The organism is Natronomonas sp. (assembly GCF_028274965.1).
Lineage (GTDB): Archaea > Halobacteriota > Halobacteria > Halobacteriales > Haloarculaceae > Natronomonas.
On sequence record NZ_JAQCNO010000014.1, the window covers coordinates 1 to 52,541 of the forward strand.

Sequence of the window (52,541 nt, forward strand, 5' to 3'; positions counted from 1 at the left end):
GTCGGTGTATTCGCCGGCGCGGAACACGTCCGTAGCGGTGTGTTCCCCGCCCTCGTCGATCAGATCGAACGCGAAATCGACGCGCCCGTCGATCGATCCACCGCCGACGCGTGTCTCCATCACGTCGGGCTCTTTTTTCGGCACGCTCGAAAGATCGCGCGGGACCGTATGGGTGATGACCCGCACGTCGGCGAGGACGCCTCGATCGAGGGCCTCGCGGATTTTGCTTTCGGCGTCGCCGGACTGTTCTTCGGGTACGGAGAGCGCGCGACCGAGATCCTCGTGAACCTCGTCGGTCCAGTACTCGGTCAGCGGCCGCTTTCCGTACGGTGTGTCTTCGTAAGCTCGAACGGCGACAGCCCGCATCGGTGGCGTCTCGACGACGGTCACCGGGACGGTCTCCTCTTGACCCTCTCGGGGGGAGTTGGGCTCGTCGTTGATCGTCACGACGTGACTCATGCCCGCCTTATAGCCGGCAAAGCCCTGTAGCCCGGGCTGTCCCTCGTCGCCCGGCCAGGAGTTGAAACGCGGTATCTCGCTGGCCGCACGGCTTCGGGGGCTAAAGCCCATCGAGCCTTTTCGTGGTCTGCTTGGTTGTGGCATGTATCTCACTCCAGCGTGAGGGGCGCAAGCGTCGCGAACAGAGCCTCCTCCGTCCGGACGACCTCGCTACCCTGGTTCGGAACCGTATTGAGCCAAAGGTCGAACCGCGCGTGCGGTTCGTCGCCGATCGTCTCCGCGCGAGGCTCACAGCCGAGTATCTCCGGCAGCCCCCGCTGGGGGGCGCCGAAGGCGACCGTGAGACCGTCGCCGGCCGTCCGCTCGGCCAACTCGCCGAGCCGATCCACCGTCAACGCCTCGCCGAGCCGGGACGCGGCGATACGAACGCCGGCCTCGGACCGGGCGAGGGCGTCGTCGACGGCCGCGCGCTCGACGGCGAACCCCGGTGGGGGTTCGTCCACGAGCTTCGCGCGGACCGGCTCTCGCGAAGAGACCCTGATGGTGACGTGTTCCCCGGCCGAGACCGCCATCGACGGCGGCACCGGCAGAGAGATCGGGTGTTGCAGTCCGCAATTGACCCGGACACGCCCGTCAGGTCCGACCTCGGTCACGATTCCCTGTCTTAACGACCCCGAACCGTTCGATCCGGAGCCGGTCTGTGTGCGGACGCGGAGCGGCGGCAGGATGCCGGCGTACTCCAGTTCGTCCCGCCTGTCCCAGACCGCCTTTCGGAGGTAGGGTGGCGTGGCCGCGTACCGCAACACGGCGTCGACGAACCCGTCGTCGAACCGCCCGTCGTCGCCCCCGGGATCGGGGAAGACGACGAGGCGGTCCACCCGGAAGATCGTCGCCGCGCGGGCGACGTAGCCGAGTTTGCGAGTCGCCTCGCGTTTGTCCTCGGCCTCCCGGGTCAGCGACGACGGCACGAGTACGCTTCGCGTCATGCCGTAGCGCTTCCGCGTCCGTTCACGAGACTGTGACGATCATACCGAACCCACAGTTAAAAGTACCGCGGTATGCACCGGTCGTGGGCCGGGATGACAGGGCCGGGCGGGCGGCGCGCCCGCTCGGGAAACCGCCCGCGACCGGCGGTCCGCAAGCCTTTTGTTTGCCTCCGCGGTACGACCGGTTGCGAGGCGCGCGTCGGTAGTGTAGTGGTATCACGTGACCTTGCCATGGTCACAACCCGGGTTCAAATCCCGGCCGACGCACTCTCTGACGCCGTTTTTCGCTCTCATAGATCCGTTCGTGACACCGGAGTCCGCCCCGCTCGGGCGTCTGTCTCCGAGAGCAGCGCCTGCGCCGCGTTCCGGCCGCTTTCCATCGCGCCCTGTATCGACGACCACTCGGTGTAGTCGCCGGCGACGACGACCGGGCCGGCCGGCGCCTCAACGCCGGGGAGCTCCGCGCGAAACCCCGGCGGCTGGGCGAACTGCGCGAACTCGATCCGATCGGTGCCGACGCGCTCGAGGCCGCCGAAGTGGTTCTCGGGGAACCACGCCTCAAGCGCCTCCCGGACCGTCTCGGTCAGGGCGTCCGCGGAGGCGTCCGGCGAGCCGAGGAAGGTCGCACTCAGCAGCTGTCGGCCCTCGGGCGCGTACTCCGGCGCGGCGGCGCTCATCGGCGCAACGGTGTTCGGGCGGTCGTCGGCGGCGTTCAGGACGATCCGCGACCCGGTGTCGAGGGACTGATGGGCCGGAAGCGAGCAGTGAAGCGTCGTACAGCCCCTGGCGTCCGTCGGCGTCCGGACGCCACAGAGGTCGGCGGCGGTCGCCGGATCGGTCGCGACGACGGCGGCGTCCGGCGAGCGGTCGCCGTCCTCGGTCTCGACGGTGAGGCCGCCCTCGGGATCGACGTCGGTGACGGCGACGCCGGTTTCGACGCTCGCGCCGGCCTCTGTGGCCCGATCGCGGAGTTGTGCCGGGATCGCGGCCATGCCGTCGGCGGGGACGACCGTCTCGCCGGCCGAGAGCATCCGGAAGGTGTACTCGAAGACCGACCGGGACGTGCCGAGCGAGCGATCGAGCGTGATCCCGCCGTAGAACGGCTCCGCGAAGCGCTCGACGAAGGCCGTCGAGAACCCCCGGGAGGCGAGGTACTCCCGGATCGTCGCCTCGGGGCGGTCCTCGGCGTCGCCATCGAGGATGCCCTCGACGTCGCGGCCGAGCAGTTCGCGCTGGAGCGCGAACAGACGGAGCTTGTCGGCCGTCCGGACGTCGCGGTTCAGAAGCGTCGGGAGGGCGGCGCTCGGGTCGCCGAGCGGGTCGGCGAGCGTCGAGCGGTGGTCCGGCCACGCGATGGTCGCCCCGGGCGCGAACGCCCGCAGGTCGAGGGCGTCGTAGTCGAGTTCCCGCCGCGCGGCCGGGTACGCGGTGAAAAGCACCTGGAACCCGCGATCGAGGGTGAACCCGTCGACGGTTCGCGTTCGGACGCGCCCGCCGACCCGGTCGCGGCGCTCGAGTAGTTCGACTTCGGCGCCGGCCCCCGCGAGGTGCCGGGCGGCGACCAATCCGGCGAGGCCGCCGCCGGCGACGACGACGTGCATACCCCGGGTTCGGTCGGGACGGACAAACCGGTTTCCGTCCGCGATCGCGTCCGGCGGGAGGCCGACGTGGGAGTTATATCCGGCCCGCCCATACGACTGGTATGGGATTCGGAAAGCACCTGACGAACGGAGTGGTTTCGCTCGCGATCAGCGTCGCAGTCACCGTCGCCATGGCCGACGACGGCGACGGGCCGTGGGACCTGACCGAGGTCGCGCTTTCGGTCGCCGTCTCGGCGTTTCTCTCGGGCTTTTTCACCAGTTACTTTGCCGAGCGGTGACCCGGTCGTCGGCGCGGTCCGGCCCCTCATCGGGCGGATCCGTCGACGGCCGCGAAGGACAGGGCTTTGCCACCGGCGATCGAACGGTCGGGCATGACGAACTTCGAGGGGTTTCGCTGTACCGACTGCGGAGCGACGGTCACGGACGACGGCGCGACGCGCTGTCCGGAGTGTGCGGGATCGCTCGACGCGAGGTACGATCTCGGGTCGGTCGACATCGATCCGGCGGCGCTCGCCGGTCGGTCCGGCGGCTGGAAGCACCGCGAGTTGCTCCCGTTCGTCCCGGAGGGGATCGGCGAGGGTCAGACCCCGCTCGTCGAGGCCCCGCGGTTGGCCGAGGAGCTGGGCGTCGGCCGCGTGCTGATCAAAAACGAGGCGCACAACCCCACGGGGACGCTCACCGATCGAGGGCTGGCGCTGGTCGCCGAGGCGGCCGTCCGGGCCGACGCGGACACGCTCGCGCTGCCGACGACCGGTGACGGCGGCCAGTCGGCGGCCGCGTACGCCGCCAGGGCCGGGCTGCTCTCGCGGTCGTTCGTCCCGAGCCGGGCGACGTTCATCAACAAGGCGATGATAAACGTCCACGGCGGCGACATGCACGTCGTCGAGGGTCGCTTCGACGACGCCAGGGAGGCCTACGAGACAAAACGGGAGTCGATGCCGGCCGCCGAGTCCGAGGCGTGGTTCCCCGCGGGGCCGTTCGCGTCGCCGTTCCGTCACGAGGCCGCGAAGCCGGTCTACTACGAGATCGCGGAGGAGCTCGGCTGGGAGGCCCCCGACGCCGTGGTCGTCCCCGTCGGACACGGCGCGACGCTCGCCGGGGTCTGGAAGGGCGCCCGGGAGTTCGCCGAGACCGGACTCGTCGCCGAAACGCCGCGGCTGTACGCCGCCCAGCCCGACGGCTGTGCGCCCGTCGTCGAGGCGCTTGAGGCCGGCGGTGACCCCGAGCCCTGGGAGGTCCCCGACACCGTCGTCGGGAGCCTCGAGATCCCCGATCCGGCCGGCGGGCTCCCCGCCGCGGAGGCCGTTCGGGCGAGCGGCGGCGACGGGGTCGCTGTCGACGATCAGGACCTCCTCGACAGCGCCGCGACGATCGCCCAACACGAGGGCCTCGAGGTGTCGGTCGCCTGCGGGACGGCCGCCGCCGGCGCGTGGGATCTCGCCGACGACGGCGCCTTCGACGGCGACGAGACGGTCGTCGTCCTCAACACCGCGACCGGGAACAAGGACGCCGACATCGTTCGGAGCCGGCTGATGAGCCAGGGGATCTGATCGGCCGCGCCACGCTTTTGTGTCGCTACCCGGAACCACCAGCCGATGACGCTTCTGACGACCCTTGTCGCGGGGGTGCTCTTCGGGTTCGCCCTCGCCGCGCCGCCGGGGCCGATGAACGCCATCATCGCCGAGGAGTCCGTCCTCCGGGGGTGGGCGGCCGGGTTCAAGGCCGGCCTCGGCGCGATGACCGCCGACGTCGTCTTCTTTCTGCTGTCGCTGGGCGGCGTCGTCGCGTTCGTCCGGGACCTGCCGCGGGTCCGGGACGCGATGTTCTTCCTTGGCGGGCTGTTGATGCTGTATTTCGCCTACGGCGCGGTCGTCGGGACCGGAGGGGGGTTTCGGGGCGATGCGACCCCCGACAGCCGGGGGTTCTCGAAGGCGTTCGCGCTCTCGGTGACGAACCCGTACCAGATCCTCTTTTGGCTCACCGCCGGCGTCGGGCTGTTGACGCCCGGTCGCGTGGACGTGTTGGCGTACGCGAGCGGGTCGCTTTCGGGTCTCGTCGTCGTCGAAACCGGACACCCGGCGCTCGTGGTCGGCCTCTTCGGCGGCGTCTCGGCGTGGATCGTCGGGTTCCCCGCGACGCTCGCGGCCGCCGAGTCGCGGATGGAGTCGTTCGCCCCCGCCGTCGCCTACGGGAGCGCGGCCGTTCTCGCGGGGTTCGGCGTGTACTTTCTCGCGGGCGTGCTGTTACCGTGATCCCGGCTCGAAGGCGTCCATGCCGGCGATCTCGTCCTCAAGCCACTCCTTGAACCACCGGACGCGCTTGAGTCGCTGGTGGGCGATGCTCTCGGCGGTGTCGGAGCGGACCCGCGAGACGGCGTCCTCGCCGCGTTCGAGGACGCGCCCGATCATCTCGTTTGCGTCCATGTGCGTTCGGGACTCGTACCCCATCCGGAGGATCATGAGCGTCACCCCGTTCGCGCCGACCTTATCGAGGAGATCGGCCTCCATGAGACACCGGGTCTCGAGCGGCACGTCGTCGAGGTCGCCCTCGTAGGAGTGCTCGGCGACGGCGGCACAGACCTGCTCGATGAACGAATCCGGGTGGTCGGTCCGCGAGCGGAGGTACTCGCGGGCGACGCGGGCCCCGGCGTCGGCGTGGGCGTCCTGTTCGGCCTCGAGTTTCGCGATGTCGTGAAAGAGGGCGGCGACGCGGGTGACATCGACGTTCGCGCCCTCATCGGCGGCGATCTCGGCGGCGAGTTCGGTGACGTTGAGGACGTGGTTGTACCGGTAAGCGGCCGAATGCCACGGGTACCACCGCATCCGGCCCCCCTCGGTTTCGCTCTCGACGCTGGCTGCGAGGTAGTCGTGGACGAACCGCTTGATTTCCTCGATCTCCGCCTCGGAGACGGGCGATTCCCTTATTTCGACGCCCATGTATCCACCTCCGAAGTGTGAGTGAGTTGCACGGTGATCATCTTGCTGCGAAACACGTCGGTTCAACTCTTTAGGTTTACGACACGGAGCGGTACGCCCCGCGCTCCGGGGGGACAGGCGGCGGATCGGCCGCCGCCGGCCTCAGGGCGATCGGAGCGGGGCGACGTCGTCGGCGCGTCCCGACGTCGCCGCCTCGAGGTCCGAAACGGCGGCGTCGACGACCTCCTCGGGCGTCACGGCGGCGTTCGTCCACGCCGGCAGACGGGTGTCCGCCCCGGGCGGTTCGATGGCGTCGGCGTACGTTCCGATCTGCTCCCGTTCGCCGCTGCGGTCGTACTCCAGGCCGTTGAACGCGGCGTCGAGGGCGTAGGCGTCGACGAGCCGCTCCGCGCCCCTCCGGTAGCGGTCGGCGACCGTCGCGTAGTCCGGGTCGAGCCCGTTCTCCTCGACGGCCCGAAACAGCGCCGCCGCGACCTGTCGGGACATCTCCGAGAGCCCGCTCGGTCCCGAGACGGAGCGGTGATCGTGCTCGTGGACGCCGAGGTCGACCTGGGCGGTCCCGTCGGCGCCGGCGAGCCGGAAGGCCTCCCCGAGCGTGCCGACTTCGAGCCCCCAGCCCCGCTGCATCCGGACCCTCTCTGCGGTGCGGCCGGTCAGGGCGAACTCGCCGGCGAGCGCGTACCGGAACGCGCCAAGAAACCCGAGAACGGCCGCCTCGCTCGCCCGGGACAGCGCGTCGATAAGCGGGCGGTACAGCAGCCGGAACAGCCGGCCGTACAGCCGGTCGTTCTCGACGCGGGCGTAGTAGCCCTTCGAGAACGACATCCCCTGCGCCAGCGGAAAGAGCAGTTTCGGCACGTGTCGCTCGTCGTAGGTCTTCGCGTCGGCGTCGTGGACGACGACGTACTCGCTTTGGGCCGCGATCCCGAAGGCGAGCCACACGTCCCGTCCCTTCCCCCGCGCCCCGTCGAGTCCGGCCGAGGAGAGAAGCGATCCGAGACGGTCCCCGTCGCACCACAGGACCTCCAGCGAGAGATCGAACTCCGAGAGCCACTCGATGACGGCGTCGATGCGGTCGGCTGACGCGCGGAGCGGGACGACGACCCGCCCGGGATCGACCGTCTCGAGCGCCGAGAGCACCCGTTCTGCGGCCAGGCCGGCGTGTTCGCGTTCTGTCATCGGGACCACGACGGCCGCCTCGTCCGTCGGCGCGCTCGGCCGGGCGTCGCCGAAGTCGTGAAGCGTCGTCACGCGCTCCTGTACGTATTCCATCTACCGTCCTGAGGGGCGGCGCGTCGAAAAAGACCCGGCTTCCGGCATCGTCTACGCGGCGCCAATAGCGGGGAAGTCCCGGCCGCACGCCCCGGCCGCCCGGTTCGGAGGCCGACGGCGACGCCGGGGGACGCGCCGTCGTTTCGGGGGCGGACTACGCTCACGCGTCGTTCCGGTAGTCCTCGACGGCGGGGCGGTACCCCTCGCGGTAGGTCGGGTAGGAGAACTCGTATCCGAGTTCCCCGAGCCGGTCGTTCGAACAGCGCTTGCTCGTCAGGATCCGCCGCTCGGCGGGCTCCGAGAGCGCCGCCCCGTCGAGCCGTTCGGCTTTGCTCTGTTTCGGCGGGCGGGCGACGCCGCACTCGTCGGCGAGCCAGTCGGCGAAGTCGTGTTTGTCGACGGGTTCGTCGTCGACCGCGAGCAAGACCGGCTCCTCGGTCGCCTCAAGCGCGAACCGGACGATCCCGGCGGCGTCGTCCCGGTGGAGCATGTTCAGGTAGCCCTCGGTCACCGGGCCGTCGAGGTACCGCTGTAACCGGTAGCGGCCGGGACCGTACAGCCCGGCGAACCGGACAACCTGGCCGTCGATCCCATGTGCCGCGGCGTGCTCGCGGGCGACGCGTTCGGCCTCAAGGAGCACGCGCGTCTTTTCGGTCGTCGGCGTCGGCTCCGTCGTTTCGTCGACCCAGCCGCCGTTGTGATCGCCGTAGACGCCGGTGCTTGACGTGTATATCAGCCGCTCCGGCGGCGCGTCGCGCCCGCCGAAGACCTCGATCACCGTCTCGAGTCCGTCGACGTACACGCGCTCGGCCGCCGTCGGACCCCGCCCGCCCGAGGAGGCCGCAAACACGACAGCGTCGACGTCGGGGACGGCGGCGAGATCGGTGGCCTCGGTGAGGTCGGCCCGGACCGCCGTTGCGCCCGTCGCTTCGATGGCGTCGGCTCCGTCGGCAGAGCGCCGAACGCCGATGACTTCGTGATCGCCCGCGAGCTGACGTGCGAGTTCGAGCCCAACGTACCCACAGCCGATGATGCCGACCCGCACCGTCACCGCCTCCCGTCGATAAACTGCGACAACAGCGCGAACTCCCGAAGCGTCATCGGAAAGCGCCCCTCGACTTTCGATTGGATCTCCCGGGCCTCGAGTTCACCCTCGATACCGGACTCGACCGCTTCGACGTCCAGCACTGCGGTCGTCATGCCCATGAGAAGCTCCTCTCTCGCGAGCGTCGCAACCGTGTCGGAGTCCGGCGATCCCTCGGGGACCGCGAGGATGTCGGACGCCTCCTCGACGGTGAGTCCGGGCGTCTCGCCGGCCGCGAGCGACTCGATCGTCGCCGGGTCAACGTCGGTGGATTCGACGACCGTGCGGACGCCGTGGCTATCGATCACGTTTCGCACTTTTGTGACGTACCGGTCGTGCAGTTCCGCGACGGTCAGTTCACCGGGATCGGTGACGGCATCGTGGAGCATACCGCCGGTTCGGCCGCCGCCGTCAAGTAGCGTTCGGGCTCCGAGTGGTCCCCGGCCGCTCACCCGGGCCACCCGGACGAGTCCTGAATCATCGTTCCGTCCGTGTTTCCGACGCCGCGGGGTCCGGGCGGGACGACCACGACGACCGCGGTTCTCGTCCGGACCGAAACCCGGTCGGCGGTCCCGAGGTGGCGTTCCGCTCCTCGGTGCGTGACGGCGGCGGCACGGCCGTCTCGGAGGTAGGTTACGGACCCGGAGGCGTCCCCGCGGTCGGCCCGGACCGCGAACCGCTCGTAGGTCCCCGTGACGTTGACGTACCAGACGTTCGTCGTCGCGTACCAGTAGCCCGGAACGGGTGCGAGAGGCAGGCCGGCCGGCAGGGACCCAAGACGCTTCCCGAGCGCGCGTTTTCGCACGCGCTCGCTTTTCGTTTCGAGACCCTTCTCGACGGTGTCCTGGAGCTCCTCGCCGTACTCCTCGCGGATGCGGTCCTGCGTGTCCGTCGTCGGGGCCCGTCTGGGGCGGGCCGAGTCGGCTTCGAGCGCGGTGTCGAGCGTCGTTCGGAGACGCAGTTCGAGTCGGTCGGTCGTGACGGTGGCGGTTTCGGCTCCTGTCGCGCGTTCGACGGTCGTTCCGTTGGTGAGCATGAGCGCCTCCTCGGCCGTCGACGCCTCAGGGCTGAGCAGCCTGCGCGCCTCGCGCTCGCTGACGCCGGCGTCGATCAACTCGGCGAACAGCTCCCCGCGGACGAACGTGACGGCGGGCTCGACCGTCGCCTCGAGTCGGCCGCGCTCGGAGCCCTCAGCGGCCGAGAGCGTCCGGGCCGCCGTCGACAGCGGAACCCGCTGCGTTCCGAGCACCGGAAGCCGATCGAAGAGACCGCTTGCGACGTCGCCGTGCGGCGACGTGAACACGTTCACCGTCCTCGTCGCAAGCGGGTGGATCGTCCCGTCGCCGCGGCTGTCGATCCGGTCGCGGCTCAGTTCGCTCGTCGTGAGATAGGACGGCGCGGTGTCGACCGCAAACGAGAGGTTTCCGGCCGGATCGGTCAGCGGTTCGGGCTCCGGGCGCGTCGCCGCCCGGTGTGCCGCCATGGCACCGTCGAGTCGGTCGGTGTCGAGGTACTCTCCGAGTGCGCCCTCGATGCCGTCGCTGGCGCTGTCGCCGACGGATTCGCGCTCGTTCAGTTCCGTCTCCAGCGCGTCGAGATAGCGGATTTCGGCCGCCCGACGGGTCCGTGCGGGAGTCGATCGGTCCTCTGAGCCGAGGAGCGCGTCCCGCTCCGGGAGCGCCTCAGAGAGGCGGCGTGCGGGGTTCGTTCGGCCGGTTCCGACGGCCGTCGCCGGGAGCGTGACGGAGACGTTTCGGGTCTCATCGCGGATCGGGTACAGATCGCGCTCGACGTCGCGCCGCTCGAACGTCGGGTCGGCGGTCGCCGTGGCCATCGAGCGCACGGGGCGGCCGTGGGCGGCCGCCCTCGCGACGCGCCGGAAGCCGCCGGCCGAGGAGCGCGCCTGCGCCGTCGCCCGATCGGTCGCTTGCCGGAGGCGGCCGTCGAGGCGGCCCCGGGGGACGCCGTCGATCGGTTCGGTCCGGGCCTCCACACCGGTTCGAACCCGATAGGTCCGTTCGGAAACCGACTCCGTCCGCATCGTTTCGTTTTCCCCTTCCCACGTTCGGACGGTCGTTTCGGTGATCACGACCTCGAACGTCTCGCTGTCCCAGGTCCGCCAGCCGGCCGTGCCGACGGTCCGTCCGCCTGCGGTCGCGACCGACGTCGACTCGCTCGTTCGTTCGTCGACGAGCGTCCAGTCGCGGCCCGGCGAGTCGCCGTTCCGTTTGATCCGGCTTTGGAGCGTCGCGCTCGCCGTGACGCGAGCCTCGACCGTGTGTGTGCGTTCGATCGCCTCCGCCAGCTCGTCGTCGCCGGTGACGCCGATGAGATCGGCGAAGGCGTGGTCGGCCGACCCGTTGACGCCGACCGTGACGGTTGGGTCGTCCGGTTCATCCAGCCACGTTCCGACCGGCCGGTCGGCCGGCGGGGCGGGGCCGATCCTGTCGGCCCCCCGTAGTACGACGTCCTGCCACTCCTCGTCGCCGCCGGCACCGACGAGCAGGTCGGTCGTCGCAACGCGGCGGCCAGCGGCCGCGACTCCTCTGTGGCCGTCCGGATCGGCCTCGCCGAACACCGCGCGCTGCTCGGCCAGCAGCGCGTCGTTCGTTGCGAGTTCGACGTGTCTCGTCCCGAGTACGGTCGCGATCGGCGCACCGCCGTACTGGGCGTACCCCCGCGTCCAGACGATCGGATACAGCCGAGCGGTGAGGCGCCGCCCGAGTCCCTTCCGCGTTACCGGGGCTGTGGCCCGGCGCTCGAAGCGGTCGGTCCGGTCGTGCAACGACAGCGCCGGGTTCGCCACGACGAACGTGGGGCTGCGTTCGGCCGTCTCGACGGTCCGTCCGTCGCGCGTCGCAGAGAGCGTCACGCCGTCGATCTCGACGCGCAGAGCGGTCCCATCGTCGCCGACGCGGTCGATCTCGACGCGCTTGATCGCCCGCCGGTACCCCTCCGTCGTCGGTTCGACCGCGGGCAACGAGGCCCGAACGCTGATGCGGCCGCGCGTCGTTTCGGTCCCCGAGAGCCGTTCGGCGGCGCGCACGTAGATGCGGAGTCTCAACGCGTCCCGGTATGACGCGTCCTCGCTCAACGCCTCGCCCGCGGTCGTCGCCGCCGGCGTGATAACCGGGTCGATCGCCGCCGCCGTCGCCGCTTCGTCCGCGGCGCCCCGGAGTTCGGTCACCGCGGCCGCCGTCGTGCCGTCCATCGCGCGGTCGATGTCCGGGCGTCGATCGCGGTCGCCGGGGACGACGCTCACCGAGAGCGTCGTCGCGGTGACCAACAGCAGGACGCCGACGAGCGCGAACGGAACGCGGCCTCTGTCGTTCACGCGTCCCACCGCCGCACGACGAGTTCGATGCTGCCGACCGCGGTGGCATCGCGTGCCACCCGAACGGACGGATAGCCGGCCTCGAGATCGGATTCCACGCGATCGCCGAGGGCGCGCGCGAGCCGTTCGTTCGCCGCCCTCGTGTCGGCCGCGGCGAGTTCGCTCCCGACGGTAACGCCGAGGACGGCCGCGATGACCCGGTACCGATCCGCCGTTCGGCGAGCGGTCCGCGGATCGAGGAGTTCGGCTCGGGTCCGTTCGGGGGGGAACAGGTGTTCGATATACGCGGCCGAGAGCGACGCCGCAAGCGAGTCGAACCCGCCGGCCGCGTCCGGTTCGACGATACCGCTGTCGACGGTTCGTCGCGTCGTCGACACGTCGGCAGTCGCGGGCGGAGCCGAACCGACCGCGATCCGACCGTGGAGTGACGCGTTCGGATACGGTTCCCAGCGCGCAGTGACGTACGCCCGTTCGTCCGTGTGGTTCCGGACCGCCCGATCGACGGTGTCGGGATACGTCGACGCGAGGAGTCGATCGCCGCCGATCGAACCGCTTTCCAGCGCCGCTCGGCTCAGATGTTCGGCGAACGTGCCGTGAGACCGTCGATCGCCGGCGACCTCGACGGCGGCCGTGGTCGTCACAAGGGAGTTCGCAACGGTGTCCGCGTTCGGCTCGGAGGGGTCGCGCTCCTCGGGGACCGCGAGGACGAGCGTCGACGCCGCCGCACCGATCAACAGCAGACAGACCGAGACGTCCAGGACGGTGCTCACCGCGCGGGCCACGTGCACACCTCCAGGGTTCCCGGTCGGACCCGTCCGGGGGCGACGCGGACCGTTACCGACCGCACGAGACAACTCGAGCGCTCCGGCGGCGTCGGTCCGCTGTGCCAGACCGCGCCGTCGGCTCGAACCGTCGCCCGCAGGCCGTGTCCGCGCGGGCGGGAAGCGGCCACGGCGTCGTCGATCGGCGGACGGACCGCGCCGAAGGAGGAACTCTCCGCGAGGATCCGCTCGGTCGCCGCGGGCGTTATCTCGCTCGTCGGCGACAACAGCGGAAGCGTCGCATCCAGCGCGCCGACGTACACCGACAGGCCCGCCCCGAGAGCGAACACGGCAACGAGCGCCGCCAGCGGCTCCGTCTGTCCGCTATCCCGCGAGGACGACATCGGATCCCCCCGAGTTGACCCGGCGAACGACGAGTTCGTCGGCCCCACGCCACTGCGGTGCGTCCCGACGGGCGCGCGCGGCCCGGCGCTCGAACGCGTCGAACGTCCCGAACACGCGCGTCGGTGGTTTCCCGTGGAGGACCGCATCGAGTTTCGTGTCCCCGACGACGGGCGTCACCGGACCGTAGCCGAACGCCGCGTGGGTTGTGCCCCCCGCGCCGCGGAGCGAGATCGAATCGGCGCCGAGACGAACGGCCTCGGCGTTCGAAAGCGGGTGCCTGCCGACCGCAGCGTGGTCGCTCGCGGCGACGCTGTCGACGGTGCGCGCGCTCCCGGACGCGTCGGGCGGCGGCGCCGACGGCAGGAGTCCGACGACGCCGAGCGCCGTGCTGCTCACCACTGCAAGTCCGATCCAGACGTACCACGCGTCGAGCGGGACATCGAACATGGGCCGTCTGGCCTGGCTCTCAGTTATAAACCTCCGGAGACGGACGTCGTCACCGAGACGGCGACGAGGTACGTACCGGTCGCCGTACAGAGCGCCGCGCCGATCCGGTACCCGACCGTCGCGCGATCGAGGCCGCGTCCTAGCCCCGTCGAGATCGCGGTGAGAACCACCGCGAGGAGCAGGACGTACGCGCCGATCGCGAGACCGAGTCCGGCCGTTTCCGGCGCGCCGCCGCCGAGGGCGTCGGTGGTTCCGACGCTGTCGGCGAGCGCGACGGTTGCACCGCCGACGAGCGGCCCGAAGAAGGCGGCCGTGTTCGAGAGCGTCGACGTCACGCGACCGAGGCTCCGGTGGGCCTCCCGCTCGACGCGCTGGAGTTCGTTGAGATGATCGGCCGTCTCGACCAGCGCCCGGCCGGCCGGTGGACCGGCGCCCGCGGCAATGCCGAGGAGCCGCGCTGCGCTTTCGGCGCGCTGGCTGGGAACGGTCTCGAGCGCGCCGTGCTCGCCGAGAAAGGCCGTCTCGATGCCGACGCGGAGTTGGCGCTGGCGTCTGGCCGCCGCCTCGAACGTCTCGCCTGCGATGCCGCCGAGTTCGTCGGCCGCGTCGGCGACCGCCCGTTCGACGGCGATCCCGTCTGAGACGCGGCGGCCGACGAGATAGAGCGCGTCCGGGAGCGCGTTCTCGAGTTCGCTCGTGCGTTTCCGAACCGCGACCGTCGGGCGGTACCGGACCAGAAGCGACGCGCCGGCGCCGAGGCCGACAGCGGCGAGCGGCGGCGTCCACGGCGCGAGGGCCGCGCGAGCGCCGAGCCACCCAGAGAGGGCGGCCGAAACGCCGGCGGCGACGCAGAGAACCGGCCGGGTCGTGTCGCTCTGTGCCGTCGACGGCGGGAAGGCAACGGGACGCGTCGAGAGGAGCCAGCCGCCGGCACAGATCAGTCCGGCCGGCAGAAGCAGGTCGTACACCGCGACGACGACCGGGAGGGTCGCTTCGACCCCGGCCGCGCCGGCGGCCGGCAGCACGCTGACGAGCGCGAGCGGGAGGAGGACGCCGAATGCGTACAGGGCGGTCGCAGGGCCGCGAAGCGAGTCCGCCGCGCGGCTCGCGCGGTCCTTCGTCCCCTCGAGGATCGCGTCTGTCGCGCGATCGAGCGTCCGGTCTCGCTCGTCGGGCGGCGCGTCCGCCGCGGCCTCGACGATCGTCACAGAGCGGTGGAGGGCCGGAAAGCGCTCCCGCCAGGCGTCGGCGAACGGACCGAGCCCGGACGCCGGCGTGCCGCGTGCGCGGGCGACGTGGTCGGCGAGACGATCGCCGAGTCGGCCCCGCGTCTCGGCCGCGAACGCCGCCGCGTCCTCCGCGGTCGGCGCGATCCGCATCCGGAGGACCGCGCGGCCGACGAGGGTCGGTGCGGTGCCGAGCGTCCGACTCCGGCGGGCGTTTCCGAGCGCGACGAGTCCGCCGCGGGCGAGCAGCGACGCCCCGTAACCGGCGACGACGGCGAGAGCGAGGACCGATAGCCGCCCGAACGCGACCGCACCGATCGCCCAGCAGAGTCCGGCGAAGACCCCGATCGCATCGGTGACGGCGACGAGCGCACGAGCGTCGCGGTCGAGAAACGGCTCCACGTCCCGTACCGGGTCCGGGAGCGACTCCCTCGGAGAGACGGACGCGAGTCCGCGCGCCGCCGCCATCGGAGGAACCGTCGTCACGGCAGCGCCCGCGCTCGGCGCTCGATCGCGTCGCGGACGTCCGAGACCGGTTCCGTCGGACCGCGGAAGGAATCGAGCGCGTCGTCGTCGGTCAGCGCGTCGGTCCCGTCGTCGGCGTCGTACAGCGCCTCGAAGTCGACGCCGTCCTCGCCCCGGCGAACGGCCTCGATCGTCGCGAGGCGGCGTTGTCGCCCCTCGGAACCATCGTAGGCTTCGACCGTGACCACGAGGTCCGTGTCGGCGAAGGCCGATTCCGGAACGCCGAGGTCGGTGACGACGCGCTCCCTGACCGACTCGCCGCCGCCGCCGTGGATCGTCCCGAGGACGGATCCGTCGGCGGCCCCAACCCGCATCGCCTCGTAGAGCACCTGCGCTTCCTCGCCGCGGACCTCGCCGACGACCAACGCCCCGTCACCGAGTCGGAGGGCGGTTCTGAGCGCGTCGGTGGCCTCGATCGACGCCCCGCCGTCGGTTGAGACCCGAAGCGGCTGGACGTCCCGCTCGTCGGCCTGCAGTTCGGCGATCGGGAGCTCAGGGGTGTCCTCGATCGCAACCGTTCTGACGTCGGGCGGGATCTCCCACAGCAGCGCGCCCAAAAGGGTCGTTTTGCCGGCGCCGCGGGCCCCGGCGAGAAGCGTCGCAGCACCGCGGGCAGTCGCGACGGCGAGGAAGGCCGCAGCCCGCCGGGGAAGCGTTCCGTTGTCGACCAGGTCGGCCAGCCGAAACGCCGACTCGTCGTGTGCGCGAAATGTAAACCCGGTTCCGGTGCTGACGGGGTCGGTGACGCCGGCGACCCGTATCCGCCGCCCCGAGGCATCGGCCGTCGCGGCGAGCGTCGGGTCAGCCTGTGAGAACGCCCGACCGCTGGACCGGCGAAACCGCGAGGCGAGCGCCGAGACGCCCTCCTCGGTCAGTCTGACGTTCGTCCGGAGCGTCTCGCCGTCGCACCGGACCCGGAGCCTGTTTTCGCTCACGGGGGCGGTCGCGAAGGCGTCGGTGACCCCAGGGTCGGCGAAGCAGTCGTCGAGCACGCCGAGGCCGCGGGTGTGTTTCGAGAGCGCGCTCGCGATGGTTTCGACCGGCTGGTCGTCCGCCGCGACCGACCGAACCGCACGCGACGGCGCGCGCTCGCCGCCGGTGACGGCGCCGCGGGCCAGGCGTCGGTGGGCGGCCGCAAGCGTCGCGGTCGCGGCGGCGTCGAGGCGGTGTTCGGCGGGGGTGATGTGGTACGTTCCCAGCGGGTCGCCGCCGTACTTTCGGACGACAGCGCCGGTATCGAGTTCGTACCGCGCTCGCAGGGTCGCGCCGGGCGGCGACCGGGTCGCGACCCGCGAGCGGGCGACCGTCGGCCCAACGTGCGGCCGCAGCGTCGTCGCGTAGTCGCTTCCCAGAAACGCGGCTACCCCGGTCTCGGCGACGAGTCGGGCGACGGCGTCCCCGCGGCCGACGGCCGCCCGTCCGGCACCAAGAGGGTCCCCGCGGGCGCGCTCTGCCAGCGCCTCGTCGTGAAACCCGACGGCGTCCGCGAACCGTCCGGCCGCGACGAGCAGGTCCGCAGCCCCGTCCTCGTAGGCCCGCTCGAAACCGTTCGCGCGGGTGTGGACCGTCTCAACGTCCCGCTGCTCCAGCGCCTCGATCGCCGTTCGGCGGCAGGCCGGCTCCTCGGCGAGGCGTCCGGCGCCGGGGCACGGTTCGCTCTCGATCCGGAGGCGATCGGTCTCGAGCGTCGGTTCGCAGGCACAATCGGGATCCGAGGGGAGTAACGCGTCGAGCACGGGGCGTCTGGTCGCGCGATCCGATTTAAACCGACGGGTCCAGCGGGCGCGCAACGACGACCGCGTCGCCGTCGATCCGGCGGAGCGACAACCGGATGCGCGCCCGGTCGGTGAGAACGATGGATGATTCGACGCGGAGTTCGACCGGGAGACCGACGCTTCGGTTCGGCCCGTCGATCGGCTCCCAGCGCAGTTCGTCGCGGCGGATCCGCACCCGCCCGCCGTCGGCGAATGTCGGCTGCGGAACGTCGATCGAAACCGTGATCGCGGCCGGCGTTCGGCCGGGGGCGACCGGATCGTTCTCGGCGGCGAGTCGCGCCGCCCGGTCGGCGATCGCCTCCAGTTCGGCGGTCGCGAGCGCGGCGTTTCGCTCGCGGTCGGCGCGCTCGGCGCTCGGAAGGGCGGCCCCGAGAAGCGCCGAACTCAACACAACGGCGACGACGACGCGGATCACAGGCGGTTTCGGAGCCGACCGAGCGCGCCCGACGCGTCGGCAGAGTCGTCCCCCGGATCGCGGTCGGGGTCGGGGTCGTGATCGGGGTCAGGGTCGGCCTCGGTCGGCCCGACGTGGCGCTCGAGCGCCTCGGCCCGTCGGAGGGCGCGGTCGGCGCGCCGCTCGACGTCCTCGTTGACGGCCCGCACGGAGCCGACGTACCCGCGAAGCGCCTGCACGGCGGCTTCGAGTTCGGCGACCCGCGTTTCGATCTCGTCCAGTTCGTCGACTCGTTCCACGGATCGTTCGTCCGTGAGCGCCCGCTCGACGGCGTCGAGCCGGCGTTCGACGGATTCGCGGTCGAGGTCTGACGGTGCCACGCGGCGAGGTGGTCGCGTGCTCGGTGATAAACGCTCGGTCGCGGGTTACACCAGCGACGCGCCGTCGAACTCGCGGCGGTCGATCTCGATGTCGAGGAGATCCAGAATCGTCGGCGGGATGTCGTAGAGGTCGGCGTCGTCGATCGTCGCGGCGGCGTCGTCGACGAACAGACACGCGTTCTCGAAGCTGTGCATGCCGTTTCGCGGTCCGGTGTCGAAGACCTTCTCGCCCCCGCGGAACCCGGATTTGAGGTCGAACCCGTCGTTCGGGATGACGACAAGGTCGGGTGCGATGTCATCGTGGTCGCCCCGGAAGGCGTCCTCACACGTCACGACGCGCTCCGCAACGGGGCGTCCGTCGGGGCCCTCGAGCCCTTCGAGGTCGGCTTTGAGTTCGGCCCGAACCGACTCGTAGTCCTCCTGTGGGACCGATCCCCGCGGCTCGCGGCCCTCCAGGTTGAGATAGAACCGGCCGGGGATGAGCGAGTACGCCCGGGTGTCGTCGGCGATGTCACCGAGACCGTCGTGATCGTCGCCGTCGAAGGAGAGCCACCCCTCCCGTTCGAGCCAGACGTTGCACTTGACCTCGTGATCGAGCGACGTGAAGCCGTGGTCCGACGCGACGACCATCGTCGTCTCGTCGTCCAGCATGCTGCGGAGTTCCCCGAGGTAGCCGTCGAGTTTCTCGTAGAACTCGAGGAACTCCTCTCTGTACTCGCCGTCCTCGGCGTAGTGTTTGAACAGGAAGTGGTTCACGCGATCGGTCGTCATGAACACGCCGAAAAAGAGGTTCCAGTCGTCCTCCTCGACGTAGTGTTTGAACGCCTCGAAGCGGGCCTCAAGAGTCCGGTGGGCGTCCTCGATGAACTCCGATTTGTCCTCCTTGTGGCCGAGTTTGGCGTTGACGTCGATCTTGTAATCGAGCTCCTCGAGCGTCGCCCGGAGTTCGTCCGGATACGCCGCCTTCTCGACGCCGGGCGAGAGGAAGCCGCTTACCATCCGCTGGATGTCCCGGTCCGGCGGGAACGTGACGGGGACGTTCAGGACCGTCGCCTCGCCGCCGGTGTTGTCGACGCGGGACCAGATCCGGGTCGCCTGCACGTCCTGTCCCATCGGAACGTACGTGTCGTAGCTTCCGTTTTCGCGGTCCTGGAAGCCGTACACGCCGGTTTCGCCCGGGTTGACGCCCGTCGTCAGCGCCGGCCAGCAGGCGCTCGACTCGGGCGGCACGATGGAGTCGATTGAACCGCCGGCGGACATCTCGTGGAGGTTCTCGAAGGTGTCCTCGTTGTCGGCGATCAGTGAGTACGGTACGCCGTCGATGCCGAAGAAGGCGACCCGAGGGCCGTCGCCGCCGCGGAGCCGATCGAACAGTCCCATACGCCCGTCTGGGAGAGGGAGTTACAAGAAGTTTCGTTTCGCGCCTGAGACCGGACGCCGGTCACCGAAAGGAGCAATCCGTTCCGGGACCGCACCCGACAGACGGGCGCTCGGAAGCGCCGACGCGACGGCGCTCGAAAACGGGACGAACGCGTTCGCAGCCCCGCAGCGACCGCGCGGGACGGCGGCGTTCGTTATCCGAACTGCTCTTCGTACAGCTCCTGTGCGTGTTCGATCGCGTCCATCGCCGCCGCCCTGTCCTCCCATCCGAGCGTCTCGACCTCCTTGCCCTCCTCGAGGTTCTTGTAGGTCGAAAAGAACTCGTCGATCTCGTCGAGGGTCTGTGTCGGGATGTCCTCGAGGTCCTCGAGGTGGTCGTAGCGGGGGTCCTCGGTCGGGACCGCGATGACCTTGTCGTCCTGTTCGCCGTCGTCGTCCATCTTCATCAGCGCGATCGGGCGGGCCTCGATCACGCACCCGGGGAACGTCTGGTCTTCGACCAACACGAGCACGTCGAAGGGGTCCTCGTCGTCGTAGTACGACCGCGGGATGAACCCGTAATCGGAGGGGTAGTGCACGTTCGAGTGCAGCACGCGGTCCAACACGACGCCGGGGACGTCCTTGTCGTACTCGTATTTGTTCCGTTCGCCCTTCAGACACTCGACGACGGCGTAGATCTCCTCGGGCGCGTTCGGTCCCGTCTCCAGGTCCGTCCACAGGTTTGCTCCGGCCATACCCGCAGGTCAGGATCGACCGGCGCAAAGAGCTTTCGACACGGGGCGACCGCGAGCCCCCGGCGCTAGCCGTCGGAGCCCCGCCGCGCCCTCGCCGCGTCGAGGACGAGTTCGACGGAGCGATCGAGCTCCGCCCGCTGTTCGTCGCTCGGCCACGCGTTCCGGCGGAAGTACTCGGTGCGGAACTCGTCGCGCTCGCCCGGGGTCGCCGCCTCGATCGGTTTCGCGTAGTGGTTGCTCATGAACGTCGCGAAGGCGTCGGCCGTGTCGCCGTGGACGTCGCCGTGGCGCTCTCGGACCGTCCGCGCGACGGCCCGGTTGTGTTCGTCGATCTCGCCCCAGTCGTCGCCCGTCCCCGGGCCGGACAGCGAGCGCTCGATCGCCCGGTCGGTGTCGGTGACCGCCTCGAGGACGACCGTCCCGTCCTCGAGCCACTCGGTCGGATAGAGGATCAGCGTCTCGCCGCCGCCGTCGCTTCTGGTCCGGGCGGCGTAGGAGTACTCCGACAGGAGCGCCGAACGGTCCTCGAGGTACGCCTCGCGTTCGCTCTCGTCGGTCGCCGAGCGGGCGCGTCGGGTGAGCCGCACCGCGCGGTCGATCGCGTCCGGCGGCGGTCGGTTCGTCTCAGCCATCGAGTGCCTCGGTCGCGAGTTCGTCCGCCCGATCGTTTATTTCTCTCGGAACGTGATCGATCGACCACGACTCGAAGCCCTCGAGCAGTTCGCGCGCTCGGAGCCGTTTCTCCCGGAGGGCGGGGTCGTTGACGTCGTACTCGCCGCGGACCTGCTTGACCACGAGCTGTGAGTCGCCCCTGATGTCGAGTTCGTCGAAGCCGTAGTCGGCGGCCGCCTCGAGGACGCGAACGAGCGCCTCGTACTCCGCTCGGTTGTTCGTGACGCGGCCGATCCGCTCGGAGCCCTCCGCGACGATCCCGTCGGCCGTGACGAGGACCCACCCGACCGCCCCCGGGCCGGGGTTACCGCGGGAGGCCCCGTCGAAGTACGCGTGTACACGCCCGCCGTCATCACGGAGAAGCCCGAGGATCCGGGTCGGATCGGCGCCCTGAACCACGACGCTGTCCTCGTAGGCGACGGCCGTTGCGCCCCCGTGTTCGGCCCGCCACCGTTCGTGGTCGGTGTTGCCGGACTCGATGTCGATCCCTTCGGTTTCGAGTCGGCGGCGGGCGGCGTCGGGGTCGCAGTCGACGACGGGCATGTTTGCGGCTGGCGACAGGCGGGGTTAGCTGTTGTGGTCCGCCCCGAACGACTCTTGAGGGGCGGACGTCTACCCGGCGTATGCGCCTCGACGAGTACGTGGACGGCCTCGACCGCGACGAGTCGGTCGAACTCCGGAGGCTCGCCGAGGAGAAGTCCTACGCCGTCACGGAGCACATAGACGACGCCCGAACGCGCTTCGACGAGACGCTCTCGGGGGGGACGATGGTGGGATCGACCGCCCCGTCGGTGTTCGTCGGGCGATCGAGCTACCCGAACGTCTCGGCCGGGCTGCTCGCGCCGGTCGGCGACGAGAGCGACGCCGCCGACTACGTGACGACCGCCGAGTGGTACCGACAGGGGTACAGCATCGACGACGTCTTCCGGCGGCGGACCGGGCTGTTGAACTCCACGCGGCGGTCGAACGTCGATGCCCACGACGTCTGGGACGGGTTCGTCGGGACCCAACGGGAGGTCGCGATCGCCGATCGGCCGGTCGATATCGAACTCGATCTCGGCGGTCGGCCGGGGTTCGACCTCGACGGCTCGCTCGAGGACATCGCCGCGCCGAGGGGGCCGCGGGCGAGCGCCGACAGCGCCAGCGTGACGGAGAACCCGTCGGTGCCGCGGGCGATCGAGAAGACGCTCTCGGACGACGAGTGGCGCGCCGAGGGGGCGATCGCGTACCTCTATCGCCGCGGGTTCGACGTCTACGAGATCAACAACGTGCTGTCGGTCGGCGCGCTCGGGAAGGCCGAGCGGAGGCGCCTCGTGCCGACCCGGTGGTCGATCACGGCCGTCGACGACACCGTCGGGCAGTACCTCCGCGGGAGCGTTCGGAACGCCCCGAGCATCGACCGGACGCTCGTCTGGCACAACAGCTACATGGGCAACGAGTACTGGGTGATCGCCGCCCCCGGCGATTGGGAGTTCGAACTCCTCGAACTGAAGGCCCCCGGCAGCATCTGGAACCCCGATCCCGGCGGGCGGTTGTACATGGCCGCCGACAGCGAGGGCCGCGGCGGTCGAAGCGACTACGTCGACGAGACCTCGGGCGCGTACTACGCGGCGCGGTTGGGCGTGCTCGAGGAGCTAGCGGACCGCGGCAGGCAGGCGACGGTGTTCGTCATCCGGCACGCGACGGAGGGGTACTGGGCGCCCGTCGGCGTCTGGCAGGTCCGCGAGTCCGTGCGAAACGCCTTCGAGGGCGACCCGGCCGTCGCCGAGACGTTCCACGGCGCGCTCCGGGAACTCGTCCCGCGGCTGCCCGTCTCGATGGCGGCGTTGCGTAGGAAATCGACGCTCGCCGCCGGGATCCAGAGTGACCTCTCGGCGTTCGGGGCCGGGGTCGGCGCCGACGGCAGGTAGCAAGCGGCCCGTTCGGGCACGTTCGCGGGCGTCCCCGAAGCCGTTAATACCGCATCGCCGTATCGGGAGACATGTCCGGGGTACTCAGCGTGTCGGGGGTCTTCGTCGCCGTGCTTTCGGTCGTCTCGTTGGCTGTGCCCTCGCTGTTTCTGTACAAGATGGCGCGCGAGCGCCGGCTCTTCGAGCGGATGTTGCGGCGCTGAGACGGCCTCGCGTCGTCGAGTCCGGCGGGGAGAAACCACTTAACTGACCGCCCGAAACAGGGGACAACGAGCGATGTTGCTCATCCTGTGTGTCGACCTCGACGACGACCTCGGCCGGAAGACGGCGTTCGACACGCCTGTCGTCGGCCGCGACAGCGTCGAGTCCGCCGCCGTCGCTCTGGCGACCGCCGATCCCGAGGACTCCGACGTGAACGTCTGTTTTCAGGGAACGCACCTCTACGACAGCATCGACGACGAGTCGGTCGAGGTCGCCGTCGTCACCGGAACGGCGAAGGCCGACGTCTCGGCCAACAGGAAGGTCGGCGCGGAGGTCGATACCGTCCTCGCGTCGCTATCGACGCGAGAGGACGTTCGCGCGGTCGTCGTCACCGACGGCGCACAGGACGAGAGCGTGCTGCCGGTCATCCGCTCGCGGGTGCCGATCGACAGCGTGCGGCGTGTCGTCGTCAGGCAGGCCCAGGACCTGGAGTCGATGTACTACACGTTCAAGCAGGTGCTCGCGGACCCCGAGACGCGGGGGACGATACTCATCCCGCTCGGAATCCTGCTTCTCATCTACCCCATCTCGATCGCCGCGGAGATCGTCGGGCTCCCCGGGTCGACGCTCGGGGTCGTCTCGGCGCTTCTCGGGTTGTACGTCCTGTTCCGTGGGCTCGGACTCGAGGACACGATCGACGAGACGATCGAACGGATCCGCGTCGGGCTCTTTTCGGGGCGGATCCAGCTCGTCACGTACGTCGTCGCGGCGGCGCTGATCGCCGTGGGTACCGTCGGCGGCATCGAGGCGGCCGAGACGCGCGTCGGCGTCGATCCGGCGGCCACCGGGCTCGTCGCCGCCTTCGTGTACGGCGCCGTCCAGTGGGTCGCCGCGGCCGGTATCGTCGCCGCGCTCGGCCGGATCACCGACGAGTACCTCGCCGGGGGGTTCCGCTGGCGGTATCTCAACGCGCCGTTTTATGTCGCCGCGATCTCTGTCGTGTTACACGGGCTGAGCGCCTTCTTTCTCTCATTGCCCTTCGCCGGGCTCTCCTATCTTGCGCTCACGCTGACGACGGGGACGTTCATCGGACTCGCGAGCACGCTCGCGTTCGCCGTCGCGGAGCAGCGTTACCCCCAGAGCCGGGACCGCGAACTCACCGGGTGATTCGAACAGGTGGCGCGTTTCGGCCCGATCGCCCGTCCGCCACGCTCCCGCGTTCGGACGACCGGCGACGGCTCAGGACACGGGGATTCGGGTCCCGTCATCGTACATAAACCCGGGCGGTCAGACCGGTGGTTCGACCGCCAGCGCGGTCACGTCGGGCACGCCGAGCGAGCGGTGTCGCCAGCCGTCGCCGACGTTTGCGAGGACGGTCCCGTCGGTCGTGACGGCGTAGACGCCGCCGCCGTGGGCGATGTCGGCGATCGGCTCCGCCACCGGCAGTTCCGTTTCGCGCCACGTCCCGTCGTCGGAGCCGATATAACAGGTCGCCCCGGCCGCGGCGTGTCGCGTCGCCCCGTCGCTCGCGACGACTGAGACGTCGCCTTCGAGGGCGCGCATCCACCCGTTTGCGAGGTAGTACAGCCCCGCCGCCGTCGCGGCGAGGGGGCGGCCGGCGGTCGAGACGTCCCGGGCGTCGTCGAGTCCGACGTGTGTCCCGTCGTGGCGGTGGATGCCGGAGGCGGCGGCGACCATGTCGGAGCTGATCGCGCGGACGGCGTCGAGTTCGGCGAGCGTGGTCCACTCGGTCTCATAACGCGCGAGGCGGCCCGCGCCGGCCGCGATCAGCCGTCCGCTCCGGTCGTGACCGACGGCGCTCGCGGGGCCGAACCCGGTCGCCTCGAACGTCTCCCCGGAGCGGACGAACACGTCATCCGGCGTGCCGACCGCGAGCGAGCCGTCGGCGACGGCGAGATCGGTCACCTCGGCCGCGTACTCCAGCGAGAACTCCCCGACGATGTCGTCGGAGACGGAGACCCGGACCACGCCGGCGGCGGTTCCAACGAACGCGGTCGTCGCGCCCGTCGCGTCGGCGTACACCCGCTTCGCTCGGAGGCTGTCGTCCTCGTCGGTCATACGTCCCCACGGCGTGGCACCGTCGAAAGCGTTTATATCTCGACCGACCGGTCGCCGAACCGATCGAACAGTCGCGCCCCCCACGCGAGGGCGTCGTCGTCGGTGCTGAACACGGCTCCGATCAGAACGCCGTCGTCGTAGCCGAACAGCCCGATCTCCGCGTCGTCGAACAGGACGAACGCAAAGCGTAGTTCGTTGTCGATGCGACGCATCTCGAGGCCGTCCGTGGCGACCGCCTCCGGGAACCGGTCGTACGTGTCGCGGAGGCGCGCGAGCGCGTCGGCCTCGATGACGATCGTCGCCGTCCGCACGCCGTCGTCGACGTCCTCGTGGAGGTCGGCCAAAAACCGCGGCAGCCCCGACGGCGAGACCGCTCTGATGTGGTCCGCGCGGTCGCCGACGGCCTCGAGCCGTTCGAGGGGTCGTTCGGGCGCGTGCCGACCGGGGGCGATGATCCGGCCGCGCTCGAAGAGCGTCGGCGGGAACCGCCGCCCGTCGGGGAGCGTCTCGATCAGCCGCCGGCCGGCGTCGAGGCGGCCGAGGCGTGCGGCGTACTCGTTGTGTCGCTGCCAGGCGAGGCGGCCGAACCCGGTGAGGTCGTACGCGCCGTTGCGGTCGGTGACGATGCCGCGTTCGGTCAGTTCGCGGATCGACTTGTAGACGGTCGAGCGCGAGACGCCCAGTTCGTCCCGGAGGTCCCGCTGGTCGCGGGGCGCGTCGGCGAGCAAGCGCAAAAGCGGCGCTCGCTTCCGAAGGACCGCGGCGAGAGCGTCGATGCCGTCGCGCCGCGTCCGGTCCGGGCCACCCATTTGGCCACCGTACTCCGCGTGTCCACCTGAAGGTTTCGCAGCCCGAGACGCGTCCGCGGCTCCGAACGCCGTTCGGGGCTCGAACGTTCGTGTGGGGTATAACGTAAATACGTCCCGGGGTCTCAATAGAGACGCCCCGCTGGCGGTCCGTTCCTCCGGCCGGACCACGCGTCCGGTGGCTCCGTCCGTACCGGTCGGCAACACCTTTTATGCTCGCGGGCGAGAGAGCCGGTATGGACGTGTTCGGGTCGAGCGGGGTCCGGGGGATCGTCGGCGAAGACATCACGCCGTCGTTCGTCGGCCGGATCGCGGCCGCGGCGGGGGCGGTCCTCGGAAGCGAGACGGTCGCCGTCGCCCGCGACACGCGAACGACCGGGCGGATGCTCGTCGACGCGGCCGCGAGCACGCTCGCCGGCGTCGGCTGTTCGGTCCGTCGCCTCGGCGTCGTGCCGACCCCGGGCGTACAGGCGTACGCGGAGCGACGCGGCGTCCCGGCGGTGGTGGTCACGGCGAGTCACAACCCGCCGGCGTACAACGGCGTGAAGCTGATCGGCGACGACGGGATCGAGCTGTCGGCGGGGACGCTCGAACGGATCGAGCGGCGGCTCGCGGCGGGCGTCGGTTCGGTCGGTTACGCCGAAACCGGCGCGAGCGAGGCCGTCGACGGGGCGAACCGCGCGTACATCGAGGACCTCCTCGGCGAGTTCGACGGTCTCCGAGACCGGATCGCGGACGCCGGGGTGACAGTCGCGCTCGATCCGGGCCACGGCGCCGGCTGTCTCACCAGCCCCCGATTCTTCCGCCGGCTGGGCTGTCGGGTCGTCACGCTCAACGCCCAGCCGGACGGCCGGTTCCCCGGGCGGGACCCGGAGCCGATCGAGGGGAACCTCGCGGACCTCAGGCGGCTCGTCCGGTCGTGTGACGCCGATCTCGGGATCGCCCACGACGGCGACGCCGACCGGGCGATCTTCGTCGACGAGACCGGGTCCCACGTCGACGGCGACGCGTCGTTCGCCGCCCTCGCGGCGTCCGAACTCGGGGGCGACGACGTCGTCGTCTCGGCGGTCAACGTCTCACAGCGCGTCGTCGACGTTGTCTCCGAGGCCGGCGCGGCGCTCGAACTGACGCCGATCGGCAGCACCCACCTCATCACCCGGATGCGGGAGCTGCTGGCCGGGGGCGCGACCGTGCCGATCGCCGGGGAGGGCAACGGCGGGATCTTCTTTCCGGACCACCGGATCGCGCGGGACGGGGCCTACACGGCCGCGCGGTTCATCGGACTCATCGTCGAGCGGACGGCAAGCGGCGTCGCGGCCGACCACGGCGGGTACGCGATGGTCCGGCGGAACCTCGGGTACGACGGGGTCGAGGAGCGCGAGGCGATGCTCGAGGCGGCCGGCGCGTACGCCGAGGCCGCCGACGCGGAGCTGACGACGATCGACGGGTACCGCCTCGATTACGGCGACGCGTGGGTGCTGGCGCGACCGAGCGGGACGGAGCCGCTCGTCAGGCTGTACGCCGAGGCCCGGCGGCGCGAGCGAGCGGAGACGATACTCGATGCGCTCGGCGAGGAGATGCTCCGAGGCCGCTCGGCTGGGTGATCGAGGCGCCGAAGCGGGTCAGCCGCCGTGTTCGTCCAGCGCCGCCTCGAGCCGTTCGAGCTCCGAGCGCGCGGCCGACAGTTCGGCCTCGATCTCGCCGTTCTCGAGGCGTCGCCGCTCGTCGGCGGTGAGCTCCGATCGAGCGTTCGCCGCCCGGCGAAGCCGCTCGTACTCCGGATCTCGGGTCAGAGACCGGACCTCCCGGAGCGTCGCGATCGTCGGTTCCTCGGCGATGCGGTCGACGACCGAAACGAGTTCGTCCGTCCGGAACCGGAGCGTCCCGCCGGGCTTCGGCGGCCACTCGATCCGGAGCGGGGCCGCCGAGAGCCCCTCGAGGTAGGTCCGGTTCGTCGCGACGCGGCGCTTCAACAGCCCCGGGTCCTCGACGTAGTGCGAGAGCTTCGAGTTCGAGTACTCCGCGAACTCGAGGACGTCCGGAACGGGTCGATCGCCGGCGTCGTGGGCCCGAACGTACGCGAGCAGACCCCCCGGCGGCCGCTCGTACCCCACGAGCGGCGTCCGGGCGGCCCGATCGATCACGGAGAGAAACCGGCGGGCGGGCGCCTCGCGGCGGAACGTCTCGAAGCGGTCCTCGATCGCGTCGTTGTACGCCGAGATCGGCTCCCGTAGCCGGTCGATCGGGGCGTCGAGGTCGGCCTCACCGAGCTCGACGAGCCGCCGGAGCGCGTCGATCCGCTCGCGGAGCTCCGAGCGCCGGCGCTGGCCGCGTCGGGAGGCCTCCCGCCGGCGCTGTGTCGCGGATTCGAGCGCCTCGTAGCGCTCGACGACGTCCCGGACGGGCCCGAGGGCCTCTCTGGCGGCGTCGAAATCGGAGACGTCGAGGGACTTCGACACGCCGCTCGTTTTCACGTGGCCGTCGGCCTCCAGGAAGGCCTCGCGCTCGGGGACGTCCTCGGGGATCGACTCCAGCGTCTCCGCGAGGTCGTTGCGGAACTCGACGTAGCCCTCGAAGTCGTCCCAGTCGGTCGCCCGCTCCTCCCAGCGATCGAAAACCGAGACGACGGCGCGGTGCGCGTCGGCGAGGCGCTCGGCGTCCCGTTGGGAGACGCCCGCCGCGTCGAGCTCCGAGCGCCGCGTTTCGACCCGCTCGGCCGCGGTTCGGAGCGCCTCGGCGGCGTCCGATCCCGCCGGTGTCGCTGTGTTTTCGGGCACGCGTTACTCGTAGACCTCGTCCGGGTCGAACACCGGGTCGTCGGTGACCTCGCCGTCGATCGTCCGGTGGAAGCAGCTCTCGTATCCCGTGTGACAGGCCCCGCCGTCCTGATCGACGAGATAGAGGATCGCGTCGCCGTCGCAGTCGACGCGGATCCCCTCTACGTGCTGGACGTGGCCGCTCGTCGCGCCCTTGTGCCACAGCTCGTCGCGGCTCCGGGAGTAGTAGTGGGCGTGGCCGGTCTCGCGGCTCCGCTCGAGGGCCTCCTCGGTGACGTACGCGAGCATCAGCACGTCGCCGGATTCGGCGTCCTGTGCGACCGCCGGCAGCAGTTCGTTCTCCCCGAAGGCGAGGTCGACGCTCATTGTCGACACGACGTCGTTTTGTCGCATATGCCTTTTCCTTGTGGCGGCGGCCGGGCCGCTCGGCGGCGTGAGACGGGCGTCTGACGAACGGTTATACGTCTGGATGCACAACCCACGGTACCGATGGGCAACAAGAACAAGACGATCTCCTTTCGGGTCAACGAGGAGGCCTTCGAGACCCTCCGGGAGATCGCCGAGGAGCGCGACATCTCCCTGTCGGCCGTGTTCCGCGATTACGTGGACACCCTCGTTGCTCACGACGGACAGGTCCGGGTCGTCCCCGAGCACGAACTCACGGGCGGAGGCGCCTCCGAGACGGCCTCCGGGGCCGAGAGCTTCCCGCCGAAAGTCGAGGTGCCGAAGAGCTTCGTCCGCGAACACGAGCGACTGGAGCTAGAGGCCGAACACCTGCGCGAACAGCTTGACGAGTACAAGCAGTACGTCACCCGCCTCAGCCAGCAGGTCGAGGCCCAGGAGGCAGAAGACGTGGTGCAACTCGAGGACCTCGACGGCGACGAGAACGAGGAGGAGCCGTTCCGACTCGGCTGACCGGATCAAAAGGGGCGTTCGATCGATCGCGTCGGGAAGGGAGGTCGACCGCGTTCGGCCGTGTTACCGGGAGAGCTGTCGGCGTCGGCGCCCGAGTTCCCCGCCGACGTCGCGGCGGCCGTCCACGTCGGCGAGCCGTTCGGCCGCCTCGAGGGTCCGCACCGAGTCGTCCAGAAACGACAGCACGTCGCCGGGGTACGCGTACAGCATATAATCGTCGCCCATGACGTCGACGATGGCGTCGGGGCCGAGCCCCTCGGCTCTGAGTTCGAGGAGGTAGGCGATGAACTTCCGCTCGGGGCAGCCGCAGTGGGGGTGGCTCTGGCAGTCGCAATCGAGGAAGTCCTCCGCGAACTCCAGGACGCGATCGCGGGAGGCCTCGTCGAGTTTCGCGATCCCGTCGCCCGAAAAGAGGACGTCGAGCGTCGCCCCCGAGAACGCCCCCTTCGGGAAGCTCGTATCGAGTTGCGAGGCGAGTTGGCGGTGGTTTTTGACGTAGATCTTGTCCGTTATCGCCACGGTACCACGGATAGCCCGCCGAGGAACAAAAACCCGCTGATGGGGGACGAGTCGCCCGAACTGGGGGGCTGAGAAGTCGTAATGTATTTAGGTTCGAACCGGCCTACGTTCAGGTGCGCGTCCGGGTTGGGGTAGTGGTATCCTCCAGCCTTGTGGTGGCTGGGACGTGGGTTCAATTCCCGCACCCGGACTCGCGGTACTCCGCCGGGAGCCGCGCCGACGTGCGGTCCAAGTCCAAGTGCGGGTCCGGGGGCACTCGCCTCGTCGCGCGGTGACGGGGATCTTTTGCGGGCGGCCTCCGTTGGGGGCGTATGAACGTGGCGATCGTGACCGTCGGCGACGAGTTGCTCGCGGGGGACACGGAGAACACGAACGCGTCGTGGCTGGGCAGACAGCTCGCCGAACGGGGCGCGACCGTCGAGCGCGTGTTGACCGTTCCCGACGATCCGGCCGTCATCGCCGACGCGGTCGGACGCTACAGCGACGCCTTCGACGCGGTCATCGTCACCGGCGGCTTGGGGCGGACGCCCGACGACGTCACCATCGAGAGCGTCGCGCGCGCGTTCGGTCGCGACCTCGTCGAGAGCGACCTCGCGCGGGCCGACATCGACCGGACCCTTGAGGGGATCGAAGAGGAGTACCCGGACCTCGACGTCGACGCGGAGGCGGAGGCGGAGATCCCGGTCGGCGCGCGGGCGCTCATCAACCACGCCGGGCTCTCGCCGGGGTGTGTGGTGGAGAACGTCTACGTCCTGCCCGGGATCCCCTCCGAGATGAAGCGGATGTTCGAGGAGATCGGCGGGGAGTTCGGCGGCGACGCCGGCTCCCGGCTGCTGTACACGGAGGAACCGGAGGCGAACCTCATCGAGCGCTTAGACGCCGTCAGGGAGCGATTCGACGTCTCCGTCGGGTGCTACCCGGATCGCGAGGCCGGCCACAACCGGCTGAAGCTCAGCGGGTCCGACGAGGAGGCGCTGACCGAGGCCGAAACCTGGCTGGCCGAGCGGGTCGCCCTCCTCAAGGAGTGAGACGCGAGCCCGAGGCGCCGCGTTGCGGTCGGGTCCGGTCCCGGCCTCAAGCCCGCGGCCGGATCACGACAGCGTTTCGACCAGTTCGATCCGGTAGCCGTCGGGCCCCTCGATAAAGGAGATGCGGACGTCGAAGGCGTCGACGGTCCGGGGCGGCTCGAGGACGGCACAGCCGGTTTCGGCGGCGATCCGGTCGGTCTCGGCGTCGACGTCGTCGACCGAGACCGCGAGGTGATCGATCGTCGTCCGGTCCGGGCGCGGGTCCGGGCCGTCGGGGTCGTACTGGAGCTGCACCGAGCCGTGGTCGCCGCCGATCCAGACGTTCTCGACGCCGTCGATCGTCCCGGCTCGCTTCTCGGTGAGTCCGAGCCCCTCGAGGAAGAACGCCCGGGCCGCCTCGAGGTCCGAAACGCGGATCGCGGTGTGAACGACGTCCATACGGCTCGTTCGGGGCGACCCTTGATAGTTCGCTCGGCGATCCGGACCGATCGGGCCGCGAACGAGACCCAAGAGAGCGCCCGACGCGACGGGGGTCGGCCCGGCGGATACGCTCCGACACGGGGTTTATGTCCGGCGACGCCGTATCCGCGCGTGTGAGCACGCGAACGAGCGCCCTCGGCGATCTGGTTTTCGGCGTCGACATCCAAAGCGGCGACGTGCGGGGCGACGCCCCCTCATACGCCGTCGTCGCCTACGACGGGGAGGCGATCGATCGGGCCGTCGTCTCGCGGCGGAAGCTCCACCGTCGGATCGACGACGAGGAGCCGGCGATACTCGCGACGGACAACGCCTTCGAGTTGGCCGAGGACAAGGGCGCGCTCGTCCGGTTCCTGCGCGGGCTGCCCTCGGAAACGAAACTCGTCCAGGTGACCGGCGACGAGCGGCCCGAGCCGCTCTCGCGGGTGGCCGACAGACACGGCGTGCCGTACGGCAAAAAGCCGATGCGCGAGGCCGAGGCCGCGGCGCGGCTCGCGGCCAGAAACGTCGGGTACGAGGTCTCGGCGTTCACCGACACGACCGATATAAAGGTCGCCAGGGGCCGCTCGACCGGCGGCGGTGGGGGCTGGAGCGAGGACCGCTTCACCCGCCGGATCCACGGGTCGGTCAAGCGGGCCGCCCGGGAGGTCGAATCGGCGCTCGATGAGGCGGCCTTAGAGTACGAAACCGACGTGACCGAGAAGTACGGCGGGTACTCCCAGGCGCGATTCGAGGTCGAGGCGACGCCGGCGGAGATCCCGGTTTCGGCCCGCCGGTCCGGGGACACGCGGATCGAGATCGAGCGCGAGCGGCGCGACGGCATCGAGTACCGCCCGCTCGCAACGCGCCGGGATCACGTCATCGTCGGGATCGATCCCGGGACGACCACCGCGGTGGCGCTGACGGATCTGGACGGCTCGGTCCTCGACGTGTGGTCGAGCCGGACGACGGACACGGCAGACGTCATCGAGTGGATAATCGAACACGGCCGGCCGGTCGTCGTCGCGGCCGACGTCGAGCCGATGCCCGAGACCGTCGAGAAGATCCGCCGGAGCTTCGACGCCGCGGGCTGGATCCCGACCCGGGATCTCCCGGTCGACCGGAAGCTCCACCGGACCCGCGAGGAGGCGTACGACAACGACCACGAACGCGACGCCATGGCGGCCGCGCTGTTCGCCTTCGACGACCACGAGGGCCAGTTCGACCGGATCAGCGCGAAGGTCCCCCCGCAGTTCGAGCGCGGCGAGGTCATCGCCCGGGTCGTCGCCGGCGGCGAGAGCGTCGAGGCGGTCCTCGAGGAGATGGCGGGCGACGAGAGCGACGACGAGCCCGAACCGGCCCACGAGCCGCGGGAGCTCACCGCCGAGGAAAAGGAGATCAAGCGGCTCAAAGAGCGCGTCGAGCGCCTCGAGTCCCACGTCGACGACTTGGAGGGGACCGTCGGTCGGAAGCGCGAGCGCATCGAGGAGCTCGAATCGGAGCTCTCCGAGGCCCGCCGCGAGGAGCGCCGCGAGGCCAGAGAGCGCCGCGAGGTGACGCGGCTTGAGCGCGAAAACGAGCGGCTCAAACGCGAGCTCTCGGAGGCCGAGTCGGCGAACGACGACCTCGAGGGGAAACTCGAGCGGCTCAAGGAGCTGTGGAAGCTCGATCACTCCGATTTCGCCGACGTGGCCGAGAAGAAACGCGACCTCGTTCCCGTCAAGCCGATCGAGCAGTTCACTACGGACGCCATCGAGCGCGCCGACGACGCCTACGGGATCGCGCCCGGCGACGTCGTCTACCTCCGGGACGCGAGCGGCGCGGGACGCCGGACGGCGGAGCTACTCGTCGAGTACGACCCCCGGGTCGTGCTCAAACACGGGCGGCTCTCGGAGCAGGCCGACGAGATACTCTTCGATCGGGACGTCCCCGTCGGGCCGGCCGAGGAGGTGACGATCCAGGAGGTCGACGAACTCGCCGTTGCCCGCGAGAGCGAGGTCGAGGCCGTCGTTGAGGAGTGGCGCGAGCGGGCGGCCGACAGGCGGCGCGAGCGGAAGCAGGCCCAGATCGACCAGCTGATAAGCGAACACCGCGCCCGCGATCAGGGGAGCGAACTCGGGTGACGCCGGGCGGAACGTTCAGGTGACTGGCCCGAGCACCGGCGGTATGAAACAGGCCATCGTTGCGCGGACCGACGTCGGGATGGGGACCGGAAAGCTCGCCGCACAGGTCGCCCACGCCTCGCTGTCCGCCTACGAGGACGCCGGTGAGTCGGCGGGGACCGAGTGGAAATCCGGCGGCCAAACGAAGATCGTCCTGAAGGGAAGCGGGGAGAAACAGCTCCGGGAGTTGGCCGACGCGGCGCGCCGCGAGGGGCTCCCGTACGCCATCGTTCGCGACGCGGGGCACACGCAACTGGAGCCCGGGACCGTCACGGCGCTTGCGGTCGGGCCGGGGTCCGAACGCGTCGTCGACAGGGTGACCGGCGATCTCGAGTTGTACTGAGACCGACGACGCCGACGCCGGGGCCGAGAGTCAGTCGAACCCGCGGGTGTACTGTCGGGGGACCGGCGCGTCGTACCCGAGTTCCTCGGCCGCGTGGACCGCAAAATACGGGTCCCGGAGGTGCTCGCGGCCGACGATCGCGAGGTCGGCGCGCCCGTTGCGGATCACCTCATCGGCGCCGGTCGGCGTGGTGATCTTGCCGACCGCCCCGACCGGAACGCCGCGTTCGGCGACGCGTTCGGCGTACGGCACCTGGTAGTGTGCCCCGGTGTCGGGGACCCGCTGGTCGGGGTGGATCCCCCCCGCGCTCACGTCGACGAGGTCGACGCCGAGGGGCCGTAGGTCGCCGGCGAGGCGGGCCGAGTCCTCGACGGTCCAAGAGTCGCGGTCCGGCAGCCAGTCCGTCGCCGAGATCCGCACGAAGACGGGGGTCTCCTCGGGGACGGCCGCCCTGATCGCCTTGAGGACCTCTCTGAGCAGCCGCGTCCGGTTCTCGAAGCTCCCGCCGTACTCGTCCTCGCGGGCGTTCGTGACCGGCGAGAGGAACTCGTGGAGCAGGTAGCCGTGTGCGGCGTGGATCTCGAGGACGTCGAAGCCGACGTCGACGGCCCGGACGGCCGCATCGACGAAGGCGTCGGTCACGCGGTCGATCCCCGCGCCGTCGAGGCGCTCGGTTTCGGCGGGGGTCTCGGCGGGCCACGGTTCCGCGGTCGGTCCGACCGGCGTCCAGCCGCCGTCGCCGTGGATCGGATCGCCGCCCTCCGAGGGGCGGCGCGTCGACCCCTTCCGGCCGGCGTGTGCGAGTTGGATCCCCGACGTCGCCCCGTGTTTCTCGAGGAACTCCGTGATCGGTGCCAGCGCCTCGGCGTGGTCGTCGCTCCAGATCCCGAGGTCCTGCGGGGAGATGCGACCCCGCGGCGTCACGGCGGTCGCCTCGGTCATCACGATCCCGGCACCGCCGACCGCCCGGCTGCCGAGGTGGACGCGGTGCCAGTCGGTCGCGAGGCCGTCGCCGGCCTCACAGGAGTACTGACACATCGGCGAGACCGCGATACGGTTGCGGGCCGTTACGCCCCGGCACTCGAACGGCGTAAAGAGGTCCATGACCGCCGTTCGCGGAGAGCCCAAAAGACGCTTGTCATCCCGGCGGCGGCGGGCGGGCAGAGCGCCCCGGACGGCAAACGGCTTGCCGCTGGAGGACCCAACGGCGGTATGCGCGAGGCACACCCGGCCGAGGCCGCCGTCGGCATCGAGTACTACGTCTCCGAGACCGAGGGGACCGGCGGCCGCCTCCGGGCGACCGCGGAGTCGTTCCGCGTCCGCGAACGGGAGGCCTTCGGCGCCGACCTCCGGCCGGTCGACGCCGACACCGGGTCCTACCCGCATCTCGTGTTCCGGGCGACGCTGCGGGGCTGGGACACGAACGACTTCGCCGCGGCGCTCTCGGAGCGCCTCGGGGTGAGCCGCGAGCGCGTCTCGTGGGCCGGGACGAAGGACAAACGCGCGGTCACGACGCAGCTGTTCTCGATCAGGCGCGAGGCGAACGCGCTTGTGACCCTCGAGGGGGCCGACATCGAGGTGCTCGGCCGCGCCGGGCGGCCGGTGCTTTTCGGCGACCTCGCCGGCAACGACTTCGAGCTGACAGTCGAGGACCCGACGCGGCCCGACCGCGCCGAAGCCATCGCCGCCGAGCTCCGGGCGTTCGCGGCCGGCGAGGGGCCCGACGCGGCGTCGGACGGGGAGGTTGCCGTGCCGAACTACTTCGGGCAACAGCGGTTCGGCTCGAAGCGGCCGATCACGCACCGGGTCGGGCTCGCGATCCTCGAGGGCGACTGGGAGGCCGCCGCCGTCAGGTACGTTTGTGAGTCGAGCGAGCGCGAGCCCGAACGGACGCGGCGGGGCCGCCGAGCCGTCGCCGAGACGCGCGAGTGGACCGCCGTCCCCGATGAGCTGCCGGGGGGACTCCGGTTCGAGCGGGCGATCGCCGCGCGGTTGGCGGAGGGCGACGACGACCCGACGGACTACCGGGAGGCCCTCGAGCGGCTGCCGAGCAACCTCCAGCGGATGTTCACGAACGCGGCCCAGTCGTACGCGTTCAACCTGATCTGCTCGGAGCGGCTCCGGCGCGGGCTGCCGTTCGACCGGCCGGTCGCCGGCGACGTCGTCTGTTTCGCCGACGGCGACGGGCTCCCGGACCCGGATCGAACCCAGCGCGTCGAGGCGGGCCAGACGGCGACGGTCCGGCGACACTGCGAGCGGGGACGGGCGTTCGTCACGGCGCCGCTCGTCGGGACCGACACCGAGTTCGGGAGCGGCGAACCCGGGGAGATAACCCGGGAGGTGCTGTCCGGGCTCGGGATCGGGCGCTCGGATTTTTCGCTGCCTGGGGAGTTCGACTCGAGCGGTACCCGCCGGGCGATCCGCGTGTCGACGGCCCTCGAGTTCGGGACCGATCCCCTCCGGTTTCGTTTTTCGCTGCCGAAGGGCAGTTACGCGACGGTCCTCGCCAGGGAGTTCCTCAAGACCGACCCCGACGCGCTCGCGTGAGCGCCCGCCGGTTGGGGTCCCGAACCGTCCGGCTTATCGGCGTCGACCGCCACCGTCCGGCATGGAGTGTCGGTGCTGCGCCTCGTCGCTCGATCGACCGGGCGATTACTGTCTGGTCTGTCGGAGCGCGAACGCCGACACGGTCGTGATCGAGTGCGGCCGCGAGCGGGCCACCGTCGCGGCGCTCTTCGAGGAGTCGGTCGTCGGCGAGCGGACGGTCACGACGAAACGGGAGACCGACGAGCGGTGGGTCGGGACGGAGCTCCGGAACTTCGCCGGACGGATCGCCGACGAGGTCCGCCGCAAGCGCCCCGAGGAGGTGTACGCCACCGGCGACCGGGAGGTCATACGCGCCGTCCGGGCCGAGCTGCGGTACCCGCTGTACCGGATCGCCGACGACGATCCGATCGAGGCCGTCCGCCGCAAGCGCGGGGAGCCGGCCCTGGATGTCGTCGAGGCGACGGCGACAGAGAAGCTCGGCGGCAGCCACAGCACGCTCATCGGCGGGCGCGACGGGCGGCGGGCGATCGAGACCGTCGCCGCACACCCCCACGTCAAGAAGATCATCCCGGGGCCGATCGACGCCGGCGGGTCCGGGTCACGGACGGGCGTCCGGGCGAAGGCGACCCGGGCGGACGAACACGGCAACGTCCGGCTGTTGATCCGAGACGGCTCGAGCGTCCAGGAAAACCGGATCGTCACGACGGCCGGCGGTCGGGACCTCGGCGAGCACGTCCGGTCGGACCTCAACGATGCCCTCGCCGACGCCGAGTTGAGCGGCTAAACGCGGGACGCCACGGCCCACCGCGGGCGCTCGGGGAGCCCCCGACCGCCGCGAAACGTGGGGTTTATGCGTTCGCTAAAGAGACGTACTGGTACTATGGCTAAGAGAGGCAAAACCGGAAGCGCCGGGCGCTTCGGCGCGCGCTACGGCCGCGTCGCTCGCCGCCGCGTCGCCGAGATCGAGGAGGACACGCAGAACGCGTCGGTCGACGGCGACAGCGTCAAGCGCGTCGGCACGGGCATCTGGGTCAACGAAGAGACGGGCGAGACGTTCACCGGCGGCGCGTACCGCCCCGAGACGCCGGCCGGCAAGACCGTCACGCGGTCGATCCGGGCCGCGATCGGCGACGACAGCGAGTAACGATGAGCTACAAGTGTTCCCGGTGTAAGCGCGACGTCGAACTCGACGAGTACGGCGGCGTTCGGTGCCCGTACTGCGGGCACCGCGTGCTGCTGAAAGAGCGGAGCCGCGACGTCAAGGAGATCGACGTCGAGTAGCGGCCGGACGGTGCACACCGCCGAACTGCACTTCGAGTACGACGAGACACGGACGGCCGAACTCGTCGCGAGCGCCGTCGGACAGGAGCTCGACGAGATCGACGGCGAGCGCGCCTCGGCGACGCTGTCCCGGGACGGTTCGCGTCTCACTGTCGGCGTCGACGCCGCCGATCTCGTTGCGCTGCGGGCGGGGCTCAACACCTGGGAGACGCTCCTCGAGGTCGCCGAACGGACGGTCCAAGCGGGCGCGTGAGGCGGCCTCGGGCCCGCCTTCGGGCGCCGGGGATCGGCGTCGGATCCGACCGACGGCAGGTCGATCACAACCCTTAATTGATACACCCGACTATCGGAGGACAGCGGGATGGGATAGCCAGGAGATTCCGCCGGGCTCATAACCCGGAGATCGGACGTTCAAATCGTCCTCCCGCTATGGGCGTTCGGCTCCGACCTGCGCTTGTGGCGTTTGTATTCGGATCCGACCGTAGACTCGGGCACAGGTACGGTTTGCTTCGAGTTCGGCTATCGCTTTCAGTCGTCGCCGCTCGGATCGACGACGACGACCGCCCCGTCCTCGACGGTCACGTTGATGAGCGTCTTTGCGCTGTACGCGGAGCCGTCGAGTTCGTTCTCGCCGTCGGTCTTTTTGATGACCGCGACCACGTCGACGATGTTCGCGCCGATGTCCTCGAGAGCCCCACAGACCGCCGACAGCGTCCCGCCCGTCGAGAGCACGTCGTCCAAGACGAGGACGTTGTCGCCCTCCGTGACGTCGTTGATGTACATCTGGTTCTCGGAGTAGCCGGTCTCCTGAAACAGCGGCGTCTCCCCCTCGAGGCCGTACTCGCGTTTCCGGATGACGACCAAGGGGATGTCGGTCATGAGCGAGACCGCGGTCGAGATGTGGATCCCCATCGCCGCCGGCGTGACGATCTTGTCGACGTTCTCGAGTCGGGCCTTCCGGATGATCTTGATGACGATCTCCCTGAGGAGGCCCGGTTCGAGCATGGGGACGCCGTCGCTGATCGGGTGGACGAAGTAGTGGTACCCCTCCTTTTCGATGATCGGGGCCTCCAGCAGCGACCGTCGGAGCTGATCCATGTGCCGGGTACCGGGAGATGGGGGTAAAGCCTAACGGTCACCGGGGGCGGCGCTATTCGTCGGCGTCGGCGAGGGCCCGGAACGCCTCGAGGATGACCTGTTTCGTGACCGCCCCCTGGGTCGTCCAGTGGTGGGCGTAATCGAGCATGTCGTCGTAGATGTCCGGCTTGCAGCCGGCCGCCTTCGGGTGGCCGCCGCCGTTGACCCGGCCGGCGACCTCGTGGCAGCGCTGGAAGGCGTCGGTCCCGCGGATCGACGCCGAGCCCGCGGGTTTGACGATCACCGAGGCGTCCGCGCCAGCCTCCCGCATCGCCTCGGCCACCTCGTTCTGCGAGCACCGGCCGTAGGTGACGCCGACGGTCCACTCGCCGACCTCCTCGTAGTCGGCCCGGTCGACGGCGTGTTCGACGAGGGCGTCCTTCTCGACGCGGCGCTCGGCGAGGAACGATTCGACCGCCTCGGGGAGGTCCGCGCCGTGGTCGAGGACGGTGCCGACGTACTCCTCGGGGTCGGCCCAGTAGGCGTAATCGGCGAGGTCGTCGCTTCGGGGGTCCTCGCGGAGCCAGAGGTCGTGGTCTCTCGTGACGGCCGCCAGTTCGGCGTAGCGGTCCGCGAACTCGTACTCGAGTTCGGCGAGCGCGACGTCGGTCGTACAGACGCTGTCAGAGTCGCCGACGACCAACTCGGCGTGTTCGGCGACGACCTCGGCGAGGCGGTCGTCCCACTGGTGGTGGTCGAACCACCGGATCGAGCCGGCGGCTTCGGCGACGGCGGGGAGCGATCCGACGTCCGATTCGGCGTCGGGACAGAGGTCACAGACGTACAACTCGAGGTCGGGCTCGCCGTACTCGAGGACGTATCCGAGCGCCTCGTCGATCTCGCTGGGGCCGGCCGGGAGCAACGCGGCGTCGCCGAACGCCGCCCGGAGCAGGGCCACGCAGCCGAGTCCGTCGGCGTCCGGGTCGGCGACGACGACCCGACCGGCACCCGAGACAGCCTCGCGGGCCAGCCGCTCTGTCTCCGCGTCGTCGACCGAGTCCGGAATGAAAAACCCCTCGCCGGGGAGGAGCGATCTGCGATAAAGCGCGAGGGTCTCGTCGTCGATGAGGCGGTCGTCCATACCGCCCCGACGGGCGGCGCGGCAAAGAAAGCACCCGTTCGCTCCGCGCGTCCGTCCCGCGGCGACCCGGCGGGTCGGGGGTCACTCCGCCGCGTCCTCGCGCAGGCGGGCGGCCATCTCGAGTTCGAAGTTGCCGGTGTCGGTCGACTCGAAGCCGACGTTTCGGTACAGCGCCGTTGCGGCCCCGTTCCAGCGCTCGACGGTCAGCCAGACGCGTTCGATCCCGTCTTCGCGTCCGGCACCCAAAAGCGCCTCGATGAGCTCCGTCCCGATCCCGGCCCCCTGGTAGGGCCCGAGGACGAAGATCGCGAGTTCACAGGCGCCCTTCCCGTCGGGGACGAGCGTCGCGTGTCCGATCGGGTCCTCGTCGTGCCACGCGACGACGTTGACACAGTCGTCCTCGAAGAGGCCCTCGAGCCACGTCCGGATCTGGTCCTCCCTGGCCGGGGGGATCCCCTGCGCGCGGTCCTCGGGATCGAAGGCGGTGTACATCCCGGCAAGGGTGTCGACGCCCTCGGCGTACCGGCGGATCGCTATCGGTCGCTCCTCGCGGTCGAGGAACGTCCGGGGCGGCGGCTCGTAGGGGCCGGCCACCGTGGCCGGGTACTCGCGGGTCATCGGATGAGCGTCACCGTCGTCTGTGCGTTCAACAGGACGAACTCGGAGATCGAGCCGAGCTGCACCTTTCCGAGCGGGCTCGTCTCCCCGCCGCCGAGGACGATCCGGTCGAACGAGCCCCGCTCGGCCAACTCGAGGAGCTGGCTCCCGGGGTGCCCCGAGAGGCTCTCGATGTCGGCGTCGAACCCCGCCTCCCCAAGGGCCGCCGCGATCCGATCGCGGAGGTCGGCCTCCGTCATGTCGCTATCGGAGTTCTCGACGATGGCGATCGTCAGGTCGTCGTCGGCCTCCTTGGCCCGCTCGATGGCCTTCTCGAGGGCGTACAACGAGTCGTCGCTCCCGCCGATTCCCAACAGCGTTTTCATGCACCGTTTTCGCCGGCTGGAAGCAAAAGCCTCCCGCACGGCGGTGGTCGCCGCCGTCTGCCGTCCGTCTGACATCTCCGGTACGCTTTTTCGCGGCGGATCGCTACGGGGGGTATGGTCGACGACGCACGGGCGAGGACGGACGGGGCGGGCTCGGCGGAGACGAACGGGAACCGACCGTCCGGGGACGACGCGGGGTCGGGATCGGAGTCGGTTCCGGACGACGTCGAGGGGTACGCCCGGTTTTCGAAGATCGACGGCGCGACGTACGACCGGGCCAACGAGTTCCTCAGAGACCGGACGTACGTCACCGCCCGCGAGTGGGCGATGGCGCGTCTCTGCGCGGATTTCCGGACCGAGACCGGCGTCGAGATGACGAAGATCGGCGAGAACCTGCCGGAGCTCGTGCCGTTCATGACGGACACGTACAGCCCCCAGGCGGTGAACCAGGCCCGCTCGTCGTTCGACGAGAAGGTCCGGAAGGCCGGCGCGACGTTCCTCTACGGGGCGATGTGCGATTTCTACACCGCCGAGGAGCTCGACGACGTCATGTACGAGATCACGGAGGTCGCGAAGTTCCTCCTCGAGGTCGAGGGCGTCGAGTTGGGCGTCGAGGAGGAACTCGAGGCCGAAGAGCGGATCTCGAGTGTCATGCGCGAGGTCCGGGAGTCCTCGGCCGCGCTCAGACACGACGAGGCCCACTGTCCGAACTGCGGACACGACCTCGGGGCGGGCGCGGAGGGGTCCGAGGACTAAACGCGGACGTTTCGCCCGGTCCGCTCGCCGAACTCGCCCTCGCGGAACACGACGGTGCCGCCGGCCATCGTCACCTCCGGGAAGACGCCGCGGTGGCCCTCGAACGGCGTCCAGTCGCACTTCGTGTGGAGCTCCGACCCCCGGATCGGGGTCGAGTCCTCGGGGTCGAACAGCACGAGATCGGCGTCGTACCCGGGTTCGATCCGGCCCTTGGTCTCGAGCCCGAAGCGGTCGGCGACGTTCGCCGCCGTGAGGTCCCGGACGCGCTCGTAGCCGATTGCGCCGGTCCGTGCGGCCTCCAACAGGAGCGCAAGCGCGGTTTCGACGCCCGGCACGCCGCTGGGTGCGCTCCAGATGTCGGTCGCCTTCTCCTCGCGGGAGTGCGGCGCGTGGTCGGTCGCGACGATGTCGATCCGGCCGTCGACGAGCCGCCGGAACAGCCCCTCGCGGCGTCGTTCGCTCCGTAGCGGGGGGTTCATCCGGCCGAACGTGCCGAGCTCGTCGAGGTCATCTCGCGAGAGAAAGAGGTGATGCGGTGTCGCCTCACAGGTCATCCCCGCCTCCCGGGCGGCGTCGGCGCCGCGCGGCGTTGACGTGTGTGCGATGTGGACGTCGGTGCCGACGTCGCGGGCCGTATCGCAGGCGCGCCGGATCGCCTCGATCTCGGCGTCGGCCGTCCGGTAGGCGCTCCAGGCGTCGCTGTCCGCCCGGTCGGTCACCGAGTCGTCGAATCGGGTCGCGTCCTCCGCGTGAACGGTTACCGGGATCGACCTCGATCGGACCCGCCGGAGCGCCGCCTCGTAGCGCTCGGCGCCGATCCCCATCTCGCCGGTCGAGTCCGCGAGGAAGATCTCGCCGAGGGCGGCGATCGGCTGTTCGAGCAGCTCTTCGGGGCTCCACGCGTCGGTGACGCCGCCGTTGATGCCGTAGTCGACGAGCGACTCGGCGGCGCGGTCGGCCTTCCGCTCGTATCCGGCGGCGTCGACCGTCGGCGGATCGGTGTTGGGCTGGTCGAAGACGGTCGTGACTCCGCCGGCGGCAGCGCTTTTCGAGCCGGTCGCCCAGGTCTCTTTGTGTGGGTGTCCGGGCTCCCGGAAGTGGACGTGCGCGTCGATCATGCCCGGAAACAGCCGCTTTCCGGTGCCGTCGATCGCGTCGCCGGCCGCGGTGAGCTCCTCGCCGACCGCGGCGATCGTCTCGCCGTCCGTCCGGACGTCCCGCGTCCGTCCGTCGGCGAGCGTCACGTTTCGAAACAGCATAGGTGGACTCCTCCGCCGGGAGTGGTAAGTCTCACGGAGCGTCCCCGGACGGTAGGTCGACGGCGTCGATCGCAGTCGTCTCGGCGTCGCCGGTGAAGGCCGCCTCGATCGCGTCGGTGACCGTCCCGACGCCGGCTGGGCCGCCGGCCGCCTCGACGCTTCCGACGGAGGCCGGATCGAACGGCAACCCGAGTGCCGCGTACACCGGATCGAGGACGGTCGAAACCGCCGCTGCGTCGCTCGATCTGACGATCACGTACCCGCCGAGGAGGGCGCTTTCGGTCCGGACCCGCTGTGCGAGTCCGGCGATCTTGCCGTCGCGCTGCAGCGAGTGCGTTCCGGGGCAAAAGGACGCGGACGGTTCGCCGCGGCCGACGCTCGCCCCGAGTTCCTCGAGCGCCCCCGAGAGACGCGACATCGCGTCCCGGTACCGAGAGGTGATCCCGCTTCGGCCCGGTTCGGTCGGCGAAACGAGCGCGAACGCGACCGTCGTCCCCGTGTGGGCGACTGCGCGGCCGCCGGCGCTTCGTTCGATGGGGTCATAGCCGCGCTCGGCGGCGATTCGGCGGGCCGAACGGTACCCATCGGCGGCCGAGTCGCGGCGGCCGAAGGCGACCTGTCGCGGCGGCGTCCAGACGCGGAGCCCCGGATCGCCCGTCGACTCGGTGAGTTCCACGAGTCCGCGCGTGAGTTCCCTGTCGGCGAGGGGGTCCGGTAGGGATTCACAGAGGAGTCGCACGGCGGCCGTCGGGCGCCGACGCTCATAAATCCACGCGCGCCGAACCGGCCGCATGGTCTTACTCGCCGGGAGCGTGATCCGCCGGTATGAGCGGTTTTCGCTCTATAATTCGCCGTACCCGGCGCACGACGCGGGGTGTGCGATCGATCTGTACCCGGACGACGGCGTAGCGGCCTCCCCGGTCGGTGGCGAGGTGCTCCGCACGAAGCGGGTCCGCTGTCCGGAGCAGCCCTACGCTGCCTCGGAGGACTTCCTCGTACTCGTCGAGTGCGGGGAGTGCGTCGCCCGGATTCTCCACGTCGATCCGGCGGTCGAGGCCGGCGACACGGTCGCCGTCGGCGATACGCTTGGATCGCTCGTCCGATCCGGGTTCTTCGGGCGGTGGGTGGACAATCACATCCACGTGGGGTTCCGCCGCCGGGGGCAGAACTACGAGCGCGCGAGGGGATCGGTGCCGATCGAACCGGGCGTCGAGGTCGACGGCGTCCCCTGGGACGGGACGGGAACGGTGGTCGCTTCGGGGCCGACGCACGTCCGACTCGACTCGCCGTCCCGCGACGGCGAGGGCTTCGAGGCGCTCGGAAGCGACGAGGGGTACGCGCTCGATGGGGGGCTTCCGCACTACGCCGACGGGGGCGTCCTCGAGGCGGCCGAGGGGACCGTCTCGCTGCTCGGCGCGCCGGTCGGCGAGGTCGACGGACGGGGCGTCCGGTGGCGCGACGTCGGCGTCTTCGTCGACGGCGAGCGCGCGACCGGGCTCTCGCTTTTCGCCTCACAGGGGGCGATCGGGGCGAAGATCGTCTTCGAGGACGGCCACGGGTTCGAACGCGGCGACGCGGTCGAGGTCGGCATCGACCCGGGCGCGGAGTCGGTGCGGTTGGGCTGACAACCGGCGCGGGCGTCCCGTGGCGGTGGGCCGGATTCCCGCCTCGGCCACCACGGGGCTCGGGGCTCACATACGGCCGACTGCCCGCGTCCTCGTGTATAAACCTCGGGCGGCGTCGTCCAACGTGGCCTCCGGGATCAGGCGTCGAGGTACTCCGCCTGGACGTCGATGATTTCCCCCGAGTCGGCGCAGTCGGCGTAGCGTCGGAGCGGTTCGTCGTTCAGCTCCAGGAACGTGTGCCCCCAGCGGAACTTCCCGAGTATCGTCGCCGCGCGGTCGCGGCGGCCGAGGACACACAGCGCCCCGGCGAACGCCTCGACGGTGTTGAGCCGGAACGGCGTTCCGTAGTTGACCGGGTTGGCGGCGACGAGAAACGGCAGCGATCGGTGCGGGCCCTTGAGGTCGAACGCCTCGGCCCGCGCCGTCTCCCAGGAGCAATCGAGCGCGACGAGTCGCTCCGCGCGCCCGGCGCCGGAGGAGTCGGGCGCGTCCGCCGGTGAGAGCGCGCGGTCGGCGTGAGGATCGAGGACGATCCCGGGCGGCGTGTCGCGCGCAGAACGGTGCAGGGTCGCGAGGTCGAACCGCGCGAGCTTCCGGGCCGAGCACTTCTGTGGATCGTCGTCGCCCTCGTACCGGACGTGTAACTCCACGCGACGGGTTGGCCGGGGACGCATAAAACTCGCTCGGGGACGACAGTATATCCGTCCGCGGCCGTCACTACCGGTATGGACGGCGAAACGCTGGTTCGGGAGTACTACCGATCGATCGACGAGGACGATTACGCGGCGCTGTCGGCGGCGCTGACCGGCGGGTTCGTCCACCGACGGCCGGACACGACGATCGAGGGCCGCGAGGAGTTCGTCGCGTTCATGAAGGGCGGTCGTCCGGAGCGCGACACGGAGCACGTTCTGGAGGCGGTCTATACGGCTCTCGGGGGCGGCGAGGGCGGCGAAACGGACGGGACCGAAGGCGAGTCCCCCGGAGACCGGGACCGACTCGCCGCGGAGGGCCGACTCCTCAGGGCCGACGGCAGCGTGTGGTTCAGGTTCGTCGATAGCTTCGAGACGACCGACAACGGGATCCAAAGCGTCCGAACGTACGTCCACTCGGCGTCGTGACCGGCGGGCGAGACCACCCTACTCGTTCGCGCCGAGGGCCGACTCCCCGACCGGACGGCCCCCCTCGATCCGCTCCGTACCGCCCATGTGCGGCCGGAGCGGCTTCGGCACCTCGACGGTCCCGTCGGCGTTCTGGTAGTACTCGAGGATCGCCACGACGACACGGGGGACCGCGAGCCCGGAGCCGTTGAGCGTGTGGACGTACTCGGCCGACTCGTGCTGTTGTGGGCGGTACCGGATCCCGGCCCGGCGGGCCTGAAACGACTCGAAGTTCGACACCGAGGAGACCTCGAGCCACCGGCCGCCGGCGTCGGGACCGTCGTCCATGTCGTCGGCCGGGGCCCACACCTCGACGTCGTACTTTTTGGCCTGCGTGAACCCCATGTCGCCGGTGCACATCTCGAGCACGCGGTAGGGCAGCCCGAGCCGTTCGAGCACCGCCGTCGCTTCCGACAGCAGCCCCTCGAGGCGGTCGTAGCTGTCCTCGGGGCGGACGACGTTCACCATCTCGACTTTGTTGAACTGGTGGACCCGGACGATGCCCCGCGTTTCGGTCCCGTGTTCGCCGGCCTCCCGCCGGAAGTTCGGCGAGTACGCCTGGTGTTTGATCGGGAGGTCCCCGTCGAGCAGTATCTCGTCGCGGTACATGTTCGTGACGGGGACCTCGGCGGTCGGGAGCAGCCAGAGGTCGTCGTCGTCGTAGGACTCGTCGTTCGCCCCGCCGATGCGGTAGGCATCGTCGACGAACTTCGGGAACTGCCCGGTGCCGCGCATCGAGGCCGAGTTGATCGGAAGCGGCGGGAACACGTCGGTGTAGCCGTGCTCCTCGCGGTGGAGTTCGAGCATGAACTGTATCAGGGCGTGTTCGAGCCGCGCGCCCTCGCCTTTCGCGAAGTAGAAGCCGCCGCCGGAGACCTTCGCGCCGCGTTCGAAATCGAGGATGTCGAGCTCCTCGCCGAGGTCGTAGTGCGGGACGACGGGGTCGGGGAGGCTCCGCCGGTCGTCGAAGCCCCAGCGCTCGGTTTCGACGTTGTCACGTTCGTCCTCGCCGACCGGCGCGTCGGGGTGCGGAACGTTCGGCAGCTCCAACAGCGCGGCCTCGAGGTCGGCCTCGAGGTCGTCGGCCCGGGCCTCGAGGTCCTCGAGTTCGGCTTTGAGCTCCGAGGAGCGCTCGATCGCCGCCTGGGCGGCGTCGTCGTCGCCCTCGCGTTTGAGCTCCCCGATCTCCTTCGAGATCTCGTTTCGCCGCCGTCTGAGGTCGTCGCCGGTCGCCTTGAGCTCCCGCCACTCCTCGTCGATGTCGAGGATCCACTCGAGGTCCGCGTCGACGCCTTTGGTTTCGAGTGCCCGCCTGACGTCGTCGGGGTGCTCCCGGACGAACTGCCGCGATAACATGTGCCAGCGGTTCGCCGCCGCCGCTGAAAGTCGTGTCGATCCGACCGGTCCGGCGGGTTGTTTTAGTGCTCGAGCGCGGAACCACCGGTATGGGAACCGGCGACGTCCGCGCGGTCGAGGGGATCCCGAGCTGTTATTACGTCGACACAGGGATGTTCGGGACCGACGGGTACGGAACGGTGTACATCCTCGATACGCCGCGGCCGGCGATCGTCGACACCGGGATCGGGACGGACTACGATCGCGTCCGCGACGCGCTCTCAGAGGTCGGGATCGACCGCTCGGCGCTGGCCGCCGTGCTCGTGACGCACGTACACCTCGATCACGCGGGCGGGGCGGGGTTTCTCGCGGCCGAGACGGACGCCGACGTCTACGTCCACGAGAGCGGCGCGTCGTTTCTGGCCGATCCCGAGGGGCTCTGGCGGGGGACAAAGGAGGCCGTCGGCGAGCAGATCGACTTTTACACCGAGCCGAAGCCGGTGCCGCGAGGCCGGATCGAAACGGTCGGCGAGGGTTCGACGATCGATCTCGGCTCCCGGACGCTCACCGTCCGTCACGCGCCCGGGCACGCGTTCCATCAGGTCGTGTTCCACGACGCGGCGGCCGACGCGGTGTTCGCCGGCGACGCGGCCGGGATCTACGCCCGCGACGCCGATGCGGTCGTCGAGACGTCGCCGCCGCCAGGGTTCGATCTCGAAGGCGCCGTCGAGGACGCGCGCATGATACGGGAGATGGACCCCGAGACGGTCTGTTACGGGCACTTCGGGCCGGCGTCCGCCGAGGACCGACTCGAGACGTACGTCGACGTCATCACCGAGTGGGTCGCCCGGATCGAGCGCGAACTCGAGGAGCTCGGCGACGAGGAGGCCGTCGTCGAGCGCGTCCTCGAGGCCTCCGACCGGACCGAGCTGTGGAGCGAGCCGAAAGCCAGCGAGGAGGTCGTCCTCAACGCCCGCGGCGTGTTGCACTACCTCCGCGATCGATCGGACGAGTAGTCCGCTCTCCGGGCCAAAAACCAGCGTGACCGACGGCGAGGGCGGCCGACGGTTTATATACCGAGACGGGACCAGCGCCCCCATGGAGGCGTTCGGCGACATCGCGACCGCGGCGTACTGCCCGCGAAAGCTGTACTACAGACGGAAACACGGCGACGGCACGGAGGTGCCGGACGACGTGTCGGCGGTCCGCGCTCTTGCCTTCCGGTACGAGGAGCTCCTCGGTCCGGACGCGGACCTCGCGTCCGAGCCGATCGCCGTCCGACCGGCGGCGTACCGCCGGGCTCTCCGGCGCAGTAAGGAGCGTTCGGACCGCTGGGAGAGCCTGATAGACCCGGCCGAACGGCGGGCGTTCCTGCGCGGGAAGGACGCAGAAGGCATCGCGCACAAGCTGCTTTCGGGGCCGCCGGCACCGGTGTTGCTCTCGGCGGGCGAGCCGCCGGAGCGGGGCGTTTGGCGGCCCCAGTCGGTCCGCGCGACCGCGGCCGCGAAGGCGCTCTCGTGGGAGCGAGAGCGCTCGATCGAGCGGGCCTACGTCGAGTACCCGGCGTACGGGGTGGTCCGGACGGTCCGGATGACGACCCGACGGAAGGCGGCGTACCGGCGGGCGCTCGGGGCCGTCGAGGACCTCGACGGACCGCCGCCGCGGCTGGGTGAGGACCCGCGCTGTCGGTCCTGTGAGTACCGCGAGGAGTGCGGGACGAAGACCAGATCGCTCCGGTCGGTCCTGTCGCTGTGAGGGCGTTTCGGGCGCGTTCGGCGGCCCCGGGGCGGCGACGGTCGCGCGAGGACCCGACGCGGGACGGTCAGGCCGCGTTCCGGCGGGCCTCAGCCAGCCGGTCGGGTCCGATCGCGGCTACGCGTCGGCCAGCCACGCCTCGATCTCGTCGGCGAGGGCACCCCGGCGGAGGATCTCGGCGCGCGAGACGTCGACGACGGTGCTTTCGGTACCCGGCGTCTCCCCGCCGTCGATCACGGTCGCTCGATCGCGGACCGATCGGGCGATCTCTCCGGGGCGCGTGGCGCTCGGTTCGCCCGATCGGTTCGCGCTCGTCGCGGTGATCGGGCCGGTCCGTCGCGCCAGCGCGCGGGCGGTGTCCTGATCCGGGACGCGGATCCCGACGCGGTCCCGCCCGGCGACGAGCTCGTCCGGGACGCGATCGGTCCGCTCGAGCAGCACGGTGACGGGGCCGGGGAGGAACCGATCGCAGAAGGCCCGCTCGTCCGCCGACGGGCGGACGTAGTCGGCCGCGGCCGACAGTTCCGGGACGGCCATCGACAGCGGGCGATCGCGAGGGCGGCCCTTGGCCTCGAACACCCGTCCGATCGCCTCGGCGTTCAGCGCGTCGGCTCCGAGCCCGTAGACCGTCTCCGTTGGGTACACGACGAGATCGCCCCGCCGGATCGCGGCCACGGCGTCGGTGACGTCCGGCGGCGTCACAGCTCCTCGATCGAGGCCTCGATCTCGTCGTACGGCGGGAACTCCGGCCACTCGGTCGCGACCCACCCGTTCCGTATCGTCCGGTCGTCGTCGATGACGAAGACGGCCGGCCGGGGCTCCTCGATGCCGGACATCCCGTCGAGTTCGTGGTCGATCCCGTACCGCTCGGCGACGCCGTTTTTCGGGTCCGAAAACAGCCGGAAGGCCTCCATGTCCCACTCCTCGAGGAACCGGGCGTGCTCGTACGGCGTGGAGATCGAGAGGCCGACGATCTCGGCGTCGTACCCGTCCCAGCCCCGGTCGCGGATCTCCTGCCAGATGTACGTCGCCGGGAAGTCCCCGTCCATGGGGTGGAAAACGAGCACGACCGGGCCGTCGTCGGTGAGCTCCGAGAGCGAGGCGTCCGCCCAGTACTCGTCGTTGACGAGCGGGCGGGTGAAATCGGGGGCCTCGTCGCCGATCTCGGGGTGCTCGGCCCGCCCGAGATCGACGACGTCGAAGCCCAGATTCATTCGGCCGCCCCCTCCGTCTCCGCCCTCGCGGTGACGCGTTCGGGCTCGCGGCCGCCGTCGCCGTAGGTCGTCTCGAGGTACCTCACGATGTTCGCGCTCTCGCTCATCGTGACGCCGGTGGACTCATCAACGAGGGCGGGAACGGTCCTGGCGCCGGTGAGGCGCTTGACGACGTCCCGCCGCGAGTGGCGGGCCTCGACGAACCGCGAGCGGTACGGGACGCCGAGGTCGTTCAGAGCGCGGATCACGCGCTCACAGAACGGACACGCCTGCAGGCGGTACACGGTTATCGCTGGGTCACTCATGACGGGCACTTCGGGCGCGCGGGGCCTAAGAGTGTCGCCGTCGGGTCGCCCGGGCGTGATACCGCGGGGGCGGAGCCATGACAAGTCTTAATCTCGCGCCCCATGAAGAAGGGATGTCTCTATGGGCTCTCCCGCGTGGAACGTCGTTACCGTTGCGATACAGGCCGCACCGGACACCGCCGAGTTCCCGCTCAGCGACGCGGCCATCGCGGTGCTGGGCGGCGGCGTGATCGTCTTTCTGTTGGTCCTCTCGGCGTTTTTTTCCTCTTCGGAGATCGCGATGTTCTCGTTGCCGTCCCACCGCGTCGACAGCCTCGTCGCCGACGAGGTGCCGGGATCGGCGACGCTGAAGCGGCTCAAGGACGACCCGCACCGACTGCTCGTCACGATCCTCGTCGGCAACAACATCGTCAACATCGCGATGTCCTCGATAGCGACCGGGCTGCTCTCGTATTACGTCTCGCAGTCGGCGGCCGTCCTCAGCGCGACGTTCGGGATCACCGCGTTGGTGCTTTTGTTCGGCGAGAGCGCGCCGAAGTCCTACGCCGTCGAAAACACCGAGTCGTGGGCGCTCCGCATCTCGAGGCCCCTGAAGCTCTCGGAGTATCTCCTGCTCCCGCTCATCGTCACCTTCGATTACCTGACCCGGCAGGTCAACCGGATCACCGGCGGCCGCAGCGAGATCGAATCGACCTACGTCACGCGCGAGGAGATCCGCGACATCATCGAGACCGGCGAGCGGGCGGGCGTGCTGGAGGAAGACGAGCGGGAGATGCTCGAGCGCATCTTCCGGTTCACCAATACGATCGCAAAGGAGGTGATGACGCCCAGACTCGACATGGACGCCGTCTCGAAGGACGCGACGATCGACGAGGCGATCCGGCAGTGCGTCCGGTCGGGACACACGCGTCTGCCCGTCTACGACGGCAGCCTGGATAACGTCCTCGGGATCGTCCACGTCTCGGATCTGATCCGCGATTCGGCCTACGGCGAGCACGACGGGATCGAGCTGGAGGACCTGATCGAGGAGACGCTCCACGTCCCCGAGTCGAAGAACGTCGACGAGCTGCTGGCGGAGATGCGCGAAAAGCGGATGCACATGGTCGTCGTCATCGACGAGTTCGGGACGACGGAGGGGCTCGTCACCATGGAGGACATCACCGAGGAGATCGTCGGCGAGATACTCCAGGCCGGCGAGGAGGAGCCGATCGAGTTCGTCGCCGACAACGAGGCGGTGGTGAAAGGCGAACTCAACATCGACGAGGTCAACGAGGCCCTCGGGATCAGCCTGCCCGAGGGCGAGGAGTTCGAGACCATCGCGGGGTTCATCTTCAACCGCGCGGGACGGCTCGTCGAGGAGGGCGAGTTGATCGAGTACGACGGGGTCGACATCCGCGTCGAGCGCGTCGAGAACACCCGGATCATGAAGGCCCGCGTCGTCCGGACGGAGGAGTACGACCGGAGCGAGCCGGAGGAGCCGGCCGACAGGGGCGACCCGACGAGCCGGGCCCAAGAGTCATAACACGGCGACGAGGGCCGTGTACAGAACGAAGCTGAGAGCGCCCGCACTCAGGAGCGAACCGATCCACGCCAAGACGGTGTAGCCGATCTTGGACCCGCTGACGCCCCCCGTGCCGGCCGCGGCGCCGGCGCCGATGACCGCCGACACGATGATCTCGTTGAACGAGATCGGGACGCCGAGGAAGATGGCGACCTGAGCGATCACGAACGAGGGGATAAGCGCCGCGATCGAGCGCCGCGGGCCGAGCGAGGAGTAGTCCTGTGCGATCGCCTTTATCATCCGCGGGGCGGCCGTCCAGGAGCCGGCCAGCAGGCCGAGCCCGCCGCCGAAAAGCAGCGCAACGAGCGGGACGGCGACGTCGGTGGTGTCGAAAAGCGGCAACAGCGGCCCGAGCGCGAGTCCGACCTGGCTGCCGCCCGCCGAGAAGGCGACAAGTCCGCCCAGAACCAACAGGAAGTGACGCTGCCCCCTGGCCCTGTCTCCGCGCATGTCGAACGACAGCGCGAGCGCCGTGAGCGCGGCGACGCCGAGCGTGACCGAAAGGCGCAACAGCGGCGCCGACGCGACCGTCTCGGCGACGCTTTGGGCGGTGTCCGACGGGCCGAGCAACACGAACTCGACGTTTGCGAGTATCGCCCCGACACAGCCGGCCAAAAGCGGCACCGCGGTCAGTTCGGGGACCGCGTCGTGTCTGAGCAGTTTCGCAACGCCGAAGGCGACGCCGCCGCCGACGAACGGCGTCAGCGTCCAGACGGTGAGGATCTCGTAGTACTTCCCAAGCGCCGGCGCGCCGCCCATCGCGAGCCCCGCGCCGACGACGGCACCGGTGACAGTAAAAGCCGTCGCGATCGGGTACCCGGTGAAGACGCCGATCGCGACGAGGCCGGCGGCGATGGTGAGCGCGACGATGGCCGCGATCGGCGACAGCGTCGTCCCGACGACGAGCTCCCGTCCGACCGCCTCGGTCACGTTCGCGCCCTGAAGCGTCGCCCCGAGCAGTCCGAGGATGCCGACTAA

The 52,541-nt window shown here is 70.2% G+C and carries 60 protein-coding genes and 3 tRNA genes (1 of these 63 running past the window's edge); 25 read left to right on the forward strand and 38 right to left on the reverse strand.

The annotated features are described in order from the left end of the window. Together rplC and Q0916_RS02035 are read right to left on the reverse strand one after the other, a co-directional pair. The coding region (gene rplC / locus Q0916_RS02030) for a 50S ribosomal protein L3 (RefSeq protein WP_299233662.1) at nt 1–603 on the reverse strand (603 nt) is incomplete at its 3' end. 5 nt (nt 604–608) lie between these two features. Next, nucleotides 609–1,445, reverse strand: a complete 837-nt coding sequence (locus tag Q0916_RS02035) for an RNA methyltransferase (protein ID WP_299233664.1) — start codon at nt 1,443–1,445, stop codon at nt 609–611. 196 nt (nt 1,446–1,641) lie between these two features. Between Q0916_RS02035 and Q0916_RS02040 the strand changes: the two genes are divergently transcribed. Continuing rightward, nucleotides 1,642–1,712: transfer RNA gene (locus Q0916_RS02040), tRNA-Gly, on the forward strand. Between the two features lie 23 nt (nt 1,713–1,735). On the opposite strand, the gene Q0916_RS02045 is transcribed toward Q0916_RS02040, so the two are convergent. Beyond that, the gene (locus tag Q0916_RS02045) at nt 1,736–3,046 is read right to left on the reverse strand and encodes an NAD(P)/FAD-dependent oxidoreductase (RefSeq protein WP_299233667.1); all 1,311 of its coding nucleotides are present in this window, start codon (nt 3,044–3,046) and stop codon (nt 1,736–1,738) included. 101 nt (nt 3,047–3,147) lie between these two features. On the opposite strand from Q0916_RS02045, the gene Q0916_RS02050 reads away from it, so the two are divergent. From Q0916_RS02050 to Q0916_RS02060, 3 genes are all read left to right on the forward strand, one after another. Beyond that, a complete protein-coding gene (locus tag Q0916_RS02050; RefSeq protein WP_299233669.1) occupies nt 3,148–3,324 on the forward strand; it encodes a hypothetical protein in 177 nt (58 codons plus the stop codon). Between the two features lie 93 nt (nt 3,325–3,417). Continuing rightward, a complete protein-coding gene (locus Q0916_RS02055) occupies nt 3,418–4,596 on the forward strand; it encodes a threonine synthase (protein ID WP_299233671.1) in 1,179 nt (392 codons plus the stop codon). A 45-nt stretch (nt 4,597–4,641) separates the two neighbouring features. Further along, complete coding sequence (locus tag Q0916_RS02060) at nt 4,642–5,298, forward strand: LysE family translocator (protein WP_299233674.1); 657 nt, start codon at nt 4,642–4,644, stop codon at nt 5,296–5,298. Here Q0916_RS02060 and Q0916_RS02065 read toward each other — a convergent pair. The 16 genes from Q0916_RS02065 to rnhA all read right to left on the reverse strand — a co-directional run bounded on the left by Q0916_RS02065 (nt 5,290) and on the right by rnhA (nt 20,914). Next, entirely contained in the window at nt 5,290–5,982 is a 693-nt protein-coding gene (locus Q0916_RS02065; protein WP_299233677.1) for an HD domain-containing protein, read from the reverse strand. The genes Q0916_RS02060 and Q0916_RS02065 overlap by 9 nt on opposite strands. 141 nt (nt 5,983–6,123) lie before the next feature. Next, nucleotides 6,124–7,254 (reverse strand): glycosyl transferase family 2, encoded by a 1,131-nt coding sequence (locus tag Q0916_RS02070; RefSeq protein ID WP_299233680.1) that lies wholly within the window; start codon nt 7,252–7,254, stop codon nt 6,124–6,126. 160 nt (nt 7,255–7,414) lie between these two features. Then, a complete protein-coding gene (locus tag Q0916_RS02075) occupies nt 7,415–8,299 on the reverse strand; it encodes an SDR family oxidoreductase (RefSeq protein WP_299233994.1) in 885 nt (294 codons plus the stop codon). A gap of 2 nt (nt 8,300–8,301) precedes the next feature. Then, nucleotides 8,302–8,727 (reverse strand): DUF5791 family protein, encoded by a 426-nt coding sequence (locus tag Q0916_RS02080; RefSeq protein WP_299233683.1) that lies wholly within the window; start codon nt 8,725–8,727, stop codon nt 8,302–8,304. A gap of 59 nt (nt 8,728–8,786) precedes the next feature. Next, a complete protein-coding gene (locus Q0916_RS02085; RefSeq protein WP_299233686.1) occupies nt 8,787–11,672 on the reverse strand; it encodes a DUF7286 family protein in 2,886 nt (961 codons plus the stop codon). Next, on the reverse strand, nt 11,669–12,460 hold the full coding sequence (locus Q0916_RS02090) for a DUF7284 family protein (protein WP_299233689.1): 792 nt from the start codon (nt 12,458–12,460) through the stop codon (nt 11,669–11,671). Before Q0916_RS02090 ends, Q0916_RS02085 begins: the two co-directional genes overlap by 4 nt. Next, nucleotides 12,439–12,837, reverse strand: a complete 399-nt coding sequence (locus tag Q0916_RS02095; protein WP_299233691.1) for a DUF7285 family protein — start codon at nt 12,835–12,837, stop codon at nt 12,439–12,441. The genes Q0916_RS02090 and Q0916_RS02095 overlap by 22 nt, the downstream gene beginning before the upstream one ends. Next, nucleotides 12,818–13,285, reverse strand: a complete 468-nt coding sequence (locus Q0916_RS02100; RefSeq protein ID WP_299233693.1) for a DUF7283 family protein — start codon at nt 13,283–13,285, stop codon at nt 12,818–12,820. The genes Q0916_RS02095 and Q0916_RS02100 overlap by 20 nt, the downstream gene beginning before the upstream one ends. A 23-nt stretch (nt 13,286–13,308) precedes the next feature. Further along, nucleotides 13,309–14,979, reverse strand: a complete 1,671-nt coding sequence (locus tag Q0916_RS02105; RefSeq protein WP_299233695.1) for a type II secretion system F family protein — start codon at nt 14,977–14,979, stop codon at nt 13,309–13,311. 14 nt (nt 14,980–14,993) lie between these two features. Continuing rightward, complete coding sequence (locus tag Q0916_RS02110; protein WP_299233697.1) at nt 14,994–16,772, reverse strand: ATPase, T2SS/T4P/T4SS family; 1,779 nt, start codon at nt 16,770–16,772, stop codon at nt 14,994–14,996. A 25-nt stretch (nt 16,773–16,797) separates the two neighbouring features. Next, the gene (locus Q0916_RS02115; RefSeq protein WP_299233699.1) at nt 16,798–17,226 is read right to left on the reverse strand and encodes a DUF7311 family protein; all 429 of its coding nucleotides are present in this window, start codon (nt 17,224–17,226) and stop codon (nt 16,798–16,800) included. Next, on the reverse strand, nt 17,223–17,585 hold the full coding sequence (locus Q0916_RS02120; protein WP_299233701.1) for a DUF7310 family coiled-coil domain-containing protein: 363 nt from the start codon (nt 17,583–17,585) through the stop codon (nt 17,223–17,225). The genes Q0916_RS02115 and Q0916_RS02120 overlap by 4 nt, the downstream gene beginning before the upstream one ends. Nucleotides 17,586–17,630: 45 nt before the next feature. Beyond that, nucleotides 17,631–18,965, reverse strand: a complete 1,335-nt coding sequence (locus tag Q0916_RS02125; RefSeq protein WP_299233703.1) for an alkaline phosphatase family protein — start codon at nt 18,963–18,965, stop codon at nt 17,631–17,633. Between the two features lie 194 nt (nt 18,966–19,159). Continuing rightward, complete coding sequence (locus Q0916_RS02130; RefSeq protein ID WP_299233705.1) at nt 19,160–19,699, reverse strand: inorganic diphosphatase; 540 nt, start codon at nt 19,697–19,699, stop codon at nt 19,160–19,162. A 65-nt stretch (nt 19,700–19,764) separates the two neighbouring features. Further along, nucleotides 19,765–20,331, reverse strand: coding sequence for a DUF7108 family protein (locus tag Q0916_RS02135; protein ID WP_299233706.1), 567 nt, complete (start codon nt 20,329–20,331; stop codon nt 19,765–19,767). Further along, nucleotides 20,324–20,914 (reverse strand): ribonuclease HI, encoded by a 591-nt coding sequence (gene rnhA, locus Q0916_RS02140; RefSeq protein WP_299233707.1) that lies wholly within the window; start codon nt 20,912–20,914, stop codon nt 20,324–20,326. Before rnhA ends, Q0916_RS02135 begins: the two co-directional genes overlap by 8 nt. Nucleotides 20,915–20,994: 80 nt before the next feature. On the opposite strand from rnhA, the gene nreA reads away from it, so the two are divergent. From nreA to Q0916_RS02155, 3 genes are all read left to right on the forward strand, one after another. Further along, complete coding sequence (gene nreA / locus Q0916_RS02145; protein WP_299233709.1) at nt 20,995–22,281, forward strand: DNA repair protein NreA; 1,287 nt, start codon at nt 20,995–20,997, stop codon at nt 22,279–22,281. Nucleotides 22,282–22,352: 71 nt separating this feature from the next. Then, nucleotides 22,353–22,484, forward strand: a complete 132-nt coding sequence (locus Q0916_RS02150; protein WP_299233710.1) for a hypothetical protein — start codon at nt 22,353–22,355, stop codon at nt 22,482–22,484. A 73-nt stretch (nt 22,485–22,557) separates the two neighbouring features. Beyond that, nucleotides 22,558–23,649: a DUF373 family protein gene (locus Q0916_RS02155; RefSeq protein WP_299233712.1), complete on the forward strand. Its 1,092-nt coding sequence runs from the start codon at nt 22,558–22,560 to the stop codon at nt 23,647–23,649. Nucleotides 23,650–23,769: 120 nt separating this feature from the next. On the opposite strand, the gene Q0916_RS02160 is transcribed toward Q0916_RS02155, so the two are convergent. Both Q0916_RS02160 and Q0916_RS02165 read right to left on the reverse strand, forming a co-directional pair. Next, nucleotides 23,770–24,561, reverse strand: coding sequence for an HVO_0234 family beta-propeller protein (locus Q0916_RS02160; protein WP_299233713.1), 792 nt, complete (start codon nt 24,559–24,561; stop codon nt 23,770–23,772). A 32-nt stretch (nt 24,562–24,593) separates the two neighbouring features. Next, on the reverse strand, nt 24,594–25,370 hold the full coding sequence (locus tag Q0916_RS02165) for a helix-turn-helix transcriptional regulator (RefSeq protein ID WP_299233716.1): 777 nt from the start codon (nt 25,368–25,370) through the stop codon (nt 24,594–24,596). 233 nt (nt 25,371–25,603) lie between these two features. Here Q0916_RS02165 and glmM point away from each other — a divergent pair, with 233 nt between their 5' ends. Next, nucleotides 25,604–26,971 carry a phosphoglucosamine mutase gene (gene glmM / locus Q0916_RS02170; RefSeq protein ID WP_299233718.1) on the forward strand — a complete coding sequence of 456 codons (1,368 nt, stop codon included), beginning with the start codon at nt 25,604–25,606 and terminating at the stop codon, nt 26,969–26,971. Nucleotides 26,972–26,989: 18 nt separating this feature from the next. Here the strand turns inward: glmM and Q0916_RS02175 are convergent, their stop codons facing one another. Then, on the reverse strand, nt 26,990–28,144 hold the full coding sequence (locus Q0916_RS02175) for a DUF7118 family protein (RefSeq protein WP_299233720.1): 1,155 nt from the start codon (nt 28,142–28,144) through the stop codon (nt 26,990–26,992). 3 nt (nt 28,145–28,147) lie between these two features. After that, the gene (gene hisI / locus Q0916_RS02180; protein WP_299233722.1) at nt 28,148–28,537 is read right to left on the reverse strand and encodes a phosphoribosyl-AMP cyclohydrolase; all 390 of its coding nucleotides are present in this window, start codon (nt 28,535–28,537) and stop codon (nt 28,148–28,150) included. Between the two features lie 96 nt (nt 28,538–28,633). On the opposite strand from hisI, the gene Q0916_RS02185 reads away from it, so the two are divergent. Then, a complete protein-coding gene (locus Q0916_RS02185) occupies nt 28,634–29,059 on the forward strand; it encodes a ribbon-helix-helix protein, CopG family (RefSeq protein WP_299233724.1) in 426 nt (141 codons plus the stop codon). 63 nt (nt 29,060–29,122) lie between these two features. Here Q0916_RS02185 and Q0916_RS02190 read toward each other — a convergent pair whose 3' ends face one another. Then, the gene (locus tag Q0916_RS02190; protein WP_299233726.1) at nt 29,123–29,578 is read right to left on the reverse strand and encodes a DUF5814 domain-containing protein; all 456 of its coding nucleotides are present in this window, start codon (nt 29,576–29,578) and stop codon (nt 29,123–29,125) included. Nucleotides 29,579–29,698: 120 nt separating this feature from the next. Between Q0916_RS02190 and Q0916_RS02195 the strand changes: the two genes are divergently transcribed. Further along, a tRNA-His gene (locus tag Q0916_RS02195) sits at nt 29,699–29,769 on the forward strand. Nucleotides 29,770–29,889: 120 nt separating this feature from the next. After that, complete coding sequence (locus Q0916_RS02200; protein WP_299233728.1) at nt 29,890–30,606, forward strand: competence/damage-inducible protein A; 717 nt, start codon at nt 29,890–29,892, stop codon at nt 30,604–30,606. A gap of 63 nt (nt 30,607–30,669) precedes the next feature. On the opposite strand, the gene Q0916_RS02205 is transcribed toward Q0916_RS02200, so the two are convergent. Then, a complete protein-coding gene (locus Q0916_RS02205; protein WP_299233730.1) occupies nt 30,670–31,044 on the reverse strand; it encodes a VOC family protein in 375 nt (124 codons plus the stop codon). Between the two features lie 155 nt (nt 31,045–31,199). Here Q0916_RS02205 and Q0916_RS02210 point away from each other — a divergent pair, with 155 nt between their 5' ends. Both Q0916_RS02210 and pth2 read left to right on the forward strand, forming a co-directional pair. Further along, nucleotides 31,200–33,185 carry a DUF460 domain-containing protein gene (locus Q0916_RS02210; protein ID WP_349254493.1) on the forward strand — a complete coding sequence of 662 codons (1,986 nt, stop codon included), beginning with the start codon at nt 31,200–31,202 and terminating at the stop codon, nt 33,183–33,185. A gap of 43 nt (nt 33,186–33,228) precedes the next feature. Next, nucleotides 33,229–33,567, forward strand: coding sequence for a peptidyl-tRNA hydrolase Pth2 (pth2, locus tag Q0916_RS02215; protein ID WP_299233758.1), 339 nt, complete (start codon nt 33,229–33,231; stop codon nt 33,565–33,567). Between the two features lie 30 nt (nt 33,568–33,597). Here the strand turns inward: pth2 and Q0916_RS02220 are convergent, their stop codons facing one another. Further along, the gene (locus Q0916_RS02220; RefSeq protein WP_299233761.1) at nt 33,598–34,671 is read right to left on the reverse strand and encodes an NADH:flavin oxidoreductase/NADH oxidase; all 1,074 of its coding nucleotides are present in this window, start codon (nt 34,669–34,671) and stop codon (nt 33,598–33,600) included. 108 nt (nt 34,672–34,779) lie between these two features. Between Q0916_RS02220 and truD the strand changes: the two genes are divergently transcribed. The 6 genes from truD to Q0916_RS02250 all read left to right on the forward strand — a co-directional run bounded on the left by truD (nt 34,780) and on the right by Q0916_RS02250 (nt 37,825). Then, nucleotides 34,780–36,114, forward strand: coding sequence for a tRNA pseudouridine(13) synthase TruD (gene truD / locus Q0916_RS02225; protein WP_299233763.1), 1,335 nt, complete (start codon nt 34,780–34,782; stop codon nt 36,112–36,114). Between the two features lie 61 nt (nt 36,115–36,175). Further along, nucleotides 36,176–36,898: a DUF2103 domain-containing protein gene (locus Q0916_RS02230; RefSeq protein ID WP_299233765.1), complete on the forward strand. Its 723-nt coding sequence runs from the start codon at nt 36,176–36,178 to the stop codon at nt 36,896–36,898. Between the two features lie 96 nt (nt 36,899–36,994). Further along, nucleotides 36,995–37,258, forward strand: a complete 264-nt coding sequence (locus Q0916_RS02235; RefSeq protein ID WP_299233769.1) for a 50S ribosomal protein L37ae — start codon at nt 36,995–36,997, stop codon at nt 37,256–37,258. 2 nt (nt 37,259–37,260) lie between these two features. Beyond that, the gene (locus tag Q0916_RS02240) at nt 37,261–37,395 is read left to right on the forward strand and encodes a DNA-directed RNA polymerase subunit P (RefSeq protein WP_004051415.1); all 135 of its coding nucleotides are present in this window, start codon (nt 37,261–37,263) and stop codon (nt 37,393–37,395) included. A 10-nt stretch (nt 37,396–37,405) separates the two neighbouring features. Beyond that, complete coding sequence (locus tag Q0916_RS02245; protein WP_299233788.1) at nt 37,406–37,648, forward strand: KEOPS complex subunit Pcc1; 243 nt, start codon at nt 37,406–37,408, stop codon at nt 37,646–37,648. A 102-nt stretch (nt 37,649–37,750) separates the two neighbouring features. Continuing rightward, nucleotides 37,751–37,825, forward strand: a tRNA-Met gene (locus tag Q0916_RS02250). Between the two features lie 98 nt (nt 37,826–37,923). Here the strand turns inward: Q0916_RS02250 and hpt are convergent. From hpt to Q0916_RS02270, 4 genes are all read right to left on the reverse strand, one after another. Beyond that, nucleotides 37,924–38,493, reverse strand: coding sequence for a hypoxanthine/guanine phosphoribosyltransferase (gene hpt, locus Q0916_RS02255; protein ID WP_299233790.1), 570 nt, complete (start codon nt 38,491–38,493; stop codon nt 37,924–37,926). Between the two features lie 52 nt (nt 38,494–38,545). Continuing rightward, on the reverse strand, nt 38,546–39,613 hold the full coding sequence (locus Q0916_RS02260) for a DHH family phosphoesterase (RefSeq protein WP_299233791.1): 1,068 nt from the start codon (nt 39,611–39,613) through the stop codon (nt 38,546–38,548). Nucleotides 39,614–39,694: 81 nt separating this feature from the next. Further along, nucleotides 39,695–40,231: a GNAT family N-acetyltransferase gene (locus Q0916_RS02265; RefSeq protein WP_299233792.1), complete on the reverse strand. Its 537-nt coding sequence runs from the start codon at nt 40,229–40,231 to the stop codon at nt 39,695–39,697. Next, on the reverse strand, nt 40,228–40,596 hold the full coding sequence (locus tag Q0916_RS02270; RefSeq protein WP_299233794.1) for a universal stress protein: 369 nt from the start codon (nt 40,594–40,596) through the stop codon (nt 40,228–40,230). The genes Q0916_RS02265 and Q0916_RS02270 overlap by 4 nt, the downstream gene beginning before the upstream one ends. A 114-nt stretch (nt 40,597–40,710) precedes the next feature. On the opposite strand from Q0916_RS02270, the gene Q0916_RS02275 reads away from it, so the two are divergent. After that, nucleotides 40,711–41,352 carry a DUF5806 family protein gene (locus Q0916_RS02275; RefSeq protein ID WP_299233797.1) on the forward strand — a complete coding sequence of 214 codons (642 nt, stop codon included), beginning with the start codon at nt 40,711–40,713 and terminating at the stop codon, nt 41,350–41,352. Here Q0916_RS02275 and Q0916_RS02280 read toward each other — a convergent pair. Together Q0916_RS02280 and Q0916_RS02285 are read right to left on the reverse strand one after the other, a co-directional pair. Further along, nucleotides 41,349–42,611 carry a dihydroorotase gene (locus tag Q0916_RS02280; RefSeq protein ID WP_299233800.1) on the reverse strand — a complete coding sequence of 421 codons (1,263 nt, stop codon included), beginning with the start codon at nt 42,609–42,611 and terminating at the stop codon, nt 41,349–41,351. The genes Q0916_RS02275 and Q0916_RS02280 overlap by 4 nt on opposite strands. Nucleotides 42,612–42,642: 31 nt before the next feature. Then, nucleotides 42,643–43,350 (reverse strand): lipoyl protein ligase domain-containing protein, encoded by a 708-nt coding sequence (locus tag Q0916_RS02285; protein WP_299233802.1) that lies wholly within the window; start codon nt 43,348–43,350, stop codon nt 42,643–42,645. Between the two features lie 52 nt (nt 43,351–43,402). Here Q0916_RS02285 and Q0916_RS02290 point away from each other — a divergent pair, with 52 nt between their 5' ends. Beyond that, nucleotides 43,403–44,236 (forward strand): hypothetical protein, encoded by an 834-nt coding sequence (locus tag Q0916_RS02290; RefSeq protein ID WP_299233805.1) that lies wholly within the window; start codon nt 43,403–43,405, stop codon nt 44,234–44,236. Nucleotides 44,237–44,373: 137 nt separating this feature from the next. Here the strand turns inward: Q0916_RS02290 and Q0916_RS02295 are convergent, their stop codons facing one another. Beyond that, the gene (locus Q0916_RS02295) at nt 44,374–44,886 is read right to left on the reverse strand and encodes a DUF367 family protein (protein ID WP_299233807.1); all 513 of its coding nucleotides are present in this window, start codon (nt 44,884–44,886) and stop codon (nt 44,374–44,376) included. Nucleotides 44,887–44,961: 75 nt separating this feature from the next. Between Q0916_RS02295 and Q0916_RS02300 the strand changes: the two genes are divergently transcribed. After that, nucleotides 44,962–45,354: a nuclear transport factor 2 family protein gene (locus tag Q0916_RS02300; protein ID WP_299233809.1), complete on the forward strand. Its 393-nt coding sequence runs from the start codon at nt 44,962–44,964 to the stop codon at nt 45,352–45,354. Between the two features lie 18 nt (nt 45,355–45,372). On the opposite strand, the gene serS is transcribed toward Q0916_RS02300, so the two are convergent. Continuing rightward, a complete protein-coding gene (serS, locus tag Q0916_RS02305; protein WP_299233812.1) occupies nt 45,373–46,749 on the reverse strand; it encodes a serine--tRNA ligase in 1,377 nt (458 codons plus the stop codon). An 89-nt stretch (nt 46,750–46,838) separates the two neighbouring features. Between serS and Q0916_RS02310 the strand changes: the two genes are divergently transcribed. Both Q0916_RS02310 and Q0916_RS02315 read left to right on the forward strand, forming a co-directional pair. Continuing rightward, nucleotides 46,839–47,744, forward strand: coding sequence for an MBL fold metallo-hydrolase (locus Q0916_RS02310; protein WP_299233815.1), 906 nt, complete (start codon nt 46,839–46,841; stop codon nt 47,742–47,744). 82 nt (nt 47,745–47,826) lie between these two features. Next, on the forward strand, nt 47,827–48,483 hold the full coding sequence (locus tag Q0916_RS02315; RefSeq protein ID WP_299233817.1) for a CRISPR-associated protein Cas4: 657 nt from the start codon (nt 47,827–47,829) through the stop codon (nt 48,481–48,483). A gap of 117 nt (nt 48,484–48,600) precedes the next feature. Here Q0916_RS02315 and Q0916_RS02320 read toward each other — a convergent pair whose 3' ends face one another. From Q0916_RS02320 to Q0916_RS02330, 3 genes are read right to left on the reverse strand one after another with little or no spacing between them, the layout of a single operon-like run. Continuing rightward, nucleotides 48,601–49,185 carry an L-threonylcarbamoyladenylate synthase gene (locus tag Q0916_RS02320; protein WP_299233820.1) on the reverse strand — a complete coding sequence of 195 codons (585 nt, stop codon included), beginning with the start codon at nt 49,183–49,185 and terminating at the stop codon, nt 48,601–48,603. Continuing rightward, nucleotides 49,182–49,697, reverse strand: a complete 516-nt coding sequence (locus Q0916_RS02325; RefSeq protein WP_299233823.1) for a redoxin domain-containing protein — start codon at nt 49,695–49,697, stop codon at nt 49,182–49,184. Before Q0916_RS02325 ends, Q0916_RS02320 begins: the two co-directional genes overlap by 4 nt. Continuing rightward, on the reverse strand, nt 49,694–50,002 hold the full coding sequence (locus Q0916_RS02330; protein WP_299233826.1) for a glutaredoxin family protein: 309 nt from the start codon (nt 50,000–50,002) through the stop codon (nt 49,694–49,696). Before Q0916_RS02330 ends, Q0916_RS02325 begins: the two co-directional genes overlap by 4 nt. 121 nt (nt 50,003–50,123) lie before the next feature. Between Q0916_RS02330 and Q0916_RS02335 the strand changes: the two genes are divergently transcribed. Continuing rightward, the gene (locus Q0916_RS02335) at nt 50,124–51,524 is read left to right on the forward strand and encodes a hemolysin family protein (protein ID WP_299233829.1); all 1,401 of its coding nucleotides are present in this window, start codon (nt 50,124–50,126) and stop codon (nt 51,522–51,524) included. On the opposite strand, the gene Q0916_RS02340 is transcribed toward Q0916_RS02335, so the two are convergent. Further along, nucleotides 51,519–52,541: the 3' portion of an inorganic phosphate transporter gene (locus Q0916_RS02340; protein ID WP_299233832.1), read on the reverse strand. The gene runs 147 nt beyond the window's last position; 1,023 of the gene's 1,170 nt are visible here — the last part of the coding sequence; its start codon lies off the right edge, out of view; it ends in the stop codon at nt 51,519–51,521. The two genes, Q0916_RS02335 and Q0916_RS02340, sit on opposite strands and share 6 nt — an antisense overlap.

What these genes read in the sequence shown, in the direction of transcription:
- Q0916_RS02220 (WP_299233761.1), bottom strand. Translation starts at nt 34,671, where the DNA reads ATGGACCTCTTTACGCCGTTCGAGTGCCGGGGCGTAACGGCCCGCAAC.
- Q0916_RS02270 (WP_299233794.1), bottom strand. Translation starts at nt 40,596, where the DNA reads ATGAAAACGCTGTTGGGAATCGGCGGGAGCGACGACTCGTTGTACGCC.
- Q0916_RS02265 (WP_299233792.1), bottom strand. Translation starts at nt 40,231, where the DNA reads ATGACCCGCGAGTACCCGGCCACGGTGGCCGGCCCCTACGAGCCGCCG.
- Q0916_RS02325 (WP_299233823.1), bottom strand. Translation starts at nt 49,697, where the DNA reads ATGAATCTGGGCTTCGACGTCGTCGATCTCGGGCGGGCCGAGCACCCC.
- Q0916_RS02035 (WP_299233664.1), bottom strand. Translation starts at nt 1,445, where the DNA reads ATGACGCGAAGCGTACTCGTGCCGTCGTCGCTGACCCGGGAGGCCGAG.
- Q0916_RS02065 (WP_299233677.1), bottom strand. Translation starts at nt 5,982, where the DNA reads ATGGGCGTCGAAATAAGGGAATCGCCCGTCTCCGAGGCGGAGATCGAG.
- Q0916_RS02260 (WP_299233791.1), bottom strand. Translation starts at nt 39,613, where the DNA reads ATGGACGACCGCCTCATCGACGACGAGACCCTCGCGCTTTATCGCAGA.
- glmM (WP_299233718.1), top strand. Translation starts at nt 25,604, where the DNA reads ATGGACGTGTTCGGGTCGAGCGGGGTCCGGGGGATCGTCGGCGAAGAC.
- Q0916_RS02105 (WP_299233695.1), bottom strand. Translation starts at nt 14,979, where the DNA reads ATGGCGGCGGCGCGCGGACTCGCGTCCGTCTCTCCGAGGGAGTCGCTC.
- Q0916_RS02165 (WP_299233716.1), bottom strand. Translation starts at nt 25,370, where the DNA reads ATGGGTGGCCCGGACCGGACGCGGCGCGACGGCATCGACGCTCTCGCC.
- Q0916_RS02280 (WP_299233800.1), bottom strand. Translation starts at nt 42,611, where the DNA reads ATGCTGTTTCGAAACGTGACGCTCGCCGACGGACGGACGCGGGACGTC.
- Q0916_RS02060 (WP_299233674.1), top strand. Translation starts at nt 4,642, where the DNA reads ATGACGCTTCTGACGACCCTTGTCGCGGGGGTGCTCTTCGGGTTCGCC.
- serS (WP_299233812.1), bottom strand. Translation starts at nt 46,749, where the DNA reads ATGTTATCGCGGCAGTTCGTCCGGGAGCACCCCGACGACGTCAGGCGG.
- Q0916_RS02230 (WP_299233765.1), top strand. Translation starts at nt 36,176, where the DNA reads ATGGAGTGTCGGTGCTGCGCCTCGTCGCTCGATCGACCGGGCGATTAC.
- rnhA (WP_299233707.1), bottom strand. Translation starts at nt 20,914, where the DNA reads ATGCCCGTCGTCGACTGCGACCCCGACGCCGCCCGCCGCCGACTCGAA.
- Q0916_RS02315 (WP_299233817.1), top strand. Translation starts at nt 47,827, where the DNA reads ATGGAGGCGTTCGGCGACATCGCGACCGCGGCGTACTGCCCGCGAAAG.
- Q0916_RS02150 (WP_299233710.1), top strand. Translation starts at nt 22,353, where the DNA reads ATGTCCGGGGTACTCAGCGTGTCGGGGGTCTTCGTCGCCGTGCTTTCG.
- Q0916_RS02200 (WP_299233728.1), top strand. Translation starts at nt 29,890, where the DNA reads ATGAACGTGGCGATCGTGACCGTCGGCGACGAGTTGCTCGCGGGGGAC.
- Q0916_RS02290 (WP_299233805.1), top strand. Translation starts at nt 43,403, where the DNA reads ATGGTCTTACTCGCCGGGAGCGTGATCCGCCGGTATGAGCGGTTTTCG.
- Q0916_RS02300 (WP_299233809.1), top strand. Translation starts at nt 44,962, where the DNA reads ATGGACGGCGAAACGCTGGTTCGGGAGTACTACCGATCGATCGACGAG.
- hisI (WP_299233722.1), bottom strand. Translation starts at nt 28,537, where the DNA reads ATGCGACAAAACGACGTCGTGTCGACAATGAGCGTCGACCTCGCCTTC.
- Q0916_RS02045 (WP_299233667.1), bottom strand. Translation starts at nt 3,046, where the DNA reads ATGCACGTCGTCGTCGCCGGCGGCGGCCTCGCCGGATTGGTCGCCGCC.
- Q0916_RS02205 (WP_299233730.1), bottom strand. Translation starts at nt 31,044, where the DNA reads ATGGACGTCGTTCACACCGCGATCCGCGTTTCGGACCTCGAGGCGGCC.
- Q0916_RS02125 (WP_299233703.1), bottom strand. Translation starts at nt 18,965, where the DNA reads ATGGGACTGTTCGATCGGCTCCGCGGCGGCGACGGCCCTCGGGTCGCC.
- pth2 (WP_299233758.1), top strand. Translation starts at nt 33,229, where the DNA reads ATGAAACAGGCCATCGTTGCGCGGACCGACGTCGGGATGGGGACCGGA.
- Q0916_RS02275 (WP_299233797.1), top strand. Translation starts at nt 40,711, where the DNA reads ATGGTCGACGACGCACGGGCGAGGACGGACGGGGCGGGCTCGGCGGAG.
- Q0916_RS02100 (WP_299233693.1), bottom strand. Translation starts at nt 13,285, where the DNA reads ATGTTCGATGTCCCGCTCGACGCGTGGTACGTCTGGATCGGACTTGCA.
- Q0916_RS02130 (WP_299233705.1), bottom strand. Translation starts at nt 19,699, where the DNA reads ATGGCCGGAGCAAACCTGTGGACGGACCTGGAGACGGGACCGAACGCG.
- nreA (WP_299233709.1), top strand. Translation starts at nt 20,995, where the DNA reads ATGCGCCTCGACGAGTACGTGGACGGCCTCGACCGCGACGAGTCGGTC.
- Q0916_RS02135 (WP_299233706.1), bottom strand. Translation starts at nt 20,331, where the DNA reads ATGGCTGAGACGAACCGACCGCCGCCGGACGCGATCGACCGCGCGGTG.
- Q0916_RS02095 (WP_299233691.1), bottom strand. Translation starts at nt 12,837, where the DNA reads ATGTCGTCCTCGCGGGATAGCGGACAGACGGAGCCGCTGGCGGCGCTC.
- Q0916_RS02080 (WP_299233683.1), bottom strand. Translation starts at nt 8,727, where the DNA reads ATGCTCCACGATGCCGTCACCGATCCCGGTGAACTGACCGTCGCGGAA.
- Q0916_RS02055 (WP_299233671.1), top strand. Translation starts at nt 3,418, where the DNA reads ATGACGAACTTCGAGGGGTTTCGCTGTACCGACTGCGGAGCGACGGTC.
- Q0916_RS02050 (WP_299233669.1), top strand. Translation starts at nt 3,148, where the DNA reads ATGGGATTCGGAAAGCACCTGACGAACGGAGTGGTTTCGCTCGCGATC.
- Q0916_RS02070 (WP_299233680.1), bottom strand. Translation starts at nt 7,254, where the DNA reads ATGGAATACGTACAGGAGCGCGTGACGACGCTTCACGACTTCGGCGAC.
- hpt (WP_299233790.1), bottom strand. Translation starts at nt 38,493, where the DNA reads ATGGATCAGCTCCGACGGTCGCTGCTGGAGGCCCCGATCATCGAAAAG.
- Q0916_RS02185 (WP_299233724.1), top strand. Translation starts at nt 28,634, where the DNA reads ATGGGCAACAAGAACAAGACGATCTCCTTTCGGGTCAACGAGGAGGCC.
- truD (WP_299233763.1), top strand. Translation starts at nt 34,780, where the DNA reads ATGCGCGAGGCACACCCGGCCGAGGCCGCCGTCGGCATCGAGTACTAC.
- Q0916_RS02160 (WP_299233713.1), bottom strand. Translation starts at nt 24,561, where the DNA reads ATGACCGACGAGGACGACAGCCTCCGAGCGAAGCGGGTGTACGCCGAC.
- Q0916_RS02155 (WP_299233712.1), top strand. Translation starts at nt 22,558, where the DNA reads ATGTTGCTCATCCTGTGTGTCGACCTCGACGACGACCTCGGCCGGAAG.
- Q0916_RS02330 (WP_299233826.1), bottom strand. Translation starts at nt 50,002, where the DNA reads ATGAGTGACCCAGCGATAACCGTGTACCGCCTGCAGGCGTGTCCGTTC.
- Q0916_RS02240 (WP_004051415.1), top strand. Translation starts at nt 37,261, where the DNA reads ATGAGCTACAAGTGTTCCCGGTGTAAGCGCGACGTCGAACTCGACGAG.
- Q0916_RS02335 (WP_299233829.1), top strand. Translation starts at nt 50,124, where the DNA reads ATGGGCTCTCCCGCGTGGAACGTCGTTACCGTTGCGATACAGGCCGCA.
- Q0916_RS02310 (WP_299233815.1), top strand. Translation starts at nt 46,839, where the DNA reads ATGGGAACCGGCGACGTCCGCGCGGTCGAGGGGATCCCGAGCTGTTAT.
- Q0916_RS02235 (WP_299233769.1), top strand. Translation starts at nt 36,995, where the DNA reads ATGGCTAAGAGAGGCAAAACCGGAAGCGCCGGGCGCTTCGGCGCGCGC.